At 70.3% G+C, this 57,671-nt stretch carries 43 protein-coding genes, 1 tRNA gene and 2 pseudogenes (2 of these 46 only partly in view); 23 read left to right on the top strand and 23 right to left on the bottom strand.

Translation table 11 applies throughout. The annotated features are described in order from the left end of the window. Window positions 1–87, top strand: partial view of a prolipoprotein diacylglyceryl transferase gene (gene lgt / locus ACFVV1_RS17845; protein ID WP_389990129.1) — the 3' end only. 903 nt of this gene lie to the left of the window's left edge; 87 of the gene's 990 nt are visible here — the last part of the coding sequence; its start codon lies off the left edge, out of view; it ends in the stop codon at window positions 85–87. A 172-nt stretch (window positions 88–259) separates the two neighbouring features. Here the strand turns inward: lgt and ACFVV1_RS17840 are convergent, their stop codons facing one another. The 7 genes and pseudogenes from ACFVV1_RS17840 to ACFVV1_RS17810 form a co-directional block, all read right to left on the bottom strand. Next, window positions 260–1,072, bottom strand: a complete 813-nt coding sequence (locus ACFVV1_RS17840; RefSeq protein WP_389990128.1) for an HpcH/HpaI aldolase/citrate lyase family protein — start codon at window positions 1,070–1,072, stop codon at window positions 260–262. After that, entirely contained in the window at window positions 1,069–2,268 is a 1,200-nt protein-coding gene (locus tag ACFVV1_RS17835; protein WP_389990127.1) for a CaiB/BaiF CoA transferase family protein, read from the bottom strand. The genes ACFVV1_RS17840 and ACFVV1_RS17835 overlap by 4 nt, the downstream gene beginning before the upstream one ends. Beyond that, window positions 2,265–3,149, bottom strand: a complete 885-nt coding sequence (gene rbsK, locus ACFVV1_RS17830; protein WP_389990126.1) for a ribokinase — start codon at window positions 3,147–3,149, stop codon at window positions 2,265–2,267. Before rbsK ends, ACFVV1_RS17835 begins: the two co-directional genes overlap by 4 nt. Beyond that, window positions 3,146–4,516 (bottom strand): ADP-ribosylglycohydrolase family protein, encoded by a 1,371-nt coding sequence (locus ACFVV1_RS17825; RefSeq protein WP_389990125.1) that lies wholly within the window; start codon window positions 4,514–4,516, stop codon window positions 3,146–3,148. The genes rbsK and ACFVV1_RS17825 overlap by 4 nt, the downstream gene beginning before the upstream one ends. Further along, a complete protein-coding gene (locus tag ACFVV1_RS17820) occupies window positions 4,513–5,700 on the bottom strand; it encodes an ADP-ribosylglycohydrolase family protein (protein ID WP_389990124.1) in 1,188 nt (395 codons plus the stop codon). Before ACFVV1_RS17820 ends, ACFVV1_RS17825 begins: the two co-directional genes overlap by 4 nt. After that, entirely contained in the window at window positions 5,642–6,820 is a 1,179-nt protein-coding gene (locus ACFVV1_RS17815) for an ADP-ribosylglycohydrolase family protein (RefSeq protein ID WP_389990182.1), read from the bottom strand. The genes ACFVV1_RS17820 and ACFVV1_RS17815 overlap by 59 nt, the downstream gene beginning before the upstream one ends. A gap of 252 nt (window positions 6,821–7,072) precedes the next feature. Continuing rightward, window positions 7,073–8,182 (bottom strand): annotated as a pseudogene (locus ACFVV1_RS17810) (ADP-ribosylglycohydrolase family protein); the annotation flags it as partial. Between the two features lie 262 nt (window positions 8,183–8,444). On the opposite strand from ACFVV1_RS17810, the gene ACFVV1_RS17805 reads away from it, so the two are divergent. The 3 genes from ACFVV1_RS17805 (at window position 8,445) to ACFVV1_RS17795 (ending at window position 15,740) form a co-directional block, all read left to right on the top strand. Continuing rightward, window positions 8,445–9,179, top strand: coding sequence for a VIT1/CCC1 transporter family protein (locus tag ACFVV1_RS17805; protein ID WP_389990123.1), 735 nt, complete (start codon window positions 8,445–8,447; stop codon window positions 9,177–9,179). Between the two features lie 479 nt (window positions 9,180–9,658). Continuing rightward, entirely contained in the window at window positions 9,659–14,218 is a 4,560-nt protein-coding gene (gene gltB / locus ACFVV1_RS17800; protein WP_389990122.1) for a glutamate synthase large subunit, read from the top strand. Next, window positions 14,211–15,740 (top strand): glutamate synthase subunit beta, encoded by a 1,530-nt coding sequence (locus tag ACFVV1_RS17795; protein WP_389990121.1) that lies wholly within the window; start codon window positions 14,211–14,213, stop codon window positions 15,738–15,740. The genes gltB and ACFVV1_RS17795 overlap by 8 nt, the downstream gene beginning before the upstream one ends. Window positions 15,741–15,858: 118 nt before the next feature. On the opposite strand, the gene ACFVV1_RS17790 is transcribed toward ACFVV1_RS17795, so the two are convergent. Further along, entirely contained in the window at window positions 15,859–16,782 is a 924-nt protein-coding gene (locus tag ACFVV1_RS17790) for a rhomboid family intramembrane serine protease (RefSeq protein ID WP_389990120.1), read from the bottom strand. A gap of 146 nt (window positions 16,783–16,928) precedes the next feature. Between ACFVV1_RS17790 and ACFVV1_RS17785 the strand changes: the two genes are divergently transcribed. From ACFVV1_RS17785 to ACFVV1_RS17755, 7 genes and pseudogenes are all read left to right on the top strand, one after another. Next, a complete protein-coding gene (locus ACFVV1_RS17785; RefSeq protein WP_389990119.1) occupies window positions 16,929–17,672 on the top strand; it encodes a vWA domain-containing protein in 744 nt (247 codons plus the stop codon). After that, window positions 17,669–18,232 carry a HutD family protein gene (locus ACFVV1_RS17780; protein ID WP_389990118.1) on the top strand — a complete coding sequence of 188 codons (564 nt, stop codon included), beginning with the start codon at window positions 17,669–17,671 and terminating at the stop codon, window positions 18,230–18,232. The genes ACFVV1_RS17785 and ACFVV1_RS17780 overlap by 4 nt, the downstream gene beginning before the upstream one ends. Window positions 18,233–18,309: 77 nt before the next feature. Further along, a complete protein-coding gene (locus ACFVV1_RS17775) occupies window positions 18,310–18,810 on the top strand; it encodes a pyridoxamine 5'-phosphate oxidase family protein (protein WP_389990117.1) in 501 nt (166 codons plus the stop codon). A gap of 136 nt (window positions 18,811–18,946) precedes the next feature. Beyond that, window positions 18,947–19,558: a TetR/AcrR family transcriptional regulator gene (locus ACFVV1_RS17770; protein ID WP_389990116.1), complete on the top strand. Its 612-nt coding sequence runs from the start codon at window positions 18,947–18,949 to the stop codon at window positions 19,556–19,558. Window positions 19,559–19,597: 39 nt separating this feature from the next. Continuing rightward, a pseudogene (locus ACFVV1_RS17765) lies at window positions 19,598–19,719 on the top strand (acetyl-CoA C-acetyltransferase); the annotation flags it as partial. A 317-nt stretch (window positions 19,720–20,036) separates the two neighbouring features. Beyond that, the gene (locus ACFVV1_RS17760; RefSeq protein ID WP_003969786.1) at window positions 20,037–20,240 is read left to right on the top strand and encodes a cold-shock protein; all 204 of its coding nucleotides are present in this window, start codon (window positions 20,037–20,039) and stop codon (window positions 20,238–20,240) included. Window positions 20,241–20,438: 198 nt separating this feature from the next. After that, a complete protein-coding gene (locus ACFVV1_RS17755) occupies window positions 20,439–22,085 on the top strand; it encodes a DEAD/DEAH box helicase (protein WP_389990115.1) in 1,647 nt (548 codons plus the stop codon). A gap of 98 nt (window positions 22,086–22,183) precedes the next feature. On the opposite strand, the gene ACFVV1_RS17750 is transcribed toward ACFVV1_RS17755, so the two are convergent. Then, complete coding sequence (locus ACFVV1_RS17750) at window positions 22,184–23,131, bottom strand: hypothetical protein (protein WP_389990114.1); 948 nt, start codon at window positions 23,129–23,131, stop codon at window positions 22,184–22,186. Window positions 23,132–23,279: 148 nt separating this feature from the next. Further along, window positions 23,280–25,085 (bottom strand): beta-galactosidase family protein, encoded by a 1,806-nt coding sequence (locus tag ACFVV1_RS17745; protein ID WP_389990113.1) that lies wholly within the window; start codon window positions 25,083–25,085, stop codon window positions 23,280–23,282. 208 nt (window positions 25,086–25,293) lie between these two features. Here ACFVV1_RS17745 and ACFVV1_RS17740 point away from each other — a divergent pair, with 208 nt between their 5' ends. Both ACFVV1_RS17740 and ACFVV1_RS17735 read left to right on the top strand, forming a co-directional pair. Next, window positions 25,294–26,187 carry a helix-turn-helix domain-containing protein gene (locus ACFVV1_RS17740; protein ID WP_389990112.1) on the top strand — a complete coding sequence of 298 codons (894 nt, stop codon included), beginning with the start codon at window positions 25,294–25,296 and terminating at the stop codon, window positions 26,185–26,187. A gap of 39 nt (window positions 26,188–26,226) precedes the next feature. Beyond that, window positions 26,227–26,553 (top strand): chorismate mutase, encoded by a 327-nt coding sequence (locus ACFVV1_RS17735; RefSeq protein WP_356479930.1) that lies wholly within the window; start codon window positions 26,227–26,229, stop codon window positions 26,551–26,553. A gap of 183 nt (window positions 26,554–26,736) precedes the next feature. On the opposite strand, the gene ACFVV1_RS17730 is transcribed toward ACFVV1_RS17735, so the two are convergent. Further along, window positions 26,737–27,387 carry a hypothetical protein gene (locus ACFVV1_RS17730; RefSeq protein WP_389990111.1) on the bottom strand — a complete coding sequence of 217 codons (651 nt, stop codon included), beginning with the start codon at window positions 27,385–27,387 and terminating at the stop codon, window positions 26,737–26,739. A 469-nt stretch (window positions 27,388–27,856) separates the two neighbouring features. Here ACFVV1_RS17730 and pepN point away from each other — a divergent pair, with 469 nt between their 5' ends. The 3 genes from pepN to ACFVV1_RS17715 all read left to right on the top strand — a co-directional run bounded on the left by pepN (window position 27,857) and on the right by ACFVV1_RS17715 (window position 33,436). Next, on the top strand, window positions 27,857–30,361 hold the full coding sequence (gene pepN, locus ACFVV1_RS17725) for an aminopeptidase N (RefSeq protein WP_389990110.1): 2,505 nt from the start codon (window positions 27,857–27,859) through the stop codon (window positions 30,359–30,361). A gap of 262 nt (window positions 30,362–30,623) precedes the next feature. After that, window positions 30,624–32,021, top strand: coding sequence for a pyridoxal phosphate-dependent decarboxylase family protein (locus tag ACFVV1_RS17720; protein WP_389990109.1), 1,398 nt, complete (start codon window positions 30,624–30,626; stop codon window positions 32,019–32,021). Further along, entirely contained in the window at window positions 32,018–33,436 is a 1,419-nt protein-coding gene (locus ACFVV1_RS17715) for a lysine N(6)-hydroxylase/L-ornithine N(5)-oxygenase family protein (protein ID WP_389990108.1), read from the top strand. The genes ACFVV1_RS17720 and ACFVV1_RS17715 overlap by 4 nt, the downstream gene beginning before the upstream one ends. A 73-nt stretch (window positions 33,437–33,509) precedes the next feature. Here the strand turns inward: ACFVV1_RS17715 and ACFVV1_RS17710 are convergent, their stop codons facing one another. Next, entirely contained in the window at window positions 33,510–35,321 is a 1,812-nt protein-coding gene (locus tag ACFVV1_RS17710) for a bifunctional metallophosphatase/5'-nucleotidase (protein ID WP_389990107.1), read from the bottom strand. Window positions 35,322–35,504: 183 nt separating this feature from the next. Here ACFVV1_RS17710 and ACFVV1_RS17705 point away from each other — a divergent pair, with 183 nt between their 5' ends. Both ACFVV1_RS17705 and pyk read left to right on the top strand, forming a co-directional pair. Next, window positions 35,505–36,206, top strand: a complete 702-nt coding sequence (locus ACFVV1_RS17705) for an SIMPL domain-containing protein (protein WP_389990106.1) — start codon at window positions 35,505–35,507, stop codon at window positions 36,204–36,206. Between the two features lie 125 nt (window positions 36,207–36,331). Further along, a complete protein-coding gene (gene pyk, locus ACFVV1_RS17700) occupies window positions 36,332–37,765 on the top strand; it encodes a pyruvate kinase (protein ID WP_389990105.1) in 1,434 nt (477 codons plus the stop codon). A 12-nt stretch (window positions 37,766–37,777) separates the two neighbouring features. On the opposite strand, the gene ACFVV1_RS17695 is transcribed toward pyk, so the two are convergent. Beyond that, the gene (locus ACFVV1_RS17695; protein WP_389990104.1) at window positions 37,778–38,554 is read right to left on the bottom strand and encodes a transcriptional regulator; all 777 of its coding nucleotides are present in this window, start codon (window positions 38,552–38,554) and stop codon (window positions 37,778–37,780) included. 109 nt (window positions 38,555–38,663) lie between these two features. After that, window positions 38,664–38,738, bottom strand: a tRNA-Leu gene (locus ACFVV1_RS17690). 99 nt (window positions 38,739–38,837) lie between these two features. Between ACFVV1_RS17690 and ACFVV1_RS17685 the strand changes: the two genes are divergently transcribed. Continuing rightward, on the top strand, window positions 38,838–39,488 hold the full coding sequence (locus tag ACFVV1_RS17685; protein WP_389990103.1) for an ANTAR domain-containing response regulator: 651 nt from the start codon (window positions 38,838–38,840) through the stop codon (window positions 39,486–39,488). Between the two features lie 82 nt (window positions 39,489–39,570). Here the strand turns inward: ACFVV1_RS17685 and ACFVV1_RS17680 are convergent, their stop codons facing one another. The 7 genes from ACFVV1_RS17680 to ACFVV1_RS17650 form a co-directional block, all read right to left on the bottom strand. Beyond that, window positions 39,571–40,287, bottom strand: coding sequence for an ABC transporter ATP-binding protein (locus ACFVV1_RS17680; protein ID WP_389990102.1), 717 nt, complete (start codon window positions 40,285–40,287; stop codon window positions 39,571–39,573). Next, window positions 40,284–41,237, bottom strand: a complete 954-nt coding sequence (locus ACFVV1_RS17675; RefSeq protein ID WP_389990101.1) for an ABC transporter ATP-binding protein — start codon at window positions 41,235–41,237, stop codon at window positions 40,284–40,286. The genes ACFVV1_RS17680 and ACFVV1_RS17675 overlap by 4 nt, the downstream gene beginning before the upstream one ends. Further along, a complete protein-coding gene (locus ACFVV1_RS17670) occupies window positions 41,234–43,027 on the bottom strand; it encodes a branched-chain amino acid ABC transporter permease (RefSeq protein WP_389990100.1) in 1,794 nt (597 codons plus the stop codon). Before ACFVV1_RS17670 ends, ACFVV1_RS17675 begins: the two co-directional genes overlap by 4 nt. Window positions 43,028–43,032: 5 nt before the next feature. After that, window positions 43,033–43,962, bottom strand: a complete 930-nt coding sequence (locus ACFVV1_RS17665) for a branched-chain amino acid ABC transporter permease (RefSeq protein ID WP_389990099.1) — start codon at window positions 43,960–43,962, stop codon at window positions 43,033–43,035. 116 nt (window positions 43,963–44,078) lie between these two features. Then, window positions 44,079–45,287, bottom strand: a complete 1,209-nt coding sequence (locus tag ACFVV1_RS17660; protein ID WP_389990181.1) for a branched-chain amino acid ABC transporter substrate-binding protein — start codon at window positions 45,285–45,287, stop codon at window positions 44,079–44,081. A 638-nt stretch (window positions 45,288–45,925) separates the two neighbouring features. Then, complete coding sequence (locus ACFVV1_RS17655) at window positions 45,926–46,396, bottom strand: PaaI family thioesterase (protein ID WP_389990098.1); 471 nt, start codon at window positions 46,394–46,396, stop codon at window positions 45,926–45,928. Window positions 46,397–46,498: 102 nt separating this feature from the next. After that, entirely contained in the window at window positions 46,499–48,790 is a 2,292-nt protein-coding gene (locus tag ACFVV1_RS17650) for an FdhF/YdeP family oxidoreductase (RefSeq protein ID WP_389990097.1), read from the bottom strand. A 163-nt stretch (window positions 48,791–48,953) separates the two neighbouring features. On the opposite strand from ACFVV1_RS17650, the gene polA reads away from it, so the two are divergent. Beyond that, the gene (gene polA, locus ACFVV1_RS17645; RefSeq protein WP_389990096.1) at window positions 48,954–51,665 is read left to right on the top strand and encodes a DNA polymerase I; all 2,712 of its coding nucleotides are present in this window, start codon (window positions 48,954–48,956) and stop codon (window positions 51,663–51,665) included. A gap of 43 nt (window positions 51,666–51,708) precedes the next feature. Here polA and ACFVV1_RS17640 read toward each other — a convergent pair whose 3' ends face one another. Continuing rightward, complete coding sequence (locus ACFVV1_RS17640; RefSeq protein WP_389990095.1) at window positions 51,709–52,545, bottom strand: DUF4184 family protein; 837 nt, start codon at window positions 52,543–52,545, stop codon at window positions 51,709–51,711. 186 nt (window positions 52,546–52,731) lie between these two features. Between ACFVV1_RS17640 and ACFVV1_RS17635 the strand changes: the two genes are divergently transcribed. The 3 genes from ACFVV1_RS17635 (at window position 52,732) to ACFVV1_RS17625 (ending at window position 55,807) form a co-directional block, all read left to right on the top strand. Then, window positions 52,732–54,453, top strand: a complete 1,722-nt coding sequence (locus ACFVV1_RS17635) for a lytic transglycosylase domain-containing protein (protein ID WP_389990094.1) — start codon at window positions 52,732–52,734, stop codon at window positions 54,451–54,453. A gap of 162 nt (window positions 54,454–54,615) precedes the next feature. Then, window positions 54,616–54,756, top strand: coding sequence for an SPW_0924 family protein (locus ACFVV1_RS17630; protein ID WP_266745573.1), 141 nt, complete (start codon window positions 54,616–54,618; stop codon window positions 54,754–54,756). A gap of 40 nt (window positions 54,757–54,796) precedes the next feature. Further along, window positions 54,797–55,807 carry a DUF3068 domain-containing protein gene (locus tag ACFVV1_RS17625; RefSeq protein WP_389990093.1) on the top strand — a complete coding sequence of 337 codons (1,011 nt, stop codon included), beginning with the start codon at window positions 54,797–54,799 and terminating at the stop codon, window positions 55,805–55,807. Window positions 55,808–56,001: 194 nt separating this feature from the next. On the opposite strand, the gene hrpB is transcribed toward ACFVV1_RS17625, so the two are convergent. Then, window positions 56,002–57,671, bottom strand: the 3' portion of a protein-coding gene (hrpB, locus tag ACFVV1_RS17620; protein WP_389990092.1) for an ATP-dependent helicase HrpB. It continues 823 nt past the right edge of the window; 1,670 of the gene's 2,493 nt are visible here — the last part of the coding sequence; its start codon lies off the right edge, out of view — the gene reads right to left on this strand; the stop codon is at window positions 56,002–56,004.

Here is a 57,671-nt window from a genome sequence, read left to right as displayed (position 1 = left end):
GACGGCGACGCCAGCGACGCGGACGGTACCGCGAAGGCGACGGAGAAGAACGGCGCTCCGGCCGCGGAGGCGGCGAAGAACGGCTGAGCCGTTGTGCTGTACGTGGTGGGGCCCGAACCATCTGGTTCGGGCCCCACACGTGTACTCGATCGCCGGGCGGGCTTGATTTTGCGACCGACGGTGCGAGGCCACGATCAAGCCCGTCCGGCGATTCGATAGAGGTCAAGACGGCCGGCCGGACCGCCCGCACAGGCCCCCGTCACCCCGCCCGAGCGGCCAGCGCGAGCGTGCGACGGGCCGAGGCCACTACCGCCGCGTCGACGAACCGGCCGTCCGGGAGGGCAAGCGCGCCCTCGTCCGTCGCGGCCGCCTCCACGATCTCCGTCGCCGCCTCGACCTCCTGAGCCGTGGGGCGGAACGCCCGTTCGATGACCGGGAGCTGGCGGGGATGGATCGCCGCCCGCCCCAGGAAACCCAGCGCCCGGCCCCGCGCGCAGGACGCCGCCAGGCCGTCCAGGTCCCGTACGTCAGGGAACACCGACTGGGTGGGCGGCGCCAGTCCGGCCGCGCGGGCTGCGACCACGACCCGGCTGCGCGACCAGTCGAGCCCGGCATCGTCCCGTACCCCCAGATCGGCCCGGAGGTCCGCCTCGCCCAGGGCGATGGAGCGCACCTGGGGATGGGCGGCGGCGACCGTGTACGCGTGCTCGATGCCGAGCGCCGATTCCAGCAGCGGACAGAGCGCGACCCCCGGTGCCACGGCCGCGATGTGATGGACGGACGCCGCGTGTGTGATCTTGGGCAGCCGGAGTTCGGCGAGGCCCGGCAGTCCGGCCAGGGCGAGGATGTCCGCCTCGGTGTGGACCCGGACGTGGACCGGCACGGCCGTGTCCTCGGCAGGCTCGGACAGGAGCTCGGCGGTGGCCGATCGCGCGTACTCCTTGCGGTCCGGCGCGACCGCGTCCTCCAGATCGACGATCACCACGTCCGCGCCCGCGTCGCGCGCCTTGCGCACCACCTCCGGCCGGTCGCCGGGGACGTACAGCAAGGTGAGGGGGACCGCCGCCGTCACAGCACATGCTCCGCCCGCAGCGCGGCGATCTCCGGAGCCGACAGGCCCAGACCGGTGAGGATCTCGTCGGTGTCCGCGCCGTGCGGCCGGCCCGCCCAGCGGATCGCACCCGGCGTCCCGGAGAGACGGAACAGGACGTTCTGCATCCTCAGCGGTCCCAGCTCCGGGTCGTCGACCTCGGTGATGGAGCCGAGGGCCCGGTACTGCGGGTCCGCCATCACGTCCTGGATGTCGTGGATCGGCGCGATCGCCGCCTCCGCCTTCTCGAACGCGGACACCGCCTCCTCACGGGTGTGCCGGGCGATCCAGTTGCCGACCGCCTCGTCGAGCTCGTCGGCGTGCTCCGCGCGGGTGGTGCCGGAGCCGAACCAGGGTTCGTCGATCAGTCCGGGCCGGCCGACCAGACGCATCACCCGCTCGGCGATCGACTGCGCGGAGGTGGAGACCGCGACCCAGTGCCCGTCCGAGGTGCGGTACGTGTTGCGCGGCGCGTTGTTGCGGGAGCGGTTGCCGGTGCGCGGCTGTACGTAGCCGAGCTGGTCGTACCAGACGGGCTGCGGCCCCAGCACGGTCAGGATCGGCTCGATGATCGCCATGTCGACGATCTGCCCCTCCCCGGTCCGGTCGCGTCCGGCGAGCGCGGCCATCACGGCGTACGCGGTGGCCAGCGCCGCGATCGAGTCGGCGAGCCCGAACGGCGGGAGCGTGGGCGGCCCGTCCGGCTCCCCGGTGATCGCGGCGAACCCGCTCATCGCCTCGGCCAGGGTGCCGAAGCCGGGACGGTGCGCGTACGGGCCGAACTGGCCGAAGCCGGTGACCCTGGCCAGCACCAGCCGCGGGTTGACGGCGTGCAGCTCCTGCCAGCCGAGGCCCCAGCGCTCCAGCGTTCCGGGCCGGAAGTTCTCGATGATCACATCGGTTCCGGCGGCCAGCCGGAGCAGGATGTCGCGTCCGCCGGGGCTGGACAGGTCGAGGGTCAGATTGCGCTTGTTGCGGCCGAGCAGCTTCCACCACAGGCCGATGCCGTCCTTCGTCGGGCCGTGCCCGCGCGACGGATCGGGCCTGTGTGGATGCTCGACCTTGATCACCTCGGCGCCGAAGTCGCCGAGCATGGTGGCGGAGAGCGGGCCGGCGAAGAGCGTCGCGAGGTCGATGACCCGCAGTCCGGTCAGAGGTGCCTGCGCGGGCGCGTTCATGCGGCGTCGATCTCGCTGCGGTACGGCATGGAGGTCGAGGCGCCCGGCCGCTGCACGCAGAGCGCGGCGGCGGACGACGCCCAGGCCAGTGACTCGGGTACGGGCCGTCGCTCGCCGAGCGCCACGGCGAGTGTGCCGACGAAGGTGTCCCCGGCCCCGGTGGTGTCGACGGCGGTGACCTCGGGTGCGGGGAAGAGAACGGGTTCGCCGCCCCGGGCCGCGTACAGGCAGCCCTTCGAGCCGAGCGTGATGACGACCGCCGGGACCTGGCCGAGCAGGATCTGCGCTGCCGCGCCGGGGTCCGCGGAGCCGGAGAGCGCGGCTGCCTCGTGCTCGTTGGGGATCAGCACATCGACGCAGTCGAGGAGTTCGGACGGCAGGGGCTGTACGGGGGACGGGGTGAGGATGGTCCGTACGCCCTGGGCGTGGGCGACTCGCGCGCCCTCCAGTACGGCGGACAGCGGCAGCTCCAGCTGGAGGAGCAGCAGATCGGCTCCGGCGATGGCGGCCATTTCGCCGGGGCCGAGTCCGGTGACGGTGCCGTTGGCGCCGGGGACCACCACGATGGAGTTGGAGCCCGTGTCGTCGACGACGATGTGCGCGGTGCCGCTGGGGCCCTCGGCGGTGTGCAGCAGATCGGTGTCGACGCCCGCGTGCTCCAGGCTGGACCGCAGCAGGGTGCCGTACGCGTCGTCGCCGACCGCGCCGATCATCGTCACATCGGCGCCCGCGCGTGCGGCGGCGACGGCCTGGTTGGCGCCCTTGCCGCCGGGGATGGTGCGCAGCTCCCGTCCGGTGACGGTCTCGCCGCGCTCCGGGGCCCGTGCGACGTATGCGACGAGGTCCAGATTGGTGCTGCCGAGCACCGCGATGGCGGTCATGGGCGGAGTACCTCCTTGTGGGTGAGCCGGTGGGTCTGTTCGGCGAGGGTGTCGAAGCCGATGGCGTCGAAACCCGGGACGGATGTGGCGAGGCGGTTCTTCAGCGGGGCGGTCCAGCGGTCGGGCAGCGCGTCGGGGCTCCCGGCCAGCAGACCGGCGAGCGAACCGGCGGTCGCACCGTTGGAGTCGGTGTCCCAGCCGCCCGACACCGCACGGCAGATGGAGTCGGAGAAGTCGCCGTCGGCGTGGGTGAGGGCGGCCGCGAGCAGCGCGGCGTTGGGCAGCACATGGACCCAGTGGTGGCCGCCGTACTCGGCGTGCAGCCGGTCGACGGCCGCGTCGAAGCCGTCGCCGCGGGCCGCCCCGACGCCGAAACGCACCGCGTGCGCGAACCGGGAACGCGGCGGTACGACACGCAGCCCGGCCGCCAGACAGCCGTGCACATCTCTCTCGCCGCCGGCCGCCTCGGCGAGCATCGCGGCGGTGAACATCGCCCCGTACACCCCGTTGGCGGTATGGGTGAGGACGGCGTCCCGATGCGCCTGTTCCGCCGCGGCCGACGGGTCGCCCGGATGCGTCCAGCCGTGCACATCGGCCCGGATCTGCGCGCCGATCCACTCCCGGAACGGATTGTGGTACCTGGCGGTGTGCGGAGGCTCGATGCCGTCGAGCAGATTGCGGTACGCGACCCGCTCGGCGGTGAACGTCCGGCCGGCCGGGAGTTCGTCGAGCCAGAGGCGGGCGAGGTCGCCGGTGGTGAAGGACGGTCCGTACCGCTGGAGCAACAGCACGGTGAGCAGTGGGTGGTTGAGGTCGTCGTCCTCCGGCATGCCGTCGATGTTCTCGGCCAGGGAGGTGGCCGCGGAACGGCGGTTCCAGGGGTAGGTGGCAGCGAGTTCGGCGGGCAGCCCCCTGGCCGTGAACCACGTGGTCAGTGGCCAGTTTCCGGTGGCGCGGGCCAGTGCACGGATGCCGGCGAGCGGCAGTTTCTCGACGGGTTTGCCGAGCAGGCAGCCGGCGGCCCGGCCCAGCCAGGCGGCGTGCAGCCGGTCCTGACTCACCGGCGGCGGCTCCGTGCGCGGGGCGGGCCAGTCGGGGCAGGCGGCGCGGATGGCAACCAGCTCCGTCGGCTCGTCGGCCTCCAACGGCGATTCCAGCAGAGCGAGTTCATCCAGCAGCCGCTCCGCGAGCGCACGCAGCTCCGGTGCCGGAGCAGTCGACGCGCCCGCGCGCTCCGGGGCGGGGGCGCCGCCTGCCTCGTACCACCGGCGTGCGACGGCCCGTGCGTCCCGTCCGTCCTCGGCCGCCTGGCGCAGCTCGTGCCCGACCAGGTCCTCGGGCTGCACCCACGTCACCCGTACCGTCATGGCGTGCCCGCCAGCGCGGCGAACGCCGACTCGTGCGCGCGGCGTCGGGCCGTGTCCCGTACGAACACCTCGCGGGCGACGTCCGCCAGGGTCCGCGCGGGCGCGTGCAGATCGAGCCGGCTGGCCCCGGCGACCGTTTTCACCCAGGTGGCGGGGATCGCCCGCTCGCCGTGGAGCGCGCCCGCGAGGGCGCCGCTCATCGTGGCGATCGAGTCGCAGTCCCGGCCGTAGTTGACCGAGCCGAGGACCGTGTGCCGGTAGTCGCCGTCCGCGACGAGCAGCATGCCGAGCGCGATCGGGAGTTCCTCGATGGCATGCAGCCGGGACGGCCGGCGAGCGCCGAGCGAGGGGGAGCGGTAGTCGGGGCCGACGGTGTCGAAGGGAGCGACGGCGGTACGCAGCGGGGCCAGCGCCGACTCGAAGTCCCCGTACCGGGCGGCTACCTCGCATACCGCCTCGATGGCGGACCGGGTGCCGTCCTTGGCGAGCGAGAGGCAGGTGTCGACGACGGCGGCGGGCGTCGCGCCCGGGGCGCAGGCCGCGGCGACGGCCGCCGCGAAGACTCCGGCCGCCTCCCTGCCGTACGAGGACTGATGGGCGCCGGCGACATCCAGCGCCTCGGCGTACGCGGCGTGCGGGTGCGCGGCGTTGACCAGGCCGACCGGCGCCATGTACATCGCCGCACCGCAGTTGACGATGTTTCCGGAGCCCGCCTCGCGCGGATCGACATGGCCGTAGTGCAGCCGTGCGACGATCCACTTCTCGGCGAGGAAGATCCGCTGGAGCGGCAGTGCGTCCGCCTCCAGCTCCGGGATCCAGCGGGGGGTGGAGATCAGTTCGGGCACCAGGTGGTCGGCGACCGCGTACGCGTCGAGGTGGTCGCGCACCGCCCCGTACACCCGTACCAGCGCATGGGTCATCAAGGTGTCGTCGGTGACGTGTCCGTCGCCCTTGTGGTACGGGGCGATGGGGCGGGCCGTACGCCAGTCGTCGCCGTCCCACGGGCCGACGATGCCGCTGATCCGCCCGCCGTGGCGGGCCGTGATCTGCTCCGGGGACCGGCCCTCCACCGGACCGCCGAGCGCGTCGCCGACCGCGGCGCCGACGAGCGCTCCCGTGATCCGTTCATCGAGTGTGAGTGCCGTGGTCCTCGCCTCGGACCGCATGGGCATGGTGGATGTCATGTCCGGATTGTCCACCCGTGGGCTTCGGTTCCGTGTCTGCCAGCAGCCCGGCGAGTTCGATGAGATCGGTCCCCGCGAGACGGGGCAGCGCACACCCGGCCAGGGTGCGGCAGGCCTCGCGCCAGCCGTTCGGGACGGCGCCGATGCCGCCGAGCGCACCGGTCAGCGCACCGGCCAGGGCGGGCGCCGAGTCGGCCACCCGGGACAGGCACGCCGCCGCGGGAACGGCCTGGGCGATCTGCCCGCGCGCCGCCGTGGCGAGGGCGAGGGCGACCGGGACGGTCTCGGCGGCGGCGATCCCGTAGCTGTAGACGTGGTCGACGATCTGATGCTCCAGCACCGGTACGAGGGCGAACGCGCCCGCTGCCTCGCCGACGAAGTCACGGGCGATCCGGACGGCGTGGGCGGCGTTGCGGGCGATCTCCGTGCCGTCGGGGAGCTGGGCGAGCGCGGCGTTCACCGCGGTGTCCACGTCCGCGCCGCCCAGCGCCTCGGCGATCGCGGCCGCCATCGCCCGCGCGCCGTGCACACCGTCGCCGTCCTGCGTGTAGCGGGCGTCGAACTCGGCGAGGTCGGCGGCGGCGGTGGGGTCGGCGGGGTGGACGACGGCGAGAACGGCGGCCCGTACGCAGGCCGCGTCGTCGAAGTAGTGCGGGTTGTCGTGGCCGGTGGCGGGCGGGCGCAATCCGGCGGCGAGATTGCCGAGCCCGGCCCGTACCGAGATCCGGGCGCGCAGCGGGAGCACCGCGGACTCGACCTCGGGGGCCCGGGCGGCGGCCGCGGCGACCTCGGCCGCCAGCGCGTTCCAGGCGACATCGATGGCGGCCCGCATCCGGCGTTCGGAGGACAGCCCGTGCAGCGGACCGGCCGCCGAGGTGAGCACGGTCCCGGCGGCGAACGCCGCCCATTCGGCGTCGTCGGAGGGCCCGAGCCGCAGGGGTTCGGGCGGCTGGTTGAGCGCGATGGGCACGGGCAGCGTGGTGGTGGCGTTCTGCTCGGCGAAGGTGTCGAGCTCCCGGGTGAGGCGCCGGGTCCACTCGGGCATCCGGGTGGCCCGGTGCCGCGCGGCCGGCCATCCGGCGGCGTCCCCGGCGGCGAGCCCGAGCAACAGCCCCTCGATCCGGGCCCGGCGCCCGGGCGCCGGACGGGTGCGGAGACGGGCGGCGAGGGAGACGGGGGAGACGGGCGCACGGAGGGCGTTGTCCGGGGCCGGGACCGCGTCCGTACGGTCCGGGACCGCGTCCGTACGCGGGTGGTTCCGGTCCGGGGCCTCGTCGTCGGAGACGGGCGGGGCGCCGGGCGACACGTACACGGAACCGGTGTCGCGCGTCGGGGCGCCGTCCGGCGTACGGGCTTCGCCCCCTGCCCCCGCGCCTGCCCCCGCGTACGCCTCGTCCGGGTCGTCCGGGGTGAGCAACTCCGCGATGTCCAGGACGTGGTAGCCCCGCATCGACGGCAGACAGCTGCCCCGGACCGGGCCGATCGCCTCCCCCCAGTGCCGCGGAATCGCGGACGCCCCGTGCAGGGCGCCGGCCAGGGCTCCCGCCACCGCGGCCGTGGTGTCCGCGTCGCGGCCCATGTTGACCGCGGTCAGCACCGCCGTACGGAAGTCGCCGCGTGCCGCCGCGAACGCGCCGAACGCCAGGCCGACCGCCTCCGGCGCCAGATCCGTCCACGGGTAGCCGCCGACCACCACCGCGGAACGCACCGCGCGCTCCATGGTGAGCCGGTCGGGGTACGTGCGCTGCGCGGCCGCCACCGCGCGCCGCAGCGAGCGCGCCGTCCAGGAGTCCATGGGAACGACGGACAGCGCGGCGGCGATCACCGACGCGAGCCCGGCCCCCACCATTGCGGCGGCCACCCCGGCCGCCACCGCCTGGCCGCCGTAGATGCCCTCCCCGTCATGGCTGACCCGCCCGTCCACCGCGACCAGACGCGCCGCCTCGTACGGCCGGCCCGCCGCGAAGACACCGAACGGCGCCGCTCTTATCGCCAGGCCGTCGCTCCAGGCATGCCGGTGCTGGGCGGAGATCGGGGCGGCGAGGCCCCGGCGCAGATTCTCCAGCGTGCCCCGCTCACTGAACCCGGCGCCACGGAACGGCCCCTCGTCCAGATCGGCGATCCACAGATGCCAGGCCCGCTCGACATGGGTGACGGTCAGCGCCGAACCGTGCCGGGCGAGCAGCAGCCCGGAGAAGATCGCGTACTCCGTGTCGTCCGTGCCCGCGGGGTCGTCGCTCACGAAGCCCTCGATCCGGCCCCAGCGGCGGCGGATCTCGGACGGCCGCAGGTTCTCCGCCGGTGCGCCCAGCGCGTCACCGACCGCGAGACCGAGCAGGGAACCCCTGGCCCGGTCGCCCAGGTTCCCCCGCGCACCCGCGCCCCGGTCCGCGCCGCCCCCTGCCGCCGCCGGTGCGCCGTGCCGTGCCGCCGCCGTGCCGCCGGTCCGCGGTTCTGCCGGACTTCCTGCAATCGACTCCATCGCGTCGACCCTTCGCTCACACCGAGCCAGTTCTCGTACGCTCGATCTGTGCCACGCGGAGCCCCGACAGAGGCCGATAATCGCAACAAAAGGGCCAGTTGGATGACGGCTCGGCGTAGGCAAGGCAGGCCGTACTCACCTGGTCACTGGGGCAGGTAAGTACGGCCTGCCTTGCTGGCGGGGGCCCCTTTTCGTGCGTACTTTCGACGGTGTTGAGCGGGGGCGGAGCGCGTGAAACCCGCTGCCGGAGAAGGGGAGAGCTGTGTCCATCATCGAGACCGACGCCGTACTGCACGAGGCGCACCGCGACAACCACACCCACCGCGATGTGAACGGCGGCTGGCTGCGCCCTGCGGTGTTCGGTGCCATGGACGGGCTGGTCTCCAACCTCGCGCTGATGACCGGCGTCGCGGGTGGTGCCGTCTCCCAGCAGACGATCGTGATCACCGGTCTGGCGGGCCTGGCCGCCGGTGCGTTCTCCATGGCGGCCGGCGAATACACCTCCGTCGCCTCGCAGCGTGAACTCGTCGAGGCCGAACTCGACGTCGAACGGCGCGAGTTGCGCAAGCACCCCAAGGACGAGGAGCGGGAGCTCGCCGCGCTCTACGAATCCCGTGGCGTCGAGCCCGGCCTCGCCCGCGAGGTCGCACGGCAGCTCTCGCGCGACCCGGAGCAGGCCCTGGAGATCCACGCCCGCGAGGAGCTCGGCATCGACCCGGGCGATCTGCCCTCGCCGCTCGTCGCCGCCGTGTCCTCGTTCGGCGCGTTCGCGCTGGGCGCCCTGCTGCCCGTACTCCCGTACCTGCTCGGCGCGAGTGTGCTGTGGCCGGCCGTGCTGCTCGCACTGGTCGGGCTGTTCGCCTGCGGTGCGGTGGTCGCCAGGGTGACGGCGCGCAGCTGGCTGTACAGCGGGCTGCGGCAGCTGGTGCTCGGCGGCGCCGCCGCGGCGATCACCTACGGTCTCGGCACGCTGTTCGGTGTGGCCGTCGGGAGCTGACGCCCCGCCCGGCAAGCTTTGCCCCTCGCGGGGAGCATGACATCGAGCCCGTCCGGCCGAAGGCTTCGGCCTCGAACTCCGGACGGGCTTCGTTCCGGCAACGCGTCCGCCATCCGTAACGCGTCCGCCATCCGTGTGACGTACGTCTTGGTGACCGCCTCTGGGCGAAACGGCATCCTCCCACGTAAAATGAGTCTCTATACAAGGCTCCACATAAGTAGCCATTACCCGGCGGTTTCGTTTCCTTTGCCGCCGGGCATGAGCCGTAGACACCGCGGGCAACGACGCCTGCTCTCTGCGGTCCCCCCGGGCGCCGATCCTCCGACTGCGACCCCTCACCGCCTCAGGCAGTGTCCGTATGTTGGAACGAACTATCCGCTTCTTGAGAAGCGCCCCATCATGTAACTTGCACGAAATTTCGCAGAGGGCCAACGTCGTCCCTCGGCACTGCATATGCCACGACGACGACGGGAGAGCCGATGCGTACCGACGCCTGGTCGCCCATGGACGGTCGCCCCGCCCAGCAGGGGATGTACGACCCCCGTAACGAGCACGACGCCTGCGGTGTCGGGTTCGTGGCCACTCTGACCGGTGTGGCCAGCCATGAGCTGGTCGAGCAGGCGCTGACCGTACTGCGCAACCTCGAACACCGCGGTGCCACCGGATCCGAGCCCGACTCCGGCGACGGCGCCGGAATCCTCCTCCAGGTGCCGGACACCTTCCTCCGCGACGAGGTCGCCTTCGAGCTCCCCGAGGCCGGCGCCTACGCCGTCGGAATCGCCTTCCTGCCCGCGGACGACGCCACCGAGGCCGTCCGGAAGCTGGAGAAGATCTCCGCCGAGGAGGGCCTCAAGGTCCTCGGCTGGCGCCAGGTCCCGGTCACCCCGGACATCCTCGGCAACGGCGCCCGCGCCACCATGCCCGAGTTCCGCCAGCTCTTCGTCGCGGACGGTGCGAGCACCGGCATCGCGCTCGACCGCAAGGCCTTCGTGCTGCGCAAGCGCGCCGAGCGGGAGGCCGGGGTGTACTTCCCCTCGCTCTCCGCCCGCACGATCGTCTACAAGGGCATGCTCACCACGGGGCAGCTGGAGCCGTTCTTCCCGGACCTCTCCGACCGCCGCTTCGCCACCGCCGTCGCGCTGGTCCACTCGCGCTTCTCCACGAACACCTTCCCGAGCTGGCCGCTCGCCCACCCGTACCGCTTCGTCGCGCACAACGGCGAGATCAACACGGTCAAGGGCAACCGCAACTGGATGAAGGCCCGCGAGTCCCAGCTCGCGTCCAGCCTCTTCGGCAGTGAGCAGCTCGACCGGATCTTCCCCGTCTGCACCCCCGACGCCTCCGACTCCGCCTCCTTCGACGAGGTCCTGGAGCTGCTCCACCTCGGCGGCCGCTCGCTGCCCCACTCGGTGCTGATGATGGTCCCCGAGGCGTGGGAGAACCACGACTCCATGGACCCGGCCCGGCGCGCCTTCTACCAGTACCACTCCACGATGATGGAGCCCTGGGACGGCCCGGCCTGCGTCACCTTCACCGACGGCACCCAGGTCGGCGCGGTCCTGGACCGCAACGGTCTGCGCCCCGGCCGCTACTGGGTCACCGACGACGGCCTCGTCGTGCTCTCCTCCGAGGTCGGTGTCCTGGACATCGACCCCGCGAAGGTCGTCCGCAAGGGCCGCCTCCAGCCCGGCAGGATGTTCCTCGTCGACACCGCCGAGCACCGCATCATCGAGGACGACGAGATCAAGGCCGCCCTCGCCGCCGAGCAGCCGTACCAGGACTGGCTGGAGACCGGCGAGATCGAGCTGGAGGACCTCCCCGAGCGGGAGCACATCGTGCACACGCACGCCTCCGTCACCCGCCGCCAGCAGACCTTCGGCTACACCGAGGAAGAGCTCCGCGTCATCCTCGCCCCGATGGCCCGCACCGCCGGCGAACCTCTCGGCTCCATGGGCACGGACTCCCCGATCGCCGCCCTGTCCGAGCGCCCCCGGCTGCTCTTCGACTACTTCACCCAGCTGTTCGCCCAGGTCACCAACCCGCCGCTGGACGCCATCCGCGAGGAGCTCGTCACCTCGCTGCGCTCCACGCTCGGCCCGCAGGGCAACCTGCTGCAGCCGACCGCCGCGTCGTGCCGCAGCGTCACGCTGCCGTTCCCGGTGATCGACAACGACGAGCTGGCCAAGCTGATACACATCAACGCCGACGGCGACATGCCGGGCATGAAGGCCGCCACGCTCTCCGGTCTCTACCGGGTCGGCGGCGGTGGCGACGCCCTCGCGGCGCGGATCGAGCAGATCTGTACCGAGGTCGACGCCGCCATAGAGGACGGCGCCCGCCTCGTCGTCCTGTCCGACCGGCACTCCGACGCCGAGCACGCCCCGATCCCGTCGCTGCTGCTCACCTCGGCCGTCCACCACCACCTCATCCGTACCAAGCAGCGCACCCAGGTGGGGCTGCTGGTCGAGGCCGGAGACGTCCGCGAGGTCCACCACGTCGCGCTGCTGATCGGTTACGGCGCCGCCGCGGTCAACCCGTACCTGGCGATGGAGTCCGTCGAGGACCTGGTCCGCGCCGGTACGTTCATCGAGGGCATCGAGCCCGAGAAGGCCATCCGGAACCTGATCTACGCGCTCGGCAAGGGCGTCCTCAAGGTCATGTCCAAGATGGGCATCTCGACGGTCGCCTCCTACCGCGGCGCCCAGGTCTTCGAGGCCGTCGGCCTGGACGAGGGCTTCGTCGCGAAGTACTTCAACGGCACCGCCACCAAGATCGGCGGCGCCGGGCTCGACGTGGTCGCCAAGGAGGTCGCCGCCCGGCACGCCAAGGCGTACCCCGCCTCCGGCATCTCCGCCTCGCACCGCGCGCTGGAGATCGGCGGCGAGTACCAGTGGCGCCGCGAGGGCGAGCCGCACCTGTTCGACCCGGAGACGGTCTTCCGCCTCCAGCACGCCACGCGCAACAAGCGGTACGACGTCTTCAAGAAGTACACCGACCGGGTGAACGAGCAGTCCGAGCGCCTGATGACGCTCCGCGGCCTGTTCAACTTCAGGAGCGACCGTGAGCCGATCCCGGTCGACGAGGTCGAGTCCGTCTCCGACATCGTCAAGCGCTTCTCCACCGGCGCCATGTCGTACGGCTCGATCTCCCGAGAGGCGCACGAGACCCTCGCCATCGCCATGAACCAGCTGGGCGGCAAGTCCAACACCGGTGAGGGCGGCGAGGACGCCGACCGGCTCTACGACCCGGCGCGCCGCTCGTCCATCAAGCAGGTCGCCTCCGGCCGCTTCGGCGTGACCAGCGAGTACCTGGTCAACGCGGACGACATCCAGATCAAGATGGCGCAGGGCGCCAAGCCCGGCGAGGGCGGCCAGCTGCCCGGCCACAAGGTCTACCCCTGGGTCGCCAGGACCCGGCACTCCACCCCGGGCGTCGGTCTGATCTCCCCGCCGCCGCACCACGACATCTACTCCATCGAGGACCTGGCCCAGCTGATCCACGACCTCAAGAACGCCAACCCGGCGGCCCGCATCCACGTGAAGCTGGTCTCCGAGGTCGGCGTCGGCACCGTCGCCGCGGGTGTCTCCAAGGCGCACGCGGACGTCGTCCTGATCTCCGGCCACGACGGCGGAACGGGCGCCTCGCCGCTCACCTCGCTGAAGCACGCGGGCGGCCCCTGGGAGCTCGGCCTCGCCGAGACCCAGCAGACCCTGCTGCTCAACGGCCTGCGCGACCGCATCGTCGTGCAGACCGACGGCCAGCTCAAGACCGGCCGCGACGTCGTCATCGCCGCGCTGCTGGGCGCCGAGGAGTTCGGTTTCGCGACCGCGCCGCTCGTCGTCTCCGGCTGCGTCATGATGCGTGTCTGCCACCTCGACACCTGCCCGGTCGGCATCGCCACCCAGAACCCCGTCCTGCGGAGTCGGTTCTCCGGCAAGGCCGAGTACGTCGTCAACTTCTTCGAGTTCATCGCCCAGGAGGTCCGTGAGCTCCTCGCCGAGCTGGGCTTCCGTACGATCGAGGAGGCCGTCGGCCACGCCGAGCTGCTCGACACCGACCGCGCGATCACGCACTGGAAGGCGCAGGGCCTCGACCTGGAGCCGCTGTTCTACGTTCCCGAGCTGCCCGAGGGCGCGGTCCGCCACCAGCGGACCGAGCAGGACCACGGTCTCGCCAAGGCCCTCGACAACGAGCTGATCAAGCTCGCCGCCGATGCCCTGAACGCGGAGAGCGCCGAGGCCGCCCAGCCGGTCCGGGCCCAGATCGCGATCCGGAACATCAACCGGACCGTCGGCACCATGCTCGGCCACGAGGTGACGAAGAAGTTCGGCGGCGCCGGTCTTCCGCAGGACACCATCGACATCACGTTCACCGGCTCCGCCGGCCAGTCCTTCGGCGCGTTCGTACCGAGCGGAGTGACGCTGCGCCTGGAGGGCGACGCCAACGACTACGTCGGCAAGGGCCTCTCCGGCGGCCGCGTCATCGTCCGCCCGGACCGCGGCGCCGACCACCTCGCCGAGTACTCCACCATCGCGGGCAACACGATCGCCTACGGCGCCACCGGCGGCGAACTGTTCCTGCGCGGCCGGACCGGTGAACGGTTCTGCGTCCGCAACTCCGGCGCGACCGTCGTCTCCGAGGGCGTGGGCGACCACGGCTGCGAGTACATGACCGGCGGCCACGCCGTCGTACTCGGCGAGACCGGACGCAACTTCGCCGCCGGTATGTCGGGCGGTGTCGCGTACGTCATCGACCTGGACCGCGACAACGTCAACGTCGGCAACCTCGGCGCGATCGAGGCCCTCTCCGACACCGACCAGCAGTGGCTGCACGACGTGGTGCGCCGCCACCAGGAGGAGACCGGTTCCACGGTCGCCGACAAGCTGCTCGCCGAGTGGGACACCGCGGTGGCCCGCTTCAGCAAGATCATCCCGTCCACGTACAAGGCAGTGCTCGCCGCCAAGGACGCCGCCGAGCTCGCCGGTCTCTCCGAACAGGAGACCACCGAGAAGATGATGGAGGCGGCGACCCATGGCTGACCCCAAGGGCTTCCTGACCACCGGGCGCGAGGTCGCCGAGACCCGCCCCGTGGGCGAGCGCGTCAAGGACTGGAACGAGGTCCACGTTCCGGGCTCGCTGCTCCCGATCATCAGCAAGCAGGCCGGCCGCTGCATGGACTGCGGCATCCCGTTCTGCCACAACGGCTGCCCGCTCGGAAACCTCATCCCCGAGTGGAACGACTACGCCTACCGCGAGGACTGGACGGCCGCGTCCGAGCGCCTGCACGCCACGAACAACTTCCCGGAGTTCACCGGGCGGCTCTGCCCGGCCCCCTGCGAGTCGGCGTGCGTGCTCGGCATCAACCAGCCGGCCGTCACCATCAAGAACGTCGAAGTCTCCATCATCGACAAGGCGTGGGACCACGGCGACGTCACCCCGCAGCCGCCCGAGCGGCTCTCCGGCAAGACCGTCGCCGTCATCGGCTCGGGCCCGGCCGGTCTCGCCGCGGCCCAGCAGCTCACCCGGGCCGGCCACACGGTCGCCGTCTTCGAGCGCGCGGACCGCATCGGGGGCCTTCTCCGGTACGGCATCCCCGAGTTCAAGATGGAGAAGTCGCACATCAACCGCCGCATCGAGCAGATGCGCGCGGAAGGCACCAAGTTCCGTACGGAGACGGAGATCGGCAAGGACATCGACGCCGCCAAGCTCCGCCGCCGCTACGACGCGGTCGTCATCGCCGCCGGTGCCACCGTCTCCCGCGATCTGCCCGCTCCGGGCCGTGAGCTGAACGGCGTGCACTTCGCGATGGAGTACCTGCCGCTCGCCAACAAGGTGCAGGAGGGTGACCTGACGGTCTCCCCGATCACCGCCGAGGGCAAGCACGTCGTCGTCATCGGCGGCGGCGACACCGGCGCCGACTGCGTGGGCACCGCGCACCGCCAGGGCGCGCTCTCCGTCACCCAGCTGGAGATCATGCCCCGGCCGGGCGAGGACCGGAACAGCAACCAGCCCTGGCCGACCTTCCCGATGCTCTACAAGGTCACCTCCGCGCACGAGGAGACCACGTACCTGGCGCAGAAGAGGGCGGGCCTCGATCCGGACGAGGGACCCTCCTGCCAGAACGCGGGCGAGGAGGGACGGGTCTACTCCGTCTCCACCACGCACTTCGAGGGCGACGAGGACGGCAACGTCCAGGCACTGCACCTGGTCGAGGTGGAGTTCAAGGACGGCAAGCCGGCGCAGAAGCCCGGCACCGAGCGGAAGATCCCCGCTCAGCTGGTCACCCTGGCCATGGGCTTCACCGGCACCGACCAGTCCAACGGCCTGGTCCAGCAGTTCGGCCTGGAGCTCGACGAGCGCGGCAATGTCGCGCGCGACGCGGACTACGCCACCAACGTCGACGGAGTCTTCGTCGCCGGTGACGCGGGCCGCGGCCAGTCCCTCATCGTGTGGGCCATCGCCGAGGGCCGCTCCGCGGCGCGCGGCGTGGACCGCTTCCTGACCGGAGCCAGCGCCCTGCCGGCCCCGATCCGCCCGACGGACCGTTCCCTGACGGTCTGATCACACGGCACACAAGACGTCCCGTACAAAGGCGTACGGAACTGAACGCGGCGCCTGCCCGTCCCCGACCGGACGATCTCGGCAGGCGCCGTGGCGCGTTCCGGGACGGGCGGACCGCTCAGCCCGTCAACGCGGACGTCTTGAGTACCACCAGCAGCACCAGCACGGCGAGCAGCACCACACCCGCGGCCGCCTGAATCGCCGTTCGCCGCTTCGCCGGGGCGTACGCGTACGCGACCGTGACGGCGGCGCCCGTCAGCAGACCGCCCAAGTGGCCCTGCCACGAGGTGAATCCGGCCGAGATCAGCATCCAGATCAGGAACCCGGCCATGAACCGGTTCACCGCCTGCATGTCGCGGCCCAGGCGCCGGTTGATGACGTAGAACGCCGCGCCGAGACCGAAGACCGCACCCGAGGCGCCCACCGTGCTGTCGAACGGCGCGATCAGATACACCAGGACCGAACCGCCCAGCGCGGACAGCAGATACAGCGCGAGATATCGGGCCCGGCCGAGCTGTTCCTCGACGACGCGGCCCAGATTCCACAGCGCGTACATGTTGAAGAGGATGTGCAGCACCCCGAACGGCAGCGAGCCGAAGGACGATTCGCCCGGCGGGAGATGCAGGAAGGCCCCGGTCAGCAGCCGGTACCACTCGCCGCCCACCACACCGATCACATCGAAGCCGGGGAAGTCCCCGGCCTCGTAGACGTACTGGGCGCCGTCCGGGCCGTTCATACCCGCGCCGAGCATCGCGAACCGGTCGACGATCCCCGGACGGACCAACTCGCCCAGATACCCCAGGATGTTGAGGCCCATCAGCACGTACGTGACGAGCGGCACCGCGCTCCTCGCCACCGCACCGCCGAACACCGTGCGCGCCTGCCGGACCGAGCGCTGCCCCTCCTTCACGCACTCCACGCAGTGGTGACCGACAGCGGCCTCACGCATGCAGTCGGGGCAGATGAAGCGTTCGCAGCGCGTGCAGCTCACATACGTCTCGTACGACGGATGGCGATAACAGGTGGTGACCGCGGCCTCCACGGCAGGCTCCTTCACGGTGGGCAGACACGGGCGGCCGGTGGGGACGGCGGCGATCAAGATAGCGAACGCCGCCGTCCGGGACAGATCCGGGTGCCTTACGCTCGGTGTTCTCAGTGTTCTGACACGTCGGGGATCGGAGAACGCGCATGGTCGGCTCGTCCGCCACAACAGGTCCGGCCATCAGCCTCCGCAAGATCGAGGAGACCGCCCCCGCGCTGGCCGGCCTCTACAAGAGCGCGTCGGTGTCGCTGACGAAGCGCGGCATGAGCGGCGAGCGGGCCGCGGTATACCTGGTGCTCGACTACTCCGGCTCGATGAAGGAGTACTACAAGGACGGCAGCGTCCAGGCCCTGGCGGACCGGGTGCTGGGTCTCTCGGCGCATCTGGACGACGACGGCCGGGTACCCGTCTTCTTCTTCTCCACCGGCATCGACGCCGTCACCGACATAGCCCTGGACAACCACCGCGGCCGGGTCGACGCGATCGTGGCGGGCCTCGGACACATGGGGAAGACCAGCTACCACCTGGCCATGGACGCGGTCATCGACCACTACATCGACAGCGGCTCGACGGCCCCCGCACTCGTCGTCTTCCAGACCGACGGCGGCCCCGTCAGCAAGCACGCGGCGGAACGTTACCTGTGCAAGGCGGCCAAACTGCCGCTGTTCTGGCAGTTCATCGGCTTCGGCAACAAACGCAGTACGCAGTTCGACTTCCTGCACAAGCTCGACGAACTGGCCGTACCCGCCAAGCGCCCCGTCGACAACGCCGGCTTCTTCCACGCCGGACCCGACCCGAGCAAGGTCCCGGACGCCGAGCTGTACGACCGGCTGGTCGCCGAATTCCCGCAGTGGCTGGCCGCGGCCCGGGCACAGGGGATCGTCAAGTGACGGCCCGGGTGCTGAGGGCGGCCGACCGAACGGCCACGCCCTGGAAGAACGGCGGGGGAGTCACCCGGGAGATCGCGGCGTACCCCGAGGGCGCACCGCTGGACGCCTTCGACTGGCGGGTCAGCCTGGCCGATGTGTCCGGGGACGGCCCGTTCTCCTCGTTCCCCGGCGTCGACCGCACGCTGACCGTGGTCGAGGGCGCCGGGATGGACCTGATGGTGGGCGGCGAGCACCACATCGTCGACGAGCCGTACTGGCCGCACGAATTCCCCGGCGACCTGGAGACGTACGGCCGGCTGCTCGGCGGCCCGGTCGTGAACTTCAACGTGATGTACCGCAGGGAGCGTACGCGCGCGGAGGTCGCGGTGGTACGCGGCACCGTCCGGCTGTCGGTGCCGCAGGGCGGGGCGGTGCTGGCCGTCGCGCTGGAGGACGGTGCGGCGCTCGACGGCCAGGACGTCGAACTCGACTGCTACGACGCATTGCTGGCGCAGGGGGAATCGCCGGGGGTGCTCCGGACCCACGGGTGGGCGCTGGTGGTGACCCTGTCGAGGGGATGAGGCTTCGGGCGGACGAACCTTCGGGCCGAGCGGAATTCCGGACAGGGGATGTCGGGATTCCAGGGTTCCATGGCCTCATGACATCGAGTTCCTGGAAAGAGTTCCAGTCCGCACAGCCGGCCTTCGCCGACACCGTCGAGGCCCGTTTCGGGCAGTACAAGCACCAGGTCCTGGCGACCCTGCGCAAGGACGGATCGCCGCGGGTGACCGGCCTGGAGGTGTACTTCCGCTTCGGTGAGCTGTGGCTCGGCATGATGCCGAACTCGCGCAAGGCACTGGACCTGCTGCGCGATCCGCGGTTCGCGGTGCAGGCCAATCCGGGACCGGACGCCGAGATGGCCGACGGCGACGTCCGGGTCTCCGGCCGCGCGGTGGAGGAGAGCGACCCCGGAATCCTGGCCCGCTTCACCGAGGAAGTGAAGCCGCCGGAGCCGTTCCACCTCTTCCGCGCGGAACTCCAGGAGGTGGTCCGTACGACGCTGGACTCCGATGAGCTGGTGGTACAGGTGTGGCGGCCCGGAAAGCCCGTGCGCACGATCCGCCGGGCCGGGGACGACAGCGCCCCGTACGAAATCTGACCTCCGCCCGAGAGGGCGCCCGCCTCTTCGTCGACGACGCCTCCTCGTCGGCGGGCGCCCGGAGCGGCCGGGACCGGGGGCCGGACCGACCGGGCGGGTGTCCGGGGCGGTGTCCCGGCGGGCGGAGAATGGGCGAGTGCCTAACAAGAAGAAGCCCCAGGTGACCCCTGCGCCCGAGCGCCGCCGCGAACTGCTCGACACCGCCGCCGAGGTGTTCGCCGCGCAGGGATACAACGCCACCACCGTCCGCAAGATCGCGGACGCGGCCGGGATGCTCGCGGGCAGCCTCTACTACCACTTCGATTCCAAGGAATCGATGATCGACGAGATCCTCTCGACCTTCCTCGCCGAACTCTGGGAGGGGTACGACGCGGTGCTCGCCGCCGGACTCGGCCCCCGGGAGACCATCGAGGCCCTCGTCACCGAGTCCTTCCGGGAGATCGACCGGCACCGCGCCGCCGTCGCCATCTACCAGAAGGAGTCCAAGCACCTGGCCACCCAGCCGCGCTTCCAGTACCTCGTCGACTCCCAGCAGAAGTTCGAGAAGGTCTGGCTCGGCACGCTGGAACGCGGCGTCACCGACCAGACCTTCCGCGCCGACCTCGACATCCGCCTGACCTACCGCTTCGTCCGCGACACCGTCTGGGTCGCGGCGTCCTGGTACCGGCCCGGCGGACACCACAGTCCCGAGGAGATCGCCCGCCAGTACCTCTCGATGGTCCTTGACGGCATCGCCCTGAACACCTGACCCACGAGAAGGAACGGCAGCGGCACGCCCCCGGACGAGGCCGACGTCAACGGCGGCGCGATCGCTCCGGTGCACCCGTTCGGCGTAACCGGTACAGAATTGATGACGACGACGCTGCACGAGCTGGAGCCCGAACCGGTGGCCGCTACGGCCTGCGGACCGAGGCTGCCCAGCCGCCCCGACACCCGCCGCGGGAAAGTTTTCGGCGGCGTGCCGAGCCCGCTCCCGGCCAGTTGCCCCATGGGGCCGGGCAAAAATCTGCCGACCGGCGGCGCGGCGTGTTCCACCGCTGACCGACAGATCGTGCTACGGTTGCCGTGTTGCAGTTTTGGTACCCATGAACATTATGTGCGCCTGACGGGAATGCTTCCTCAGGCGCATTATTGTTTTCCGGCTTTCTCCGGATGGGGCTCAATGCGGCGACTTGGAATTCGTAAAGTGCGGATTTCCGGCACTGCACCTCTTTTAGGAGAATGACATGGCTACTGGAACCGTGAAGTGGTTCAACTCGGAAAAGGGCTTCGGCTTCATCGAGCAGGACGGCGGCGGCGCCGACGTCTTCGCCCACTACTCCAACATCGCCACCTCGGGCTTCCGTGAGCTCCAGGAGGGCCAGAAGGTCTCCTTCGACGTCACGCAGGGCCAGAAGGGCCCGCAGGCGGAGAACATCGTCCCGGCCTAATTGCCGGACGCGTACCTCGCAGCCGGGGCCCGCACCGTGAAGGTGCGGGCCCCGGCTTGTGCTGTCCACCGGACAGGGCGAAGAAGCACCGCCCGTCCCGCGGAGGTCCCCAGCACTCCTCAGCAGTCCCCAGCAGTCCCAAGCAGTTCCCAGGAATCCCTAGGAATCCTCAGGAATCCCCCAGGAGGGCAATTCCGTATGACCCGCTCCGAACGCCAGGACCGACCCGCCCGCAACCGCCCGTCGAGGGGGCGCGGCACGGCCCCGGCACAGGCAACCGCTAAGGGTTCCGGCAAGGGATCCGGCAAGGCGTCGCCCCGTCGCAGGGCCACGCCGCCGCAGGGCGAATTCGCCCTGCCCGAAACCATGACCCCCGCACTGCCCGCCGTCGAGGCGTTCGCTGAGCTGGACATGCCCGCAGCCCTGCTGAAGACCCTTGCCGCGCAGGGCGTCACCGATCCGTTCCCGATCCAGGGCGCCACCCTGCCGAACTCGCTCGCCGGCCGGGACATCCTCGGCCGCGGCCGCACCGGCTCCGGCAAGACCCTCGCCTTCGGCCTCGCGCTGCTGGCCCGTACCGGCGGACGGCGCGCCGAGCCGCGCGCTCCGCTCGCGCTCGTCCTCGTGCCGACCCGCGAACTCGCCCAGCAGGTCACCGACGCGCTGACGCCGTACGCCACGGCCGTGAACCTGCGCCTGGCCACCGTCGTCGGCGGCATGTCGATCAGCAAGCAGTCCGGCACGCTGCGCCGCGGCGCCGAGGTGCTCGTCGCCACTCCCGGCCGGCTGAAGGACCTCATCGAGCGTGGCGACTGCCGCCTCGACCAGGTCGCCATCACCGTCCTCGACGAGGCCGACCAGATGGCCGACATGGGCTTCATGCCGCAGGTCGTCGCCCTGCTCAAGCAGGTCGAGCCGGACGGTCAGCGGATGCTGTTCTCCGCGACGCTCGACAAGAACATCGACCGCCTGGTCAAGATGTTCCTGACGGACCCCGTCGTGCACTCGGTCGACCCGTCCGCGGGCGCGGTCACCACCATGGAGCACCACGTGCTGCACGTGGCCGACGAGACCGACAAGAAGGCCGTCGCCACCCGGATCGCCGCCCGTGACGGGCGGGTGATCATGTTCGTGGACACCAAGCGTGGCGCCGACCGCTTCGCCAAGCGGCTGCTGGCCAGCGGTGTACGGGCCGCCGCCCTGCACGGCGGGCGCTCGCAGCCGCAGCGCAACCGGACGCTGGACCAGTTCAAGAACGGCCAGGTCACCGCGCTCGTGGCGACGAACGTGGCGGCGCGTGGCATCCACGTCGACGACCTCGACCTGGTCGTGAACGTGGATCCGCCGACCGATCACAAGGACTACCTCCACCGCGGCGGGCGCACGGCGCGTGCCGGGGAGTCCGGCAGCGTCGTCACCCTGGTGCTGCCCGAGGAGAAGCGGGAGATGACCCGGCTGATGGCCGATGCGGGCATCGCCCCGCGGACCACCCGGATCAAGTCCAGCGACGAGGAGCTCACCCGGATCACCGGGGCCCGTGAGCCGTCCGGCGTCGCGATCGTCATCGAGGTCCCGCAGCCGACCCAGCCGAAGCCGCGTACCCGGTCGGGCGGTGCGGCGGCCGCAGGCTCCGGCTTCCGCTCGGGCAGCCGCGGCCGGGGCCGGCGCGGTGGTGCCGGCCAGAGCGGCGGCGCCGAAAGCCGGGGCACGGGCGGTTCTTCCCGTGGCGCCGGTGCGGGTGCCGGTGCGGGCGGTGGCCGTGGCAGCGGTGAGGCACGTGGCGCCGGGCGTTCCGGGGCCGGACGCGGTGGTGCGGCGGCGGGGCGTGGCCGCAGGGCCGCGTAGCGCCGCAGACCGAGTGCGGTGACCGGGCGGACCCGTCCGGTCACCGCTCCGTCCTCGGCCGTCGGACGGCTGGTTCCGGGGCGGAGCCCCCGGTTGTTTCAGGTGGTGCAGTCCAGGACTGTCCGGCACAGCCCGCACCTGGCCCGAACCCGGCCGCGCACCGGAACGCGGATGCGCTGGTGGCAGGTGGGGCAGGCGAAGGAGACCCGGAGTCCTTGCGGGCCGTTCTCGAAGGCGTACGGGGCGTCGGGTCCCGCGGCCACCCCCGCGGCCGGGTTGTCCTGGGCATGCCGCCGGTCCTTGGCGTAGCGGTGACGGCCCGCCCAGCCCGCGGCCGTGAGGGGCGGCTGCCGGGAGTCGTGGAGGGCCTGGGCGCGGCCCTTCGTGTAGGCCGTGTACGCCTGCGGGCTCGTGAACCACGGGGAGGGGTCCTCGTCGAAGGCGAACGCCCGCTTGGCCAGGACGTATCCGAACTCCTCCGGGGTGAGATAGCCGAGCTTCTGGCTGGAGACGGCGTCCTCGCGGAACGCGTCCAGCAGCAGCCAGCCCGCGCCCAGGTACGTCGTCGCCGTGTCGGTGAGGATCTCGTTGTTGCGCGTACCGGGGAACTCCAGGCCGAGACGGTGCAGCAGCACATGCATGACCTCGTGCGAGAGCGCGGCGCCGATGTCCCTGCGATGGGTGCGGAAGCGGTCGTTGAGTTCGATGAAGTACTCGGGCCCCGCCGCGAGTTCGACACCGGCGGCGTGTTCCATCGTCCGGAAGCCGACGATCATCCGGGCGTCCGGCAGATGCAGGTGCTGGACGATGGCGCGCGCCACCCGCTGGGCGCCGAGGTGCAGATCGTCCTGGTCGGAGAAGGCAGCGTCGGCGGGCGCCAGGCTCGTGGCGTAGCCGCGGACACCGTCGTACGAAAGCCTCCGGTACAGCGCCGTGATCGCGGACCGGACGGTGTCGAGGTGGGGGAAGCCGTGGACCACCGGACCGCCGCCCCGGCCGTTCCCCCGACCGCTGTCCCGGCCGTTCCCCCGGCTGCTGTCCGGCACGCCCTCACCCCCTCCGCGACGCTCGTACCGGCCTCCACTGTAGCCGGAACGTTACGGATGATCTTGGCCGAAAAGTGAATCTTGTGGGCCGCGTGAGCATGTTCCGATAGTCCGAATCGCCCGGCTCCTGCCACGGCCGGTGTCCGACTCACACCTGAACATCCCCGGGGGTGTCCGTCCGGACGGGCACCCCCGGGCCCAGCTCGGCACAGGGCGCGCCCGCGTCCTCCAGTTCCAGCACCCACACCTCGTTGGCGCCCTCCCGCAGCACCGGTCCCGGCACGTACAGCGTCCGCTGCGGCCCCGCCGACCAGTAGCGCCCCAGGCAGAAGCCGTTCACCCACACGAACCCGCGTGTCCAGCCCGGCAGTTCGAGCCCCGCATGCCCGGTGCCGCCCACCCCGGCGACCTCGAATTCCCCCCGGAACAGCCCCGTACGCCCGGCTCCCTCGATGCTCCCGAAGGCCACCCCGGCCAGCGCGTCCGGCTCCTCGAACGCCTCCAGCCGCAGCCCCCGGGCCCGCACACCGTGCAGGAACTGCCGTTCGTGCAGCACCCCGCCCGTGATCCCCTTGGGTTCACCGAGCCGCGGCCCGTAGTTGACGCGGCCCAGGGACTCCACCCACAGCTCGACCCCCGCAGGCCCGGCCACCGGCTCGTCCAGGGTGCCGTTCTCGTCGCTCAGCACACCCGCGCGGACACCGTCCACGTACACCACGGCCCGGTCCCGGAGCCCCGCCACACCCAGGGTGTACGGGCGGCGCGGACCCGGCACGGCGACCTGATAGCGCACCAGGCCCCGGTCGACCCCCAGCTCCTCGAAGGTCGGCGGAACGCCGGACGGCGCCGATTCCTCATCGCCCAGCGCCTCCAGTACGGCGGTCAGCGGAGCCCAGTCCGTCAGCTCCGCACGTGCCGGAGCGGCAAGGCCCGCGGGCTCGGGCGGAAGCTCCGGAAGCGGCCCGTCCGCGTACTCGGCGAGCACCTTGCGGAACTGCCGGAACTTCTCCGTGGGGCGGCCGTACTCGTCGATCGGCGCGTCGTAGTCGTACGACGTCACCGTCGGCAGAAAATCCTGGTCCTGCAGCGGACCGGACCGGTTGGCACCCGCCCACCCGGCGAAGTTCGTGCCCCCGTGCGCCATGTAGATGTTCACCGAGGCCCCGCACTCCAGGATCTCCCGCAGCGCGTCGGCGGCCCGCTCCGGATCACGTACGACCGGCTCGGCACCCCAGTGCTCGAACCACCCGCACCAGAACTCCATGCACATCAGCGGCCCCTTCGGCTGATGGCGGCGCAGTACCTCGAACGCCTCCCGCGCACCCGACCCGAAGTTCGCCGTGGCAAGCAGCCCCGGCACGGAGCCGCCCGTGAGCATATGGTCCTCCGGCCCGTCGGAGGTGAACAGCGGCACGGTGACCCCGCGCTCCCGCAGCATCCCGGCCACCCGCCGGAGATAGACCTGATCGGTGCCGTAGCTCCCGTACTCGTTCTCCGCCTGGACCATGATCACCGGGCCGCCGCGCCCGATCTGCCGCTGCACCACCTGCGGCAGCAGCGCCGTGAACCACCGCTCCACGGCACCCAGGTACTCCTCGTCACGGGTCCGCACCCGTCGTCCGAACCGCCCCGTCACCCAGGCCGGCAGACCACCGTTCTCCCATTCGGCACAGATGTACGGGCCCGGGCGGACGATCGCCCACAGCCCGGCCCGCTGCGCCGCGTCCAGGAACCGGCCCAGCGCCGCCACGTCCCGGAACCGGCCGGGCCGCGGCTCATGCAGATTCCACGGAACATACGTCTCGACGCAGTTGAGGCCCATGGCGCGCAGCATCGACAGCCGGTGGTCCCACTGTGCCTCGTGGACCCGGAAGTAGTGCAGGGCCCCCGACAGCAGCCGTACGGGCTTCCCGTCGAGCCGGAAGTGGTCGTCCCCCACGGTGAAGTCAGCCATCGTGCTCGTACTCTCCTGTGCGTGCGGTCCCCCGGTGCCGCGCGGCACCGGGTCGCACGACGGCACGCACCACGGAGCGGGCGAACCCGGGAGGAATGTTGCAACCAACCTTCGCCCCCTGGCGTGCGGCCGGTCCATGGACAAAGATCACTGCTGTTTGGACACAATTGTTCGGACCAACGCGATGAAAGGGGAGGAAGGAAGGCCGATGTACCACACCTGGATGCGCTTCTTCACTCCCAGCCCGCTCCACCACCGGCTGGGCCTGGTCTGCCTGGGCGTGGGACTGCAGCACGGCGCACTGCCGACGGTCGGCCCGCGCACCCTGGACCACCACGTGGCCGTCGTCATCAACTCCGGCAGCGGCTGGTTCAGCGGTCCCGACGGCCGCCGGGTCCCCGTCGTCGCCCCCAGCCTGATCTGGCTGACCCCCGGCACCCCGCACCACTACGGCGCCGACCCCGGCACCGGCTGGGACGAGAGTTTCGTCGACTTCACCGGCCCCGCCACCGCCACGTACACCGAACTCGGCTACATCGAGCCCGACCGCCCGCTCGTCCCGCTCGCCGACACGGCGGGCCCCCGAGCCGCGGTGGGGCGGATGGTACGGGCGGCCCGGCGCGGCAATCCGCTGCTGGAGGTGGAGACCGGCGCCGCCGTCCACGAACTCCTCGTCGCCCTGCGCCGGGCCCGCGCCGATGTCAGCCCCGACGGCGACCCGGTCCTCCAGGCCCTCGCCCGCGATGCCTTCCAGCCGCTCTCCGTCGCCGAGCACGCGGCCCGGCACGGCATGACACCCGCCGAACTGCGCACGGCGGTACGGCGGGGCGCGGGCTGCAGCCCCAAGGACTACCTCCTCGGCATCCGGCTCGGCCGCGCCAAGGAACTCCTCGCCGCCAGCGACCTGCCGGTCGCCGCGGTCGCCCGACGCGTCGGCTACGACGACCCGGCGTACTTCTCCCGCCTCTTCGCCCGCCGGGTGGGCGCCGCCCCGGTCCGGTTCCGCGCACAGCAGGGCCGCAACGTCCCGGGCGGCTGGAGCGACCAGGTCCCGGACCCGGACCACCCACCGACGATCAGCCCGCTGGGCCCGGCCCTCTGAGCGACTCGCCCTTCGCCGGCCGGGCTAAGCTCGCTGACCATGACCACGAGGGACATCGACGAGTCCGTGAGCGCGGAACTGAACCGGCTGCGCGAGAGCATCGACAACATTGACGCCGCTGTCGTCCATATGCTCGCCGAGCGCTTCAAGTGCACCCAGCAGGTCGGTCACCTCAAGGCCGCCCACCAGCTCCCCCCGGCCGACCCGGCCCGCGAGAGCCGGCAGATCGCCCGGCTGAGGCAGCTGGCGGAGAGCGCGCACCTGGACCCGGCCTTCGCGGAGAAGCTGCTGAACTTCATCGTGGCGGAGGTCATCCGCCACCACGAACGGATCGCGGAGGAATCGGCGTCGAACGGGGAGGCCTGAGCACCGGAGGTCCGGCGGCCGTCGTACGCCGCCTCTCATCCGGCCGAGGGCGCAACGTCCACGCGCCGCTTCTCGTCCGGTCGAGGGCGCAACATCCAGACGCCGCTTCTCGTCCGGTCGAGGGCGCAACGTCCACGCGCCGCTTCTCATCCGGTCGAGGGCGCAACATCCAGACGCCGCCTCTCATCCGGTCGAGGGCGGCCCGCCCGCCGAACGCGACGGAAGCGGGCCGGCCCGCCGGACCGACCGCCTGCGCCTGGACCACACCACCCAGGCACTCACCAGCAACCCGATCCCCGTGGCCAGGACGACGAGCCCGGCCGAGGCCGACTCGTTGACATGATCACCGTTGCCCTCCGGCGCGGGCAGCCCGGCGGCCGCGTAGTGGGGGAGGACCAGCAGGCCCGCCCCCACCAGGGCCGGCACCGCCCAGCCGACGCCCTTGCGGCGCGAGGACCGGACGGACACCAGCGCACCCACGGTCAGCAGCACCGCACAGCCCAGCGCCGGCAGCACCGTGTACGTCAGCCACTCCGACAGCAACGGCCGCCAGTACCACTGCGATTCGGGCCTCGGCCCGTCGAAGTAGTACAGGGTCCGAGGCTGCGGCGCACCCAGGAAGTCCCGGAGCGTCCCCGGCACAAGACCGCCCAGCAGTCCACTGACGAAAACCAGGCAAGCGAAACGCACCGCCCCGCTGTCCTGCCTCCGCCGAACCCCTTGGGCGACCCGAAGACCCACGACGGCGCACCAGCCCGCCAACAGCCCCAGGAACACGCCCTTGACCGCCCCGTATCCGATCGGAGTCCAGACGTTCCAGGGGTAGTTCTCCATGTGCGAGGCGCGCCAACCCCCCGCAAGACACCAGGCAACCGCCCCCGCCGCCACGCCCCATGGCGCGACCCCCACGACCCGTCGCCGCCCCGCGCCACGCGAGCGACCGACGCCCCGCCCGGCAGCCCCCTTCACCGCTTCGGACACTGTCCGCCCCATCTGCCCCGATACTCCCGCCCGGCACCGGCCCGCAGCGCCTGTCCCAACGCGGGACGCGGCAGCCGTCCGTACGGTTGCGGAGGGCTCGACCGGCCACCGCACAGAGAGGGCAGAGCTCCATCGAGGCGAGTGGGCCCGGGGGTGCGTGAGCGGCACTGCCCCAGCCGCTGTCAACGGCCGGCGAAGACCGCCGGGTGACCACGGACGGCACGCCCCGGTCCCGCCCACCCAAACCCTGACCACCCAGCCTCCGATCAGCCCTGTGAGAACCCGCCTGCGCCCCGCCCACCCCATACGGCAGCATGGACGCATGTCCGTACTGACGCGCGACGAAGCGCAGACCCGAGCCCAGTTCCTCGACGTACAGCGGTACACGATCGACCTCGATCTGACCGGAGGGGAGGAGACCTTCGGCTCCCGTACCGTCATCCGGTTCACCGCAGCCGCCGCCGGAGACACGTTCGTCGAACTCAAGCCCGCCACCCTGCGCTCGATCAGCCTCGACGGACAGCCCCTCGACCCCGCCGACCTCACCGAGAACCGCTTCCCGCTCACCGCACTCACCGCCGGCGCACACGAACTGCGCATCGACGCCACCATGCGCTACTCCCGCACCGGCGAAGGCATGCACCGCTTCACCGACCCGACCGACGGCGAAACGTACGTCTACACCCAGCTGTTCATGGAGGACGTCCAGCGCGTCTTCGCCGCCTTCGACCAGCCCGACCTCAAGTCCGTCTTCGAGCTCACCGTCACCGCCCCCGAAGGCTGGACCGTCCTCGGCAACGGCGTCGCCGAGCACCGGGACGACGGCCGCTGGACCCTGGCCGCGACCCCGCCGATCTCCACCTACCTCGTCGCCGTCGCCGCGGGCCCCTGGCACTCCGTGACCACCCAACACGCCGGACTGCCCTTCGGCATCCACTGCCGCCGCTCGCTCGCCCCGTACCTCGACACGGACGCCGACGAGATCCTCGACATCACCCGCGCCTGCTTCGACCGCTTCCACGAGAAGTTCGACGAGCCCTACCCCTTCGACTCCTACGACCAGGCCTTCGTACCCGAGTTCAACGCCGGCGCCATGGAGAACCCCGGACTCGTCACCTTCCGCGACGAGTTCATCTACCGCTCCGCCGTCACCGACACCGAACGCCAGACCCGCGGCATGGTCATCGCCCACGAAATGGCCCACATGTGGTTCGGCGACCTCGTCACCCTCGCCTGGTGGGACGACATCTGGCTCAACGAGTCCTTCGCCGAATACATGGGCTACCAGACCCTCGCCGAAGCCACCCGCTTCACCGACACCTGGGTCGACTTCGGCGTCGCCCGCAAGGGCTGGGGATACGACGCCGACCAGCGCCCCTCCACCCACCCCGTCGCCCCCGACCCCGCCGCCGTCCCCGACACCGCGTCCGCGATGCTCAACTTCGACGGCATCTCCTACGCCAAGGGCGCATCCGCCCTGCGCCAACTCGTCGCCTGGCTCGGCGAGAAGGACTTCCTGGCCGGCATCAACACCCACTTCGCCCGCCACAAGTTCGCCAACGCCACCCTCGCCGACTTCATCGACAACCTCGCATCGGCCACCGACCGCGACGTCCACGCCTGGGCCGACGCCTGGCTGCGCACCACCGGAGTCGACACCCTCACCCCCCACATCGAGGAGTCCGACGGTACGTGGTCCCTCACCGTCGACCACAACGGCAGCCGCCCCCACCGCATCGCCGTAGGCGCGTACGACCACACCCCCGACGCCCACCACACCCCCGACCGCCTCGTCCCGCGCGACCGGTTCGAGATCGACATCCCCCACAACGGCACGGCCGACGCACTGCCCGGACGCCGCCCCGCCCTCGTCGTCATCAACGACGGCGACCTCAGCTACGCCAAGGTCCGCCTCGACCCCACATCCTGGGAAACCGCCGTACGCGACCTCTCCGGCATCCCCGACGCACTGACCCGCGCCGTCGTCTGGAACACCGCCCGCGACATGGTCCGCGACGGCGAACTCGCCCCCACCACGTACCTCGAAGCGGCCCGCACACACCTCCCGCACGAGACCGACCTCGCCCTCGCCCAGGGCGTACTCGCCTTCGCCGACATCCACATCGCCGACCGCTACCTCACCCCCGAGAACCGACCCGCCGCCCTCGCCACCCTCACCGCACTGTGCCGCGACCTCATCCGCCGCACCGAGGACGGCCACAACCCCGGCCTCCGCCTCATCGCCGTACGCCACCTCATCGACGCCGCCACCCAGCCCGACACCATCCAGGACTGGCTCACCAACGACACCGTCCCCGGCGGACCCGAACTCGACCCCGAACTGCGCTGGCGCATCCTCACCCGCCTCGCCGTCCTCGGCGCCACCGACGAAACCGCCATCGCCGCCGAACTCGAACAGGACCCCAGCGCCACCGGACAGGAGGGCGCCGCCCGCTGCCGCGCCGCCCTTCCCACCCCCGAGGCCAAGGCCGCCGCCTGGCACGCCCTGTTCAACGACGACAGCCTCTCCAACTACCTCTTCACCGCCACCGCCCAGGGCTTCTGGCAACCCGAACAAGCCGACCTCGTACGGGACTACGTGCCCCGCTACTACCCCGAGGCGACCCGGCTCGCCGCCCGCCGCGGCCCCGCCATCGCCGAAGCCGCCGGCCGCTACGCCTTCCCCGCGTACGCCGTCGACGCGGAAAGCCTCCACCTCGGCGAACAGTCCCTGAACGACAAGGACCTCATCCCGGCCCTCCGCCGCAAACTCATCGACCAGATCGACGACCTGCGCCGCGCCCTCGCCGTACGCAACGCCCACTGACCCCACACGGCCCGCACCACCCGCGCGGGCCCCGAAGCAAAACCCCGCACCACCCGTGCCCGACGCCACCCCCACCACACAGGGAGGCGCCGGGCACACCCATATCCGGCGCCACACCCATACCACCAGAACCCCCGAAAACGGCCCCCCGCCCTACCCACATCCCCCTTTCGAGTTCAGATCACCGAGCTCTCCGGCCGCGCCCCCGAAAACCCGGACAAGCTGGCATGTCCACCCGCGCGCACCCGAAGGGCCCACCACCATGCCCACCCCACCCCTCGCCGGCTCCACCACCGGCCCCGCCGCCCTGCGCCCCCTCATCGACACCGTCCTCACCGCACTCCACGACGGCGCCCACCGACGCGACGGCCCCCTCCCCACAGGCGGACCCGACGCCGTCACCACCCGCACACGCACCATCACCCGCCCCGTCATCCCCGACCACGGCACCGGCCCCCACGACGCCCTGCGCACCCTCGTCACCGCCCTCGCCGAAGGCGCCGCAGACCCCGCACACCCACTCTGCGCCGCCCACCTCCACACCCCGCCCCTCGCCCTCGCCACCGCCGCCGACCTCGCCGCCTCCGCCCTCAACCCCTCCATGGACTCCTGGGACCAGGCCCCCGCCGCCTCCGCCCTCGAAGCCGACATCACCGCCGCACTCGCCACCGAGATCTACCCCCACCACCCCTCACCCGACGCACTCGTCACCACCGGCGGCACCGAAGCCAACCAACTCGCCCTGCTCCTCGCCCGCGAACGCAACGGCCCCGTACAGACCATCTGCGCCGCCAACGCCCACCACAGCATCACCCGCGCCGCCTGGCTCCTCGGACTCCCCACACCCGTCGTCATCCCCGCCCCCACCGGCGTCATGGACCTCGAGGCACTCGACGAAGCCCTCACCGAACACCACCGCCCCCTCCTCGTCACCGCCACCGCAGGCACCACCGACACCGGCCGGATCGACCCCCTCGCCGACATCGCCGACCTCTGCACCACCCACGGCGCCGAACTCCACATCGACGCCGCCTACGGCGGACCCCTCCTCTTCAGCCCCACCCACCGAGGCAAGGTCCACGGCCTCGACCGCGCCCACAGCGTCACCCTCGACCTGCACAAACTCGGCTGGCAACCCGCCTCCGCAGGCATCCTCGCCGTCCCCCACCGCACCCACCTCGACGCACTCCACCACCGCGCCTCCTACCTCAACGCCGACGACGACACCGAAGCCGGCCTCCCCGACCTCCTCGGCCGCTCCCTGCGCACCACCCGCCGCCCCGACGCCCTCAAGATCGCCGTCACCCTCAAAGCCCTCGGCCGCACCGGACTCGCCGACCTCATCGACCGCACCATCGCCACCGCCCACCACCTCGCCGACCTCATCGCCAAAACCCCCACCCTCGACCTCTACGACCGCCCCACCATCAGCACCGTCCTCTTCCGCCCCACCCACGCCGACGACCACACCGTCGCCACCATCCGCCGCACCCTCCTCACCCGCGGCCACGCCGTACTCGGCCGCGCCCACACCGACGACCGCCTCTGGCTCAAAGCCACCCTCCTCAACCCCCACACCACCCCCGACGACCTCCGCACACTCCTCGACCTCGTCAACCAACTCACCAACGACCTCGCGGAAGGCAACACCCCCCGATGACCGACCTGCCCACCCCCGAGACCGACCAGCCACACGACCTCGTCGGCATCGGCATCGGCCCCTTCAACCTCTCCCTCGCCGCCCTCGCCCACGGCATCCCGGGCAACCCCCACCCCCTCGCCGCCACCTTCTACGAACAACGCCCCGCCTTCCACTGGCACCCCGGCCTCCTCATCGACGGAGCCAGCCTCCAAGTCCCCTTCCTCGCCGACCTCGTCACCCTCGCCGACCCCGCAAGCCCCTGGACCTTCCTCAACTACCTGCGCAGCCGCGACCGGCTCTTCCCCTTCTACTTCGCCGAACGCTTCCACATCCAACGCGCCGAATACGACGCCTACTGCCGCTGGGTCAGCGACCACCTCCCCGGCCTCCACTTCAGCCACCAGGTCGACGCCGTCCGCTGGAACAACGAACGCAGCCTCTTCGAAGTCGACTTCACCCAACTCGACACCGACGGCGAAGCCGAAGCACTCGGCCGCGCCCACACCCGCCACATCGCCCTCGGAATCGGCACCGAACCCCACATCCCCGACCCCCTCAAACCCCTCGCCGAAGCCGAATCCGTACCCGTCATCCACTCCGCCGACTACCTCCACCACCGCGAAGAACTCCTCGCCGCCGAACACATCACCGTCATCGGCTCAGGACAGTCCGGCGCCGAAATCTTCCTCGACCTCCTGCGCGCCCGCCCCACCGGCCGCGAAAAACTCCACTGGCTCGCCCGCACCCAGGCCTTCGCCCCCATGGAGTACTCCAAACTCGGCCTCGAACACTTCACCCCCGACTACAGCCGCTACTTCCACGCCCTCCCCGAATCCGTACGCGACGAACTCGTCCCCCACCAATGGCAACTCCACAAAGGCATCGACGCCGACACCATCGCCGCCATCCACGACGAGCTCTACCGCCGCACCCTCCACGGCGGCTGGCCCGACACCACTCTCACCCCCGGCGTCTCCGTACGCACCGCAGGACGCGTCGCCAACACCCGCGTCGAACTCCACCTCGAACACACCCAGCAGAAAACCCGCTCCCGACTCACCACCGACGCCGTCGTCCTCGCCACCGGCTACCGCGAACGCTCCCTCGACCGCATCCTCACCGGCCTCGACCCCTACCTGCGCCGCGACACCTCCGAACGCCCCCGCATCGACGACCGGTTCCGCCTCGACCTCGACCCCACCATCACCGGCCACGTCTACGTACAGAACGCCGAACGCCACACCCACGGCGTCGGCGCCCCCGACCTCGGACTCGCCGCCTGGCGCAGCGCCACCATCCTCAACGACCTCACCGGCACCAACGCCTACCCCCTCCCCGCACGCACCGCCTTCACCACCTTCGGCCTCACCCCCCGAACCCCCACCGTCCCCACCCAGAACCCCGACCTCATCCCCCTCGTCCAAGGCAACTGACCCCCGCACACAGACAGCAGGCGGCCGCCCCCTCCACAAGAAAAGGACGGCCGCCGACCCGACGAACAAACGCCTAGAACACCGGCGTACCGTCCCGCGTCAGACGCCAGTCCACCGAAGCGAACTGCGCACCATCCACCGAACCCTTCGCCTGCACCCAGCCGATGATCGTGTTACGGATCTCCTCCGAGTTCGCCCACAACTGCTTCGCACCCGCCACATGCGGGAAATTGCCACCGCCACTCGCCCGGTAGTTGTTCACCGCCAGCACGAACTGCGCCGCCGGATCGATCGGCTTCCCCTCGAACGCCAGACCCACGATCCGCGAACCATTCGGCTTCGCGATGTCGATCTCGTACGTCAGACCCGACACCGCGTCATAGTTGTAGTCCGGCGTGTTCTCCGCGTTCGTCAGCTTCGCCGTGTCCACCGGAGCACCCGCCGCCGTCTGCACGTAGTACCGGGCCGAGAACTCCAGATAATCCTTGATCTGCGCACCGGTCAGCAACCGCGCCTCAAGGGTGTTCTCGAACGGATACAGCCCCGCCGCATCCTTGATCGTCACCTTCCCGGCCGGGATCTGCGCCGTACGCGAGAAACACGACGCCTGCGACAGCACCGGAAGCGCCGCGTACGCCCCACCCGCCAGCGCCGCCTTCACCGTCTCCGCCTGGACGACATTGATCAGATCGATGATCGGCTCGTCCTTCCACGCCGCCTCCGCCGTCGTCATCGCCGCTGTCGACGTGCCGATGACCTGATTGACGTACGCCACGACCTTCTTGTGCTCGTCCACGAGCAACCCCGTGACCTTCGGGTCCTCATCCACGGTGTTGGAGTTCAGCACCTGCGAACCCGCCTTCTCCACCACCCAGCGACCCTTCTCCCACACCAGATCGAAGTCGAACAGCGTCAGCCGCTGCCCCCACTTCAACGGCTCCGAGAGCACCACCTTCTTGCCCGTCTGCTTGTTCTCCACGAAGTACTCGGGGATCTCCAGATGCGCATGCCCGACCAGAATCGCGTCGATACCCGGCACCTGCTCGGCCACCAGACCCGCCGCATTCTCGACATACGGGACCTGATCACCGTACGACGACGTACCACTGCTGCCCGAGTGCGCCGAGACGATCACGACATCCGCACCCATGGAACGCAGCCGCGGCACGAACTTCGCCGCCTGCTCCTCCAGCCCCGGGAACACCATCTTCCCGCTGACGTTCGCCTTGTCCCAGATGGCGATGCCCGGGTTGGTCAACCCCAGGACCGCCACCTTCACATCCCGACCGTGCGGGGTACGCAGCTTCTTGATGACATACGGGGCGAACGCCGGCTGCAACGTCTTCGCATCCAGCGCGTTCGCACCCAGCAGCGGGAAGTCGCACTGCTCCTCGAACTTCCGCAGCACCGGAATGCCGTAATTGAACTCGTGGTTGCCGAGCGCCGCCGCGTCGTATCCGATCGCGTTCATCGCCTGCGCCATCGGGTGCACCGGCCCACGCTTCGCCGTGATCGGATCGATCTTCGCGTAGTAGTACGACAACTGGGTGCCCTGGATCGTGTCACCCGCATCGATCAACAGGGTGTTGTGACGGCCCTTCTCCCGGCGCACCTGGTCCACCAAGGTCGAGATCTTCGCCAGACCGACGTCGTTGTGGGCCTTGTCGTCGAACTCCTTGTCGGTGAAGTAGTCCCAGTTGAAGACGTTCCCGTGCAGATCGGTGGTGCCCATCACGGTGAACGAGTACCGCTTCGACGGATGCCCCTGGCCATTCCTGTCGCCACCACCCTGGGCGGCCGCAGGAACGGCGGAGCCACCCGCGATCGCCACACCGGCACCGGCGGCCGCCGATGTGCCCAGGAACGTCCTACGGTTCAGCGGCATTTCGTCTCCCACATCTCAGTTCTCGTACAGCTCAGTTCTGGTACAGCCCGGTGCTCGTACAGCTCAGTTCTCGCAGCACACAACGCGCGTAGATAATGACCCAGGAGCCACACCCGGCAACACCCCTTGCAGGTTTCGATCTGATGACCACCAGCTGTCCTACCCGGATGCGACAGTGGACCCATGACCGACACCCCACCGCCCTACGGCACCCCCGACCACCCCCGCGTCGCCGTCCGAGGCGAAGCCCGCCTCGAAGTCGACCCCGAGACCGCCCACATCGGCATCACCGTCACCGCCCGCGGCAAAGACCGCCGCGCCGCCCTCGAAGACCTCACCCGACGCAACAACCACGTCCTCGAACTCGCACGGTCCTACGGACAAGCGGTCGAAAAACTCGAAACCGGCGCATTCTCCATCACCCCCGAACTCACCCAACGCGGCCGCGACGAAAAAATCCGCGCCTACCACGGCCGCGTCCACGTCACCGCCGTCCTCAACGACTTCACCGCACTCGGCGAATTCACCACCCGCGTCGCCGACCTCGACATGACCCGCGTCAACGGCCCCTGGTGGGGACTGCGCCCCGACTCACCCGCCCACGCGAACGCCCGCCGCCAAGCCGTGCACGAAGCCGTCCAACGAGCCCGCGAATACGCCGACGCCCTCGGCGCCCACCTCACCGCCCTGGTCGAACTCGCCGACCTCGGCGCAGAGAACGCCATCGCCGCAGCCCCCATGCCCGCCGCACCCGGCGGCATCCGCGGCCGCGCCGCCTACGGAGCAGCGGCCGAACCCGCCCCCGCCCTCGACCTCGAACCGCAACGCCAGACCGTCTACGCCCAGGTGAACGCCCGCTTCACCATGTCACCGCCAAAACTATAAAGAGAATGCTCATCCGAGCACCCCGGCGCACAATTCAACACTTGTCAATAACCCTTCACTCAAAGGTTGTTGAGCAGTCATGTGCGGCCAAATATCTACCCGTAGGTAAGGTCTAGGCTCAAACCATGCGCCGAGCAAAAATCGTTTGTACCCTGGGACCCGCCACCGACACATACGAGCAGATCAAGGCATTGGTCGAAGCGGGAATGGACATCGCCCGCCTCAACCTCAGCCACGGCACCTACGCCGAACACGAAGAGCGGTACCGCCACGTACGCAAGGCCTCCGACGAGAGCGGACACAGCGTCGGCATCCTCGCCGACCTTCAAGGCCCGAAGATCCGCCTCGGACGCTTCCGCGAAGGCCCCGTACTCCTTGAACGCGGCGACGACTTCACCATCACCGTCGAACCCATGGAAGGCGACCGCCACACCTGCGGCACCACCTACGACGGCCTCGCCACCGACGTCACCACAGGCGAACGCATCCTCGTCGACGACGGCCGCGTCACCCTCGAAGTCACCGAAGTGGACGGCCCCCGCGTCCACACCACCGTCATCGAGGGCGGCATGGTCTCCGACCACAAGGGCCTCAACCTCCCCGGCGTCGCCGTCTCCGTCCCCGCACTCTCCGAGAAGGACATCGAAGACCTCCGCTGGGCCCTGCGCACCGGCGCCGACATCATCGCCCTCTCCTTCGTACGCAGCGGACGCGACATCGAGGACGTCCACCGCATCATGGACGAGGAGGGCCGCCGCCTCCCCGTCATCGCCAAGGTGGAGAAACCCCAGGCCGTCGACAACATCGACGGCATCGTCGCCGCCTTCGACGGCATCATGGTCGCCCGCGGCGACCTCGGCGTCGAAATGCCCCTGGAACAGGTGCCGATCGTCCAGAAGCGCGCGATCAAACTCGCCAGGCGCAACGCCAAGCCGGTCATCGTCGCGACCCAGATGCTCGACTCGATGATCGACAACTCCCGCCCCACCCGTGCCGAGGCCTCCGACGTCGCCAACGCGGTCATCGACGGCACGGACGCGGTGATGCTCTCCGGCGAGACCAGCGTCGGCAAGTACCCCATCGAGACGGTCCGCACGATGTCCCGCATCGTGGAGGCCGCCGAGGAGGACATCCTCGCCAAGGGCCTCCCGCCCCTGACCGACCGCAACAAGCCCCGCACCCAGGGCGGCGCGGTGGCCCGCGCGGCGGCCGAGATGGGCGACTTCCTGGGCGCCAAGTTCCTGGTCGCCTTCACCCAGAGCGGCGACACGGTCAGGCGCCTCTCCCGCTACCGCTCGCCCATCCCGCTCCTGGCCTTCACCCCGGCCCCGGCCACCCGCTCCCAGCTGAACCTGACCTGGGGCGTCGAGACCTTCCTCGGCCCGCACGTGGAATCGACGGACGCGATGGTGGCCCAGGTCGACGAGGAGCTGCTGAAGATCGGTCGCTGCCAGAAGGGCGACGTCGTGATCATCACGGCCGGCTCCCCGCCGGGGGTCCCGGGCTCGACGAACCTGGTCCGGGTCCACCACATCGGCGAGGACGACAGCCCGAAGTAGGCCGGTCGGTCGTCAGTACTTCGGCCCGACGTGGGCGTCCATGAGAGCGACGGACGCCCGTCGGGCGACGGAGATGTTGTAACCCTTGCCTGCACGGGTGCAGTGGGCCCACTCGACTCCGGCAGCGGTGAGCGTGTCGCTGAAGAGCTTGCGGATGTCGTCCGACTTGTTGGTGAAGAAGTACCGGGGGTACTCGTAGCGCTTCCGTTCGCCACCGATGAGCTTCGTGGTCCAGTTGATGATGCGGCACCCGTCGGAGTGGATGAGACCGCGGATGAACTCCCATGGGCGGGCATCCACGATCCTCTGCTGCCAGGGTTCGAGAGCGATCTGGCGGTCGTGTTTCTTGCCGGGACCGTGCTGGGGGAAGAGACAGGGCCAGTGCTTGCTGTGGCACGTCACGTTCTGACAGCCCTGACGCTGAACCCGCGACACCTTGTTTCCGGGACGCACGATCTGCATGGCTTCGGCGCAGGCGTCGATGAGGCCGGGCCAGGCATCGGCGCAGGCGATACGGAGGAAGTACACGCCCCTTCTGCCCGAGCTGATGCAGCCGTCGCCGAGATAGAGGCCCAGTAAGTAGGCGTAAGCGGCGGGGTCTTCAGGATCGTTCGGTATGTCGCCGCACCTTGGGCAGTCCGCAGCGCTGTTCCAACCGAGGGGTTCTATTCGTGTCGTCCACGAACGGATGGCGGCGCGTGAAATGCCAGTCTGCTTGCTTACGGAGTTCTGGCTGAAGCCTTGGGCGATGAGTGCGAGGGCGCGCTTCCGCGTATCAAGGTCGTACACACGGCTGAGCCTGTCCTGGTCTCGACGACTCACAGGCGGAATAGGCCAGCATTCACACGTTCATGTGAAGTTCTACAATTCCTTGGTGGCCTTGGAATCGAAGGAAAAGTGCCCCGAGTCGGACTCGAACCGACACTGGATGGGTTTTGAATCCATTGTCTCTGACCAATTGGACTACCGGGGCTCGCTGAATCGAAGGTTTCCGTCGACCCGCTGAGCGTCTACCTTACCGCAGCTAGGTAGGCTCTTGGCAGCAGTACCCCTGTCTTGAACGAGGAGCCCCGTGACCACGCCCGAGTCGCCCCAGCCCGCAGCCGACGACGACAAGTCGCACGTTCCGCCGCTGACGACCCGCGTCGTCATCGCGGAGGACGAGGCGCTCATCCGTCTCGATCTCAAAGAGATGCTGGAGGAAGAGGGCTACGCGGTCGTCGGCGAGGCCGGGGACGGTCAGCGGGCCGTCGAGCTCGCCCGGGAGCACCGGCCGGACCTGGTCATCCTCGATGTGAAGATGCCGGTCCTGGACGGGATTTCCGCCGCGGAGAAGATCGCCGAGGAGTCCATCGCGCCCGTCCTGATGCTCACCGCGTTCTCGCAGCGCGATCTCGTGGAGCGGGCGCGGGACGCCGGGGCGATGGCGTATCTGGTGAAGCCGTTCAGCAAGAGCGACGTGGTGCCGGCCATCGAGATGGCGGTGTCGCGGTTCGCGGAGCTGAAGGCGCTGGAGGGTGAGGTCGCCGACCTCGCGCAGCGGCTGGAGACGCGGAAGCTGGTGGACCGGGCGAAGAGCATTCTGCAGACGGATTACGGTCTGTCGGAGCCGGCCGCGTTCCGGTGGATCCAGAAGACGTCGATGGACCGCCGGCTGTCGATGCAGCAGCTTGCCGAGGCGTTGATCGAGGACGCCGAGGAGAAGAAGAAGGCGGCCGAGTAGCCCGTACGCGCGTACGCGCATGTGAAGGAGGCCCGTACCCGGTCAGCCGGGTGCGGGCCTCCTTCATGTGTGCGGGAGGGGGTCAGTCCTCGCCGAGGTAGGCCTTGCGGACGGACTCGTCGTGGAGGAGGTCCGCGCCGGTGCCGGAGAGGACGATCTTGCCGACCTCCATGACGTGGCCGTGGTCCGCGAGGGAGAGTGCGGCCTGGGCGTTCTGCTCGACGAGCAGGATGGTGGTGCCCTGGGCCTTGAGTTCGACGATGGTCTCCATGATCTTCTGCATCATGATCGGGGAGAGGCCCATGGAGGGTTCGTCGAGCATCAAGAGCTTGGGCCGGCACATGAGGGCCCTGCCCATGGCGAGCATCTGCTGTTCGCCGCCCGAGAGGGTTCCGGCGGCCTGCTTGCGGCGTTCCCCGAGGATGGGGAAGAGGTCGTAGGCGCGTTGGATGTCCTTCTCGATGCCTGCCTTGTCGCTGCGGAGGTAGGCGCCGAGCTGGAGGTTCTCGGTGATCGTCAGCCGGGGGAAGATGTGGCGTCCCTCGGGGGAGTGGGCGAGGCCCAGGGCGACGATCTTGTGGGCCGGGATGTTGGCGAGTGGCTGGCCGTCGAAGGTGATGCGGCCGCCGGCCGGCTTGAGCAGTCCGGAGAGGGTGCGCAGGGTGGTGGTCTTGCCCGCACCGTTGGTGCCGATGAGGGTGACGACCTGGCCGGCTTCGACGGTGAAGGAGATGCCCTTGACGGCTTCGATCTTGCCGTAGGCGACGCGGAGGTCCTCGACCTCCAGTAGTGCGGTCATCGGGCGTCCTCCTCCTCGGTGCCGGTGGTGCCGGTGGTGCCGGTGGTGCTGTCGGTTTCGGTGGTGCTGTTGGTGTCGGTGGCGGCGACGGCGTCGGCCGACTTGGTGGCGACGGCTTCGGCGGCTTCGACCTCGGCGACTTCTTCGGCGCCGGGGGCGCCTTCGAAGGGGGTGCCGAGGTAGGCGGCGACGACGCGTTCGTCGCTCTGGACGACGTCGGAGGTGCCTTCGACGAGTTTCTCGCCCTGGACGAGGACGGCGACGCGGTCGCAGAGGTTGAAGATGAACCGCATGTCGTGCTCGATGACGAGGACGGCGATGCCCTGGTCGCGGATGGCGAAGATGAGCTCTTCGGTGACGCGGGTTTCCTGCGGGTTCATGCCGGCGGTGGGCTCGTCGAGGAGCAGGAGTCCGGGGTCGCTGGCCAGTGCGCGGGCGATTTCCAGCTTGCGCTGGTCTCCGTAGGGGAGGTTGCGCGCGAGGTGGTCGGCCTTGTCCTGGAGGCCGATGAACTCCAGGAGCTGCATGGCTCGTTCGCGGCTGGCGTGTTCGGCCTTGGTGAAGCCGGGGAGCCGCAGGAGGGCGGACCAGAGGCCTTCCTTGGTCCTGGTGTGGCGTCCGACGAGGACGTTTTCCAGGACGGTCATGTTGGCGAAGAGCCGGATGTTCTGGAAGGTGCGGGCGATGCCTGCCTGGGTGACGAGGTGGGGCTTGGGCGGCAGGACGGTGCCCTTGTAGCTGACCTTGCCCTCGGTGGGGACGTACAGGCCGGTGAGGCAGTTGAAGAAGGTGGTCTTGCCGGCGCCGTTGGGGCCGATGAGGCCGACGATCTCGCCCGCGTTGACGGTGAGGTCGACGTTGCGTACGGCGGTGAGGCCGCCGAAGCGCATGGTGACGCCGTTGGCGTCGAGGACGGTGGTGGCGGTTTTCGTGGTGGTCATGGTGGTCACGCCCCCGCCTTGGCGATGCCGGCGCCGGTTTCTTCGGACTGCCGTGGCTCCGGTACGTCGAGCTGGTCGGTCTCGTGGAATTCGAGCTGCTTCCTGCGGTCGGCGACGAGGCCCTCGGGGCGCAGGCGCATCAGGAGGATGAGTGCGACGCCGAAGAGGAAGAGCTGGTAGTCCGACATGAACTGGAGCTTGGCCGGGATGAGGTAGAGCAGTGCGGCGCCGACGAGGGGTCCGCTGAGGGTTCCCATGCCGCCGAGGATGACGGCGGCGAGGAGGAATGCGGAGTTGGGTGGTACGGAGCCGGCGAACTGGTACTGCTCGGGTGTCACGGTGTAGTTGACGTGTGACTGGACGGTTCCGGCGAGGCCGGCGAGGGTGGCGCCGAGGGCGAAGGCCAGCAGTTTGAGCCGGAAGGCGTTGATGCCCATGGCGGTGGCTGCGGTTTCGTCTTCGCGGATGGCGACCCAGGCGCGGCCGATGCGGGATTCTCCGGAGCGGCGGAAGACGAGGACGACGACGGCGGTGAAGACGAGCATCAGCAGGTAGTAGTTGGCCGACCTGCCGAGGTTGAAGCCGAGGATGTCGTGCTTGAGTCCGAAGTCGAATCCGAAGAAGTTGAGGTCGGGGATGCTGGGGATGCCCTGGGAGCCGTTGGTGAGGTCGGGTCCGCTGTTGCCGTTGAGGTTGTTCACGGTGAGGCGGAAGATTTCGCCGAAGCCGAGGGTGACGATGGCGAGGTAGTCGCCGCGTAGTCGCAGGGTGGGGGCGCCGATGAGGACGCCGAAGACGAGCGAGGCTCCGGCGCCGGTGAGTACGGCTGCCCAGAAGGGGAATTCGACGCCGATGGCCGACATGGTGGAGCCGGAGACCAGGGCGGCGGCGTAGGCGCCTACGCCGAGGAAGGCGACGTATCCGAGGTCGAGGAGGCCGGCGAGGCCGACGACGACGTTGAGGCCGAGTGCCACGGTCGCGAAGATGAGGATGTTGGCGCCGATGAGCGCGTACTCCTCCTTCTGCTGCGTGAACGGGAAGCAGACGGCTGCGACGAGGGCGGCGGCGAGGGTGACGTTGCGGTGCTTGGTGGTGAGTGCGGTGACGCGGGAGACGAGTCCGGCGCGGTGGAGTGCGGTGAAGGCGAAGCCGACGGTGATGAGGAAGCCGATGAAGAGTTCGGCGTAGTCGGTGTCGATTCCGTAGCTGAAGATGTAGAGGCCGATGCCGAAGGCTACGGCGATGATGAGGATTTCGGCCCAGGAGGGGAGGGGTTCGGCGCGGCGGGCCGGTGGGGCGCCGAGGCTGTTGCGGAAGCGCTGCCAGGCGGTGGTCGCGGTGCCGGTGAGTGGCTGGTCGCCGGGGAGGCCGAGTGCGGCGACGGCGGCGATGAGTGCGCCGATGCCGCTGACCCAGGCGCCGGGTTCGAGGTTGACGACGCCGCCGAGGTCGTAGGCGATGGCGCCGATGCTGTAGCCGGTGGTGCCGAGGGTGCCGAGTGCCAGGAGGCGGACGGGGCTGTTGGTGCCGCCGGGGGTGAGCCAGCGGAGGCCTCGGATGTCGTATCCGGACAGCGCGAGGAGCAGGGTGAGTGCGGCGCTGATGAGGGTGAGGACCTGGAGGCCGCCGGGGTAGCCGGTGACGGTGAGGTCGCCGGGGAAGTCGCTGGTCCAGGTCCAGGCGAGGAAGGTGCCGGCGAGTGCGACTGCGGCGCCTGCGAGGGTGGCGATGCGGGCCGCGGCTGCGGGGATCGCGAGGAAGGGGGCGGCCCCGGGTGTGGTGGTGTGGTTGGTGGTCATCCGTATCACGCCCGATCCGCGACGCGTTCGCCGAGCAGGCCCTGGGGGCGGAGCAGCAGGACGATGATGAGGAGGACGAAGGCCCATACGTCCTTCCAGGCGCCGCCGCCGAAGAGTTCCATGCCGGGGACGTTGCTCATGTAGCCGGTGGCGAGGGATTCGGCGATGCCGAGTACGACGCCGCCGAGCATGGCGCCGTAGATGTTGCCGATGCCGCCGAGTACGGCTGCGGTGAAGGCTTTGAGGCCCATGATGAAGCCCATTTTGAAGCCGATCTGGCCGTTCTTGAGCCCGTAGGCGACGGCGGCGACGGCGGCGAACGCGGCACCGATGGCGAAGGCCATGACGATGATGCGGTCGGTGTTGATGCCCATGAGCTTTGCGGTGTCGGGGTCCTGGCTGGTGGCCTGCATGCCGCGGCCGGTGCGGGTCTTGGAGACGAAGAGTCCGAGGGCGAGCATGCAGATGGGTGCCGTGATGAGGACGAAGAGGTCACCGCGTTGGATGTGGGCGCCGAAGATGTCGATCGCTTCGCCCTTGAACTGGGGGAAGGAGCGGTCCTTCTTGGCGTCGGGGTACCACTTCCAGATGGCCTGCTGGAGTGCGAGGGAGAGTCCGATCGCGGTGATGAGCGGGGCGAGTCGGGGGGCGCCCCGCAGGGGCCGGTAGGCGAAGCGTTCGGCGGCTGTGCTGACGGCGACGGAGCATATGACGCCGCCGATGATCATGACTGGGATGATTGCGAGGAGGGAGACACCGGCCGGCATCCAGAGGTACACGGTGAGAGCTCCGAAGCCTCCGATCATGAAGATCTCGCCGTGGGCGAAGTTGATGAGCTGGATGATTCCGTAGACCATCGTGTAGCCGATCGCGATGAGACCGTACATCGCGCCGAGGATGAGTCCATTGGCCAGCTGTTGCGGCAGTTCGTTCACCGCAGGGCCTCCGTGGAGTGGTTCGGATATGGCACCGCGCGGGAGCGCTGGTAGCGCTCCCGCGCGGTCTGGGTGTCAGTTCGGTGCGGGCCCGGGAGGGCCTGCGGCTGCGGGGGTCAGGGCTTGTAGGCCTCGCTGAGCTTGGAGGTCCACTTGCCGCCGTCGACCTGGTAGGCGGTCATCATGGTGTTGGTGGTGTCGCCGTATTCGTCGAAGGAGACGGGGCCGGTGACGCCGTCGAACTTGACCTTGCTCATGGCTTCGAGGACCTTGACGCGGGCGTTGTCGGGGAGCTTGCCGTTGTTTTCGGCGACGGCGAGCTTGACGGCCTCGATGATCGACCAGGTGGCGTCGTAGGTGCCGCCGCCGTAGGCCTCGTAGGCGTCCTTGTATCCGGCGGTCTTGTAGTCCGCGATGAACTTCTTGGCGGAGTCGAGTTCCTCGACGGGCTTGCCGACGGAGGTGGCGATGTCGCCCTGGGCCTTCTTGTTGAGCTTGATGAAGTCGGCGCTGTACATGCCGTCGCCGCCCATGAGGGGGATCTTGACGCTGTCCTTGAGCTGCTGGCTCAGGGGTGCGCCGGCGGGGTACTCGCCGCCGTAGTAGACGGCCTTGGCGCCGGACTTCTTGACCTTGGTGACGACGGCGTTGAAGTCGCGGTCGTCGGGGTTGACGTGGTCGGTGCCGACGATCTTGCCGCCGAGGGTGGTGAAGGTCGCCTTGAAGGAGGCGGCGAGACCGGCGCCGTACGGCTTCTGGTCGTCGATGAGGTAGACCTGCTTGATCTTCGCGTTGTTGAAGAGGTACTTCGCTGCGAAGGCGCCCTGGATCTGGTCCGTGGTGGCGGTGCGGAAGTAGGTCTTGTAGGGGCGCTTCTTGTCGCCGGTCTTCCAGTTCTCGCCCTGGGTGAGTTCGGTGCCCGTGTTGGCGGGGGAGACCTGGGTGAGGGAGGCGTCGTTGAGCGGCTTCTGCATCGACTGGGAGACGCCGGAGTTCAGCGGGCCGACGACGCCGACGACGGTGTCGTCGTCGATGAACTTCTGGGCGTTCTGCTGGCCGACGGAGGGCTGTGCCTGGTCGTCGAGCGGCTTGACCTCGAACTTGATGCCGGGGACGGTCTTTTCCTTGTTCGCCGTCTTGGCGGCGAGGTCCGCGGAGTTCTTGATGCCGAGGCCGAGGGCGGACAGGTCGCCCGTGATGGGCGCGTCGACGCCGATGACGACGGTCTGGGTGTCGCCGCTGCTGCTCTTCTTGCTGTCGTCGCGCGACCCGCAGGCGGTGAGTGTCAGTGCTCCTGTGGTGAGCACTGTGGTGAGGATGAGCAAAGAACGGTGTCGCACGAAAGGTCCTTTCCCTGGCGCGGCCTCCTCTGCTTGAGGTGCCGTGTCGTTCGCCGGGCCGTACTGGTTGGTACAGGGCCGTGCTGCAGACGCGCCCGGCGGCGCGGTGACTGGCGGTGACTCTAGGCGCAGGTGTGGGGGTCCGGGATGGGTCCGCCGCAGGATGTGACTGTCTTGTTATGCCTTTGAGCAAGGCTTGAGGTGGCTGTGTTGACATGTACGGTTTTTTGCCGGTCGGATGAAGTGACCGCATGGTGAGAACGCGCAGCTCTGCTAAGGGGCTTGGGTGGATCTTGCTGCTGTCGCGCGGTGGGGGCGGGGAGGGGTTCGTGCGGGCGCGACGAGGTGCCCGGCGGCGGTGGGGCCGGGTTCGGGGTGCTGCGTGGAGCCGTTTGCGCATGGTGCGCTTGTTACGCAGTGTTACATCTGGGTCGATGTGGTCGACGCGGTGTGGTGTGCGGGGAGTGCTGAGTGGGCCATATAACGGAGTGCGCGGTCAAGGGTGTTGGCGGATCCGGTTGCTCAACTGTGTTGTATGTGTGGGTGGTTGTGGGCGGAAATGGCGCTGCCCGGCCGGATTCTGGTCCGGCCGGGCAGTGGTGTGGTGCGTGTGTTTCGGTCGGTCAGGCGGCGTCGGGCCGGGGCGCGTCGCGGAGCATGCAGGTGAGTCGGGCGGTGCAGACCCGCTTGTCGTGCTCGTCGGTGATGGCGATCTCGTAGGTGGCGGTGGAGCGGCCGCGGTGTACGGGGGTGGCGACACCGGTGACGAGGCCGCTGCGTACCCCTCTGTGATGGGTGCAGTTCAGGTCGACGCCGACGGCGAGCTTGGCGGTGCCGCCGTGGAGCATGGAGCCGATCGAGCCGAGGGTCTCGGCGAGGACGGCGGAGGCGCCGCCGTGGAGCAGTCCGTACGGCTGGGTGTTTCCCTCGACGGGCATGGTGCCGACGACGCGGTCCGCGGAGGCTTCGACGACCGTGACGCCCATGCGCTCGCCGAGGTGGCCGGCGGAGAAGAGGGCGGGCAGGTCGACGCCGAGTGCGGCGTACTCGTCGATGATCTCCTGGGGGAACTTGGGTGTGGTGTGCTCGCCCATGGGGTCCGGCTCCGATCGTCTGCGGTGGTTCACAGGCTTATTGCTGTATGCATTGTTCTTATCAGAAGACTGAGCGAACGCTTAGTGGGTTGTGGGTACGGATCATTCCTGGCCGGCCCGCCCCTGGATGTTCTCGAAGCGCACGACGACGGACTTGCTGGCGGGGGTGTTGCTGGTGTCGGCCGTGGAGCCGAGGGGGACCAGCACGTTGGTCTCCGGGTAGTAGGCGGCGGCGCAGCCCCGGGCCGTCGGGTAGTGCACGACGCGGAAGCCGGGGGCGCGGCGCTCCACGCCGTCCTTCCACTCGCCGACCAGGTCGGTGTACGCGCCGTCGGCCAGGCCGAGTGCGCGGGCGTCTTCGGGGTTGACCAGGACGATGCGGCGGCCGCCCTTGATGCCGCGGTAGCGGTCGTCGAGGCCGTAGATCGTGGTGTTGTACTGGTCGTGCGAGCGCAGGGTCTGCAACAGCAGCCTGCCTTCGGGGAGTTCGGGGTACTCGACGGGTGCGGCGGTGAAGTTGGCCTTGCCGGTCGTGGTGGGGAAGCGGCGTTCGTCGCGGGGGCCGTGGGGGAGGGTGAAGCCGCCGGGCCGGGCGACGCGGGCGTTGAAGTTCTCGAAGCCGGGGACGACGCGGGAGATGCGGTCGCGGATCGTCGCGTAGTCCTTCTCGAACTCCTCCCAGGGGGTGGTCGATCCGGGGCCGAGGACGGCGCGGGCGAGGCGGGCGACGATGGCGGGCTCGGAGAGCAGATGGGGGCCGGCCGGGGTGAGGTTGCCGCGCGAGGCGTGGACCATGCTCATGGAGTCCTCGACGGTGACGAACTGCTTGCCGCTCGCCTGGACGTCCTTGTCGGTACGGCCCAGTGTCGGCAGGATCAGCGCGCGGGTGCCGGTCACGGCGTGCGAGCGGTTGAGCTTGGTGGAGACGTGGACGGTGAGGCGGGCGCGGCGCATCGCGGCCTCGGTGACTTCCGTGTCGGGGGTGGCCGCGACGAAGTTTCCGCCCATGGCGAAGAAGACCTTGGCGTCGCCGTCGCGCAGGGCCTCGATGGAGCGGACGACGTCGTAGCCGTGGTGGCGCGGAGAGGTGATCCCGAATTCCTTGTCGAGGGCGTCGAGGAATGCCGGATGGGGCCGCTCGAAGATGCCCATGGTGCGGTCGCCCTGGACGTTGGAGTGGCCGCGGACGGGACAGACTCCCGCGCCGGGGCGGCCGATGTTGCCGCGCAGCAGGAGGAAGTTGACCACTTCGCGGATGGTCGGCACGGAGTGCTTGTGCTGGGTGAGGCCCATGGCCCAGCACACGATGGTGCGCTTCGAGGCGAGGACCATCGCGAGGGCCTCTTCGATGGCGCCGCGGTCGAGGCCGGTGGCGGCGAGGGTCTGCTCCCAGTCGGCTTCGCGGGCCGCGGTCACGAACTCCTCGTAGCCGTGGGTGTGTTCCCGTACGAAGGTTTCGTCGACGGCGCCCTCGGTCTGGAGGATCATCTTGTTGAGGAGCCGGAAGAGGGCCTGGTCGCCGCCGATACGGATCTGCAGGAAGAGATCGTTGAGCGCGGCGCCCTTGACCATGCCGAGCGGGGTCTGCGGGTTCTTGAACCGTTCCAGGCCGGCCTCGGGCAGCGGATTCACCGAAATGATCTTCGCGCCCGCCGATTTGGCCTTCTCCAGGGCGGAGAGCATCCGGGGATGGTTCGTGCCGGGATTCTGTCCGGCGACGATGATCAGGTCGGCCTGGTGGAGGTCTTCCAGGGAGACGCTGCCCTTGCCGATGCCGATGGTCTCCACGAGTGCCGAGCCGGAGGACTCGTGGCACATGTTGGAACAGTCGGGGAGGTTGTTGGTGCCGAATTCGCGGGCGAACAGCTGGAGCAGGAACGCCGCCTCGTTGCTGGTGCGCCCCGAGGTGTAGAAGAGGGCCTCGTCGGGGGAGTCGAGTGCGCCCAGTTCCTCGGCGATGATGCCGAAGGCGCTCTCCCAGGTCACCGCCTCGTACCGCTCGGCGCCCTCGGGGAGGTACATGGGCTGGGTGATCCGCCCCTGCTGGCCCAGCCAGTACCCGCTGCGCGAGGCGAGATCGGCGACCGGGTGCGCGGCGAAGAAGTCGGGGGTGACGCGGCGCAGCGTCGCCTCCTCGGCGACGGCCTTGGCGCCGTTCTCGCAGAATTCCGCGGTGTGCCGCTTGTCGCCCTCGGGCCAGGCGCAGCCGGGGCAGTCGAAGCCGTCTTTCTGGTTGACCTTGAGGAGGGTCTGCGCGGTGCGCCGCAGGCCCATCTGCTGCTGGGCGATGAGCAGGCTGTGGGCCACGGCCGGCAGTCCGGCGGCGGCGTGCTGGGCGGGTTCGACCCGCGGTGCGTCCTGGACCGGGTCACCCGCGGGCGGCTTCGTGGCCATGGTGCGCTCCTCTTTGAGGCGATGCCGATGCACATGTGCGCGATGCGCGTACGCATCGATGCGTTACGTGTTCCTCGCGCGATCCTGCCACGCGGCCCCGGCGGAGCGTCCGGGGAGTCATGTGCGGTCGGGATTGTCAGTGGTCCGTGGCAGGATCGGGGGCGTGGCTGAGACGGCATCGAAGAAGACGGCAGACAACCGACCGCGCCTGCTCCTGATGGACGGGCACTCCCTGGCGTACCGGGCGTTCTTTGCGCTGCCTGCGGAGAATTTCACGACAGGGTCGGGGCAGCCGACGAACGCGGTGTACGGCTTCGCCTCGATGCTGGCGAACACGCTGCGTGACGAGGCGCCGACGCATTTCGCGGTGGCGTTCGACGTCTCGCGCAAGACCTGGCGCTCGGAGGAGTTCCCGGAGTACAAGGCGAACCGCTCGAAGACCCCGGACGAGTTCAAGGGCCAGGTGGAGCTGATCGGCGAGCTGCTCGACGCGATGCACGCCGACCGTTTCGCGATCGACGGTTTCGAGGCGGACGACGTCATCGCCACGCTGGCCACGCAGGCCGAGGCGGCAGGTTTTGAGGTGCTGATCGTCACCGGTGACCGGGATTCGTTCCAGCTGATCACGGACAACGTCACCGTGCTGTACCCGACGAAGGGCGTCTCGGAGCTGACGCGGTTCACCCCGGCGAAGGTCGAGGAGAAGTACGGGCTCACGCCGCGGCAGTACCCGGACTTCGCGGCGCTGCGCGGTGACCCGTCGGACAACCTTCCGGGCATCCCCGGCGTCGGTGAGAAGACCGCCGCGAAGTGGATCAACCAGTTCGGTTCGTTCGACGAACTGGTGGAGCGCGCCGAGGAGGTCAAGGGCAAGGCCGGTCAGAATTTCCGGGACCATCTGGACGCGGTGCGGCTGAACCGCAGGCTGACCGAGATGGTCCGCGACGTGGAGCTGCCGAAGACCCCGCAGGACCTGGAGCGCGCGCCGTACGACCGCACCGCGGTGACCGGCGTGCTCGACGTCCTGGAGATCCGTAACCCGAGCCTGCGCGAGCGGCTGCTGGCCGTCGACCCGGGCGCGGCCGAGGAGGAGACCCCGGCGCCCGCCGCGGGCATCGAGCTGGACGGCGTGGTGCTGGGCGCGGGCGAGCTGGCGCCCTGGCTCGCCGAGCACGGCGGGCAGCCGCTCGGCGTCGCCACCGTCGACACGTGGGCGCTGGGCACCGGCACGGTCACCGAGATCGCGCTCGCCGCGGCCGGCGGCGCGGCGGCCTGGTTCGATCCCGCGGAGCTCGGCGAGGGCGACGAGCAGGCGTTCGCCGCCTGGATCGCCGATGCGGAGCGGCCCAAGGTCATGCACAACGCGAAGAGCGCCATGCGGGTCTTCCCGGAGCACGGCTGGCAGGTCGACGGTGTCACGATGGACACCGCGCTGGCCGCCTATCTGGTCAAGCCCGGCCGCCGTTCCTTCGCGCTGGACGCACTGGCGGTGGAGTACCTGGGCCGGGAGCTGGCCCCCGCGGCGGCGTCCGACGGGCAGCTGGCCTTCGGCGCGGACGACCAGGCCGAGGCCGACGCCCTGATGACGCAGGCCCGCGCGGTCCTGGACCTGGGGGACGCGTTCACCACCCGGCTCGCCGAGGTCGGCGCGGCCGAGCTGCTGCATGACATGGAGCTGCCGACGTCCGTTCTGCTGGCCCGTCTGGAGCGGCACGGCATCGCCGCGGACCGGGCCCATCTGGAAGCCATGGAGCAGCAGTTCGCCGGTGCGGTGCAGCAGGCGGTGAAGGAGGCGCACGCCGCGGTCGGCCGCGAGTTCAACCTCGGTTCGCCCAAGCAGCTCCAGGAAGTCCTCTTCGGCGAGCTGGGCCTGCCCAGGACGAAGAAGACGAAGACCGGCTATACGACGGACGCCGACGCCCTGGCCTGGCTCGCCGCCCAGACCGAGCACGAGCTGCCGGTCATCATGCTGCGCCACCGCGAACAGGCGAAGCTGCGGGTCACCGTCGAAGGGCTGATCAAGACGATCGCGGCCGACGGCCGTATCCACACCACGTTCAACCAGACGGTGGCGGCGACCGGCCGGCTCTCCTCCACCGACCCCAACCTGCAGAACATCCCGGTCCGTACGGACGAGGGCCGGGCCATCCGCCGGGGCTTCGTCGTCGGCGAAGGCTTCGAGACGCTGATGACGGCCGACTACAGCCAGATCGAACTACGGGTGATGGCCCACCTCTCCGAGGACGCCGGCCTCATCGAGGCGTTCACCTCCGGCGAGGACCTGCACACGACGGTCGCCTCGCAGGTTTTCGGCGTCGACAAGTCGGCCGTCGACCCGGAGATGCGCCGCAAGATCAAGGCCATGAGCTACGGACTCGCGTACGGGCTCTCCGCGTTCGGCCTCTCCCAGCAGCTGAGCATCGAGGCGGGCGAGGCGCGCGGCCTGATGGACACCTACTTCGAGCGGTTCGGCGGAGTGCGTGACTATCTGCACCGCGTGGTGGAGGAGGCCAGGGCCACCGGCTACACGGAGACGGTCTTCGGTCGCCGCCGCTACCTCCCCGACCTCAACAGCGACAACCGCCAGCGCCGCGAGATGGCCGAGCGGATGGCGCTCAACGCGCCGATCCAGGGCACAGCGGCAGACATCGTCAAGGTCGCCATGCTCCATGTCGACCGGGCGCTGACCGAGGCGAAGCTGAAGTCCCGGATGCTGCTCCAGGTCCACGACGAAATCGTGCTGGAGATTGCCGCGGGCGAGCGCGCGCAGGTGGAGGAGATCCTCCGCCACGAGATGTCCACGGCCGTGCAGTTGCGTGCCCCGCTCGATGTCTCGGTCGGTGTCGGCGCGGACTGGGAGTCCGCGGCGCACTGACGCGGCGGCGCCGCACGGGCCCGGGGGTTTGTTCAGCACCCTCCTAGGCCCGTCCGGCGACCGAGGGCACGGACGCACGCGGTCGCCGCAGCCGCATCCACGCCCCGTACAGCACCAGGCCCACCGCCAGCCCCGCCCCGGCGCCGAAGCAGGCGGTCGGGATGATGTCCAGCGGGGTGTCGATGTGCCCGACGTACGCGTACCAGCGTGCGCACCGGTGTACGACACCGAGCAGTACGCAGACACTCAGCAGCGCCCCCGCCGACCACCGGCCCCGACGGTTCAGCACAGGCACGGACGACGGGGCCGGGCGCGCCTCCGTCCGCCGCAGCCCCGACGCCGTGAACCAGGCGAGCACGGCCAGTGCCACGGCCGAACTGCCGTACTGCACCAGCTGGAACACGGGATGTCCCCCCACGTTCCCGTCGAGCACCGGCACCAGCCGCACACCCCACCGGTCGTGATGGGTGAAGGCGTCCCAGACGACATGGGTGGCGGACCCGATGACGGCCGACAGCGCGAACCACCCACCGTCCCGGACACCCCACGCCCTGCGCCCGGGTGCGCGCCGGCCCCGTACGAATGTGTGCACCCGCCCCTGCCAGGCCCCCGGCAGCAGCGCCACCAACGGTTCGCGCAGCAGCAGCCACAGCGCCACCACGGCCCCGGTGATCAGCACATCGACCGTGCACACGCCCCACACAGAATGGGTGACCTGCCCGAACTCCATGGCTCCCGGGATCGCGGTATCCGCGTAGTACGTCATGTCGGGCGCGAACGAGCCCGCGACGAGGGCCGAGGCGAGGAGCGGGCCGCGCGCCGTTCCGTTGCGCCGCATCCCCGGGAGCACGGCGGCGGCATGACTGAGGGTGAACGGCATGGCGGCAAGTATGCGCGAGCCGCCGTCACCCGGCCGGCGACCGCCGTACAACTTGCTGTCGGGAACGTGAAAATCAGGTAAGAACCGGTCAGTGCACGGTGTTCCGGCGGCACAAGTTGCCGTAGGGTCGCCTGAGTCCAGGCGCTGGGGAGCGTGGACAGCCGTCGAAGGGGAGGGGCCAGAGGTATGGCAGCGCAGTTCGGTCGCCGACTTCGCAAGGGGGCGACCACCACCGCTGTGGCCGCCGTCGCCGTGGCGGCGCTCTCCGCCTCCGGGGCCCCCGGTGCGCCGCTGGTCGGCGGCAGCGGCGACCCGCAGTCCACCGGAACGACACCTCCGCCCGACGACGGCGCGGCCACCGGCAACTCGCCGTACTACACGGACCTGCCACCGCTGAACACGCCCGACAAGCCGGGCACGTCCACGAATCTGCCCGTCACCGGCAGTGCGGAATCCGGTATCCCGGCTTCGATCCTGGCCGCGTACAAGAAGGCCGAGCAGACCATCGCTGGCAGCGACGCCGCCTGCCGGCTGCCGTGGCAGCTGCTCGCCGCGATCGGCAAGGTCGAGTCCGGCCAGGCGCGCGGTGGCCGGGTCGACGCGAACGGCACCACGTTCTCCCCGATCCTCGGGCCGGTCCTCGACGGCCGGGGCTTCGCCCTGATCAAGGACACCGACAACGGGGCGTACGACGGGGACGCGACGCACGACCGCGCCGTCGGCCCGATGCAGTTCATCCCGTCCACCTGGGCGACCTGGGGCCAGGACGGCAACGGCGACGGACGCAAGGACCCCAACAACATCTACGACGCGGCGCTCGCCGCCGGACGCTACCTCTGCGCCGGCTCCCGCGATCTGTCCATCGCCACGGATCTCGACCGGGCGGTCCTGAGCTACAACCACTCGGACGCCTACCTCCGTACCGTCCGCTCCTGGTTCGACTACTACAAGCGCGGCACCCACGAGATCCCCGACGGCACCGGCGTGATCCCGCCGGGCCTCGGCGGCGGTACGGACCCGAGCCCGCACCCCAGCACTCCCGGCGCCTCGCCGTCCCCGACCCCGACCCCGCCTCCGGGCGGGAAGCCGAAGCCGCAGAAGCCGGGCGGCGGCACTCCGACCGGCCCGGCCCCGAAGCCGACCCCGCCCACGCCTCCGCCGTCCCAGACCCTCGCGGGCGTGGAGAACGCCGGCACCGGCACGCTGACCGCCACCGCGGGCGACGCGTTCGCCGAGCGGATCAGGGTGCGGGCCAGGAACAGCCTCGGCGGCCCGCTCGCCAGGGTGTCCGTGACCTTCACCATCGCCGGTGACACGGACGCCGCCTTCGACGGCGGGAAGAACGCGGTCACCCTCCTCACCGCGGCCGACGGCACGGTCACCGCCCCGGTGCTGAAGGCGGGCGAGAAGACGGGGAAGTTCATGGTGCGGGCCGTCGCCACCGGCCGCTCGCTGCCCCCCGTCACCTACGGCGCGACCGTCACCGCCCGCCGGGCCGACGCGATCGCCAGGTCCGACGACAAGGCCCTGACCGCCGCGCCCGGCGCCGAGTTCGCCGACACCGTCGAGGTCAAGGCCACCTACAAGGACGCGGTCGCCGACGGTGTCGCCGTCACTGCCACCATGATCACCGACGCGGCGGAGCCCGCCGAGAACGACAAGGGCCCGTACTTCAAGGACGCGGACGGCAAGACGGTCCGCACCCTCACGAACCTGAGGACCGGCCCCGACGGCACCCTGAAGCTCCCGAAGATCTACGCCGACGACACCGCGGGCACCTACAAGCTGCGCCTCACCACCGAGGGCGGAGCCACGATCGTCATCGAGCTGAAGGTCGAGGCCCCGCCGGCCCCGGAGGCATCACAGACCCCGGAGGCATCACAGACTCCGGAGCCCCCCGCCGCCTGATCAGCCCGGCCGCACGTCACGACAGCCCCTCCGCCATCACCCGGCAGAGGGGCTGTTCCACGTCTTCTCATCCCGCGCCCGGTGTTCTCATCTCGCGCCCGCGTTGCTACGGTGCCCCAACCCTGACGACCCATCAGATCCGTGCTCTCCGGGAGGACCGGCATGCGTGCCCTCGTCGCCGCCGCCATCGGGCTGGCCGCAGCCCTCGCGCTCGTCTTCACCATCAGCGCGATCGGCGCCCCGCCCGGAGAGACCTCGCCCAAACCTCTGCTGACCACCGTCCCGGGCCCCAAGAACCAGTAACCGGAAGAAGCAACAGAAGCTGAGGGAGGGCACCACCACCATGCGCCGCCGAGCCAGCCTCGTACTCCTGGCCTTCGCCGTCTTCTTCGCCGCCATGTCGCCCCTGCTGCGCTGGTACGCCTTCCCCAGGCTCGCGAAGATCCCGCCCAGTCAGTACCAGGAGACGGTGCTGGAGGCGAAGCCCGCCACCCTCCTCGACTACAACGACAACATGAAGGTCAAGCGGGTCCCCAAGGTCACCATCGTGCAGACCCTCAAGGGCAACGTGGAGGAGTCCGAGAAGATCGAGCGCAGCGCCGGCCGTGACGTCGTCGTCTGGGACGCCCTCAGCTACGTGGCCGGCCCCGACGGCAAGATGGTCTCCGAGATCCCCGAGCGCTACATCTTCGACGCCCACAGCCAGGCCCCCGTCCACGCCACCGGGGAATCCGTCGACGGCGACCCGGTCAGGCGCGAGGGCATCGAGTTCAAGTGGCCCTTCCTCACTCAGAAGCGCGACTACGAGTACTTCGACGCGCAGGCCCGCACCAGCTCGCCCATCCACTACAAGGGCACCCGCACCTTCCACGGCATGGACGTCTACTACTTCGAGCAGACCATCCCGTGGACCAAGGTCCCGATGCCGAAGAAGATGCCCATCAAGGGCGTCACCCCGGAACAGATCGCCAAGACGGGCATGACCCGCTGGTACACCACCAAGCGCATGTTCTGGGTGGACCCGGTCACCGGAGCGCCCGTCAACGGCGAGGAGATCCACAAGGAGGAGCTGCGCAACGCCAAGGCGATGGGCCTGCCCCAGGACACCGTCACCGTGTTCGCCGGGCACGTGAAGATGCGCGCGGACTACGTCGATTCGATCGTCGCCCTGGTCAAGTCCCAGCGCCTGCTGGTCCTGCTGCTCACCTCGTACCTGCCCTGGGGCTTCCTCGCCCTCGGCACGGTCCTGCTCGCGCTCGCCCTGTGGCTGGAGGCGCGCTCCCGGCGCCCGGACGACGAACTGCCCGACGGGGCGACGGCACCCGCCCCCGACCCGCAACCTACTCCCGCCTGAGCCGGGCCCCAGAGGGCCCGGCAGTAGGCTTCGCGGCGTCGCGGGGCCGGGGCACGCACCTCGTGGCGTTGTCGTCGATCATCAACGCTCCTTCCCCAAGCTCTCGGCTGCGTTCGTGCAGGGGAGACCCCGTCCGACTCGATTCTCCGCCTTGTGATGCACGCACCCCAGCCGCGCTCCTTCACCCGCGCCGCCTACCGCCGGGCCCTCTTGGTGAACCGGGTCGCCTCCACCGTCGTGGGGTCCTCCGGCCACGGATGCTTCGGATACCGGCCGCGCAGTTCCGCCCGCACGGCCCGGTAGCCGTCCCGCCAGAACGACGCCAGATCCGCGGTGACCGCCGCGGGACGGCCGGCGGGGGAGAGGAGATGGACCAGGACCGGCACCCCGGCCACCCGCGGCGTCTCCAGCAGGCCGAACAGCTCCTGGAGCTTCACCGCGAGTACGGGCTGCGCCCCGCCGTACTCCACCCTGATCCGGGAACCGCTGGGCACCTCGATCCGCTCCGGCGCCAGCTCGTCCAGCCGGGCCGCCTCACCCGTCGCCCACGGCAGCAGCCGCCGCAGCGCCTGCCCCGCGTCGATCCGCGCCAGATCGGAACGGCGCCGGGCCCGCGACAGCTCGGGCTCCAGCCACTGATCGGTACGGTCCAGCAGCGCACCGTCCGTCACCTCCGGCCAGGGTTCCCCCAGCTCCCGGTGCAGAAAGGCGAGCCGCTCCCGCAGCTGCCCGGTGTCCCGCGTCCAGCGCAGCAGCCCGAGCCCCTCGCGCCGCAGACCCTCGACCAGCGCCTCGCGCACCAGCTCCGGCGCCGGCTCCTTCAGCGGGCGCACCGACAGCTCGACGGCACCCAGCCGCTCCACCCGGCGGGCCACCACATCGCCGCCCGCCCAGCGGACCTCCTCGCCCGCGAACCGCAGCTGCCCGGCGGCCGCCCGCGCCGTGCCCTCGTCGACGGCGGCGGCGAGCCGCACCCGCGCGGACGCGGCATGGGCGGGCCGGTCGGCGACCGCGACCGCCAGCCACGGCGCACTGCGCAGCCCCGACCCGTCCCGCAGCTCCGCCCCCGTCCCCGACACCATCAGGAACGCCCCCTCGCCCCGCGCCCGCGCCACCCGTTCCGGGAACGCCAGCGCGGCCACCAGACCGACGGCGGCGTCGTCCGGGCCGGACCCCCCACCCACCTCCCCGACCGACGAAGACAGCCGCCGGACCTCCTGCCGCCACCGCGCCGCATACCCGTCCCGGCCCCGCCGGGCGGTACGCAGCGCCACCGCCAGATCGTCGCCGTACTCCCGCGGGGGCTCCTCGCTCAGCAGCGCCACCACCTCGGCCGCCCGCCGCCCGCCCACCTCGGCGGCGCCGTCCAGCAGGGCCCGCGCCAGCCGCGGATGCAGGCCCAGCCGGGACATCCGGACACCCCGGTCGGTGACCCGCCCCGCCGCGTCCACCGCGCCGACCGCCGTCAGCACCTCGCGCGCCGCGCCCATCGCGCCCGCGGGCGGCGGATCGAGCAGCGCCAGCCGCGACGCGTCCGGATCGCCCCAGCAGGCCGCCTGCAACGCGAACGCCGCCAGATCCGCGACCTTGATCTCCGGGGACGGGAACCGCGCCAGCCGCCCGTCCTCCGCCTGCTCCCAGCACCGGTACACCGTCCCCGGCGCCTCACGCCCGGCCCGGCCCGCCCGCTGCCTGCCCGCCGCCTGCGAGGCCCGCACGGTCGTCAGGGCGCTCAGACCCCGCGCGTGATCGGTGCGCGGCTCCCTGGCCAGCCCCGAGTCGACCACGACCCGCACCCCGGGCACCGTCAGGGACGACTCCGCCACCGACGTCGCCAGCACCACCCGCCGCCCGTCGGACGACC

This window comes from Streptomyces sp. NPDC058092, from assembly GCF_042884935.1.
Taxonomy (GTDB): Bacteria; Actinomycetota; Actinomycetes; order Streptomycetales; family Streptomycetaceae; genus Streptomyces.
This window is presented reverse-complemented; position numbering and strand designations above follow the sequence as displayed.

Coding starts and splice junctions, on each gene's coding strand:
- ACFVV1_RS17795 (WP_389990121.1), top strand. CDS start 14,211: ATGGCTGACCCCAAGGGCTTCCTGACCACCGGGCGCGAGGTCGCCGAG.
- ACFVV1_RS17630 (WP_266745573.1), top strand. CDS start 54,616: ATGCGTGCCCTCGTCGCCGCCGCCATCGGGCTGGCCGCAGCCCTCGCG.
- ACFVV1_RS17825 (WP_389990125.1), bottom strand. CDS start 4,516: ATGACGGTACGGGTGACGTGGGTGCAGCCCGAGGACCTGGTCGGGCAC.
- ACFVV1_RS17740 (WP_389990112.1), top strand. CDS start 25,294: ATGTACCACACCTGGATGCGCTTCTTCACTCCCAGCCCGCTCCACCAC.
- ACFVV1_RS17775 (WP_389990117.1), top strand. CDS start 18,310: ATGACATCGAGTTCCTGGAAAGAGTTCCAGTCCGCACAGCCGGCCTTC.
- ACFVV1_RS17735 (WP_356479930.1), top strand. CDS start 26,227: ATGACCACGAGGGACATCGACGAGTCCGTGAGCGCGGAACTGAACCGG.
- ACFVV1_RS17715 (WP_389990108.1), top strand. CDS start 32,018: ATGACCGACCTGCCCACCCCCGAGACCGACCAGCCACACGACCTCGTC.
- ACFVV1_RS17655 (WP_389990098.1), bottom strand. CDS start 46,396: ATGGGCGAGCACACCACACCCAAGTTCCCCCAGGAGATCATCGACGAG.
- ACFVV1_RS17625 (WP_389990093.1), top strand. CDS start 54,797: ATGCGCCGCCGAGCCAGCCTCGTACTCCTGGCCTTCGCCGTCTTCTTC.
- ACFVV1_RS17640 (WP_389990095.1), bottom strand. CDS start 52,545: ATGCCGTTCACCCTCAGTCATGCCGCCGCCGTGCTCCCGGGGATGCGG.
- ACFVV1_RS17760 (WP_003969786.1), top strand. CDS start 20,037: ATGGCTACTGGAACCGTGAAGTGGTTCAACTCGGAAAAGGGCTTCGGC.
- ACFVV1_RS17680 (WP_389990102.1), bottom strand. CDS start 40,287: ATGACCGCACTACTGGAGGTCGAGGACCTCCGCGTCGCCTACGGCAAG.
- pyk (WP_389990105.1), top strand. CDS start 36,332: ATGCGCCGAGCAAAAATCGTTTGTACCCTGGGACCCGCCACCGACACA.
- ACFVV1_RS17730 (WP_389990111.1), bottom strand. CDS start 27,387: ATGGAGAACTACCCCTGGAACGTCTGGACTCCGATCGGATACGGGGCG.
- ACFVV1_RS17720 (WP_389990109.1), top strand. CDS start 30,624: ATGCCCACCCCACCCCTCGCCGGCTCCACCACCGGCCCCGCCGCCCTG.
- ACFVV1_RS17835 (WP_389990127.1), bottom strand. CDS start 2,268: ATGAACGCGCCCGCGCAGGCACCTCTGACCGGACTGCGGGTCATCGAC.
- ACFVV1_RS17755 (WP_389990115.1), top strand. CDS start 20,439: ATGACCCGCTCCGAACGCCAGGACCGACCCGCCCGCAACCGCCCGTCG.
- ACFVV1_RS17705 (WP_389990106.1), top strand. CDS start 35,505: ATGACCGACACCCCACCGCCCTACGGCACCCCCGACCACCCCCGCGTC.
- ACFVV1_RS17820 (WP_389990124.1), bottom strand. CDS start 5,700: ATGACATCCACCATGCCCATGCGGTCCGAGGCGAGGACCACGGCACTC.
- ACFVV1_RS17710 (WP_389990107.1), bottom strand. CDS start 35,321: ATGCCGCTGAACCGTAGGACGTTCCTGGGCACATCGGCGGCCGCCGGT.
- pepN (WP_389990110.1), top strand. CDS start 27,857: ATGTCCGTACTGACGCGCGACGAAGCGCAGACCCGAGCCCAGTTCCTC.
- rbsK (WP_389990126.1), bottom strand. CDS start 3,149: ATGACCGCCATCGCGGTGCTCGGCAGCACCAATCTGGACCTCGTCGCA.
- ACFVV1_RS17635 (WP_389990094.1), top strand. CDS start 52,732: ATGGCAGCGCAGTTCGGTCGCCGACTTCGCAAGGGGGCGACCACCACC.
- ACFVV1_RS17785 (WP_389990119.1), top strand. CDS start 16,929: ATGGTCGGCTCGTCCGCCACAACAGGTCCGGCCATCAGCCTCCGCAAG.
- ACFVV1_RS17650 (WP_389990097.1), bottom strand. CDS start 48,790: ATGGCCACGAAGCCGCCCGCGGGTGACCCGGTCCAGGACGCACCGCGG.
- ACFVV1_RS17670 (WP_389990100.1), bottom strand. CDS start 43,027: ATGACCACCAACCACACCACCACACCCGGGGCCGCCCCCTTCCTCGCG.
- gltB (WP_389990122.1), top strand. CDS start 9,659: ATGCGTACCGACGCCTGGTCGCCCATGGACGGTCGCCCCGCCCAGCAG.
- ACFVV1_RS17745 (WP_389990113.1), bottom strand. CDS start 25,085: ATGGCTGACTTCACCGTGGGGGACGACCACTTCCGGCTCGACGGGAAG.